This is a genomic window from Polaromonas sp. (assembly GCF_016185115.1).
Classification (GTDB): domain Bacteria; phylum Pseudomonadota; class Gammaproteobacteria; order Burkholderiales; family Burkholderiaceae_C; genus Polaromonas.
In genome coordinates this window covers 165,508-220,758 of the sequence record NZ_JACPOF010000017.1, presented here as the reverse complement: position 1 = coordinate 220,758, position 55,251 = coordinate 165,508, and the positions used below count along the sequence as shown (strand labels likewise).

The following is a 55,251-nucleotide window of genomic DNA, read 5'->3' as shown; positions in this document are numbered from 1 at the left end:
AATCGGCAGGCAGGCAGCCTGTGCGTTTTCACGCTCGCAGTTGAAGCTGGCCGCAAACGGCTCACGCACCTGGAAGTTGTAGCGCTTTTCAATCGAGTTGGGCACGCCGCTGGGCGTGCTCACGCCCTTGCCGTAGACCAGCTGTATCTTTGCCGCCGGTGTCAGCCGGCGGTTGCAGGCCAGCGTGACGAACTTCAGGGGGTCTTTGGCGGCGGCCTTGTCCAGGCCCTGCGATTTCAGCAGGCCTTCGCGCTCGGCGCCCGCGATGAGCTTGACGGGAACGCGTTCACCCAGGCCTTCCACCGAACACCAGACGTTCTCCTGCACGCTCTGCAACGTGGCAGGGCCATTGAGGCGCAGCAAAAAGTACTGTTCTTCGTCGATGCGTTCGTAGGAGCCGGGCCTGAGGCTGGTGATGAAGGGGCCGCCGGTGTTGAATTTGTAGGCGCCCGGGCCTGTGAGGGTCACTCCGGACGCGGACTTCATCCCGTTGCGCACCTGCAGGTTGCAGCTCACGCCGGGCGGCAGGTCGTTCTCGAATTCAAACGCCCATTCGCGGTCACTGGTCCAGCGCCCGCTGCCCTTGCTGGCCTGCGCATCGCTGCAACTTAAGGAAAGTGGTGCCGGAGCCTTGGGATCGCCGAAATTCACGGCGCTGTCGTCAAATTTGGCAACCACCTGGCGAACGCGCGAGACCTCTCCCTGCGGCGAAAGGCTGGTGACCTGGAATGCGTGCGCCTGCATGGCTGCAGTTGCCATCATGGCGACGGCTATTTTTGTAGTGAACTTGACCACGAATCCTCCTCATTGGAGGGTCAAGCGTAGCTGATTTGTATGTAACAAAAAAGCGGGCACAGGGCCCGCTTTTCAAGATGGAGATGAAAAATTTCAACCCAGGTTCACCGGCACAAAAATCCGGTCACTGCCGCGCTGGATCAGCAGGGCGACTGATTTGTCTGACTTGGCCACTGCAGCGCGAACCTGGTCCACGTTCTTTACGGCCGTGCCGTTGATGGAGATCAGCACGTCGCCTGACTGCACGCCTGCCAGCGCGGCAGGGCCGGTGGCCTGCTGCACGACCAGGCCGCTGTCCACGCCTGCTTCCTGGCGTTCATCGGGCTGCAGAGGGCGCAGCGCCAGGCCAAGCTTGCCCTGGCTGGGTGCCTCGTTCTTGCCGACCACTTCCTTGCTCTTGTCGTTGGCATTGGCCAGGCGTGCCGAGAGTTCTTTCGACGAACCCTGACGCCAGATCTCCAGCTTCACCGTGTCGCCGGGCGCGGCCATGCTGATGACTGCAGGCAAATCGCCGGAAGAAATCACGGCCTGTCCGTTGACCTTGCGGATCACGTCGCCGGGCTGCAGGCCTGCCTTGTCGGCGGGGCCGCCTTTTTCAACATTCGAGACCAGCGCGCCTTCGGGCTTGTCGAGCTTGAAGGAGTTGGCAAAGGTCTGGTTGACTTCCTGCACGGCCACGCCCAGGCGCGCGTGCTCGGCCTTGCCGGTGGCGACGATCTGGTCCTTGATCTTGGTGGCGATGTCCATGGGGATGGCAAACGACACACCCTGGTAACCGCCGCTGCGGCTGTAGATCTGCGAGTTGATGCCGACCACCTCGCCACGCGAGTTGAACAGCGGGCCGCCCGAGTTGCCGGGGTTCACAGCCACGTCGGTCTGTATGAAGGGTACAGCGCTGTCGTCGGGCAGTGAGCGGCCCTTGGCGCTGACCACGCCTGCGGTGACGGTGTTCTCGAAACCGAAGGGCGAGCCGATCGCCAGCACCCATTCGCCGACGCGCAGGTCGGAGGTTTTGCCTATGGAGACCACTGGCAGGTTCTTCGCATCAATGCGCAGCACGGCCACATCGGTCTTGGGGTCAGAGCCCAGCACCTTGGCACGGTATTCGCGGCGGTCGGTCAGCTTGACGGTGACTTCTTTTGCGCCCTTCACCACGTGGGCGTTGGTCAGGATGATGCCGTCAGGGCTGACGATAAAACCCGAGCCCTGGCCGCGCGTTGGCATCTCCTGCGGTGCGCCACGACGCTGGCCGGGCGACATGCCCTGGCCTTGCTGGAAGCGCTTGAAGAATTCAAGGAAGGGGTCCATGCCCGCGCCGTCTTCACCCTGGGCCAATGCATCGTCATCAGACACCCTGGTGGTGCCGGTCACGCTGATGTTGACCACGGCCGGGCCGTAGCGCTCGGTGATTTGCGGAAAGTCTGGCAGGGTTGCGCCGCCGGTGATGCCGGTTGCACTGGAGACGATGGGGGCTGGTGCGGCGACGGATGGCGAGTGCAGGGCGTTCAATGCACTCACACCGGCACCGCCAATGGCGCCGGCAGTCAGAAGGGCGGCAACCAGTGATGTGTTTTTAAGGGCTGCAGATTTCATGGTTTCATCCTTGATAGGTTGATGGGCACACGGCTTGTTGCCGGTACCCATAACTATGAGGATGGAGTCTTAGACAAGTCTTAAGGCCCCCACGCTTGTCGCTTCGCGTACTGCGCTGCCCCCCGAGGGGGCGCTGCTCCTGCGGCCCGGCGAAGCCGGTTCCGCGGACCCTGCTTGCGAAGACCTCGCTTCGCTGTGGGCCGTTCATCTCCGTTTGAAGCCGCAGCGTGTGGCTAGTTGCGCAGCCTCACAGGCTGGGCGCGTGGTCCTGGAAGACCTTGTCTATGCGTGTGCCGAACAGGCGCGCAATCGCAAAGGCGAGCGCCAGGCTGGGGTCGGAGCGGCCGGCTTCTATGGCGTTGATGGTCTGGCGTGACACCTGGAGCTCGGCTGCCAGCGCAGCTTGCGACAGGCCACGGGCCAGGCGGAGTTCGTGGATGCGGTTGTTCATGCGGGGCGATCTCCAGTGCAGTTTTTGGATGATGTAAAGTTTACTTTACATTTTGGAGCCTGGGGCCGTCAAACGGGTCTCAGCAGGCTCAAAAATAGCGATTTGGGGCTACTTTTAGGGGCAAAAAAGGCTGCAGGCCAATAAATACGCACGTGAGAAGCTATTAAATCAGTAGCAAATATGATTTCCGTATCAGCGTGGGGATGCGCTGGGCGGGAAGCGCACATCCACCTGCAACCCGCCCAGGCGTTCGGAGCGGCCCAACTGCAGCGTTGCGCCGTGCTGCGCGGCAATCGCCTGCACTATGGCCAGGCCCAGGCCGCTGCCTGTTGCGGGCGCGGCTTCGGCAGATGCTTCTTCGCCGTGGTTCGCAGCAGCCACCGTCTGGGCGCCCCTGTAGAAGCGGTCGAACACGCGCTCGCGTTCTTCCTCGGCGATGCCGGGGCCGCTGTCTTCCACGCGCAGCAGGGGCTGGCCGCCGTCAAGTTGCAGCGACACATCGACCCGCCCGCCCGTGGGCGTGTACTTGACGGCGTTGTCCAGCAGGTTGCGCAGCAGCACGCGCAGCGCTTCAAGCTGACCGCTGACCTTCACGGGCGCGTCAGGCAGGTCGCCCGCCACACCAAGGTCTATCTGCCGGTGCTGGGCATGCGGCAGTACATCGGCCACAGCCAGCTTCACCACATCCTGCAGCGCGGCGTGTGCGCTGCCGCTGGCCGGCGTGCCTGCAGCTTCCGCACGCGCCAGCGCCAGCAGTTGCTCTACCAGCCGGATGGCGCGGTCTATGCCCTGGTTCAGCCGTGCAACGCCTGCTTCGCGCGCGGCGGGGTCGTCGTCGGGTTTGCGCAGGGCCTGTGCCTGCAGCTTGAGCGCCGTGAGCGGCGAGCGCAGCTCATGCGCGGCATCGGCAACAAAATTTTTCTGCGCATCGAAGGCGCCGCGTACCCGGCCGAAGAGCAGGTTGAGTTCGTCCACCAGCGGCCTGACCTCGTCCGGCAAATCGGTATTCGGCAGTGGCGAGAAGTCGTCGGCCGCGCGCTGCGCAACCTGTTTGCGGGCGCGCTCTATGGGCGCGAGTGAGCGGCTGATGACCCACCACACGGCCAGCATGAGCAGCGGCGTGAGCAGCGCAAACGGCAGCACAGCCCTGATGGCCAGCGCACGCGCGCGCGCGGTCCGGGCGCTCAGGTCCTGGGCAATCTGTACCGTCTGCAAAGGCGTTTGCAGCGAGTAAACGCGGTAGCGGTTGCCATTGGCTTCTACATCCGAGAAACCCAGCACCGCGCGCGGCGGCAGGGCAGAGCGTGACGAGCGAAAGAGCTGCGTGCCGTCCGGCCCCCAGATCTGCACATACAGATCAAACCCGTCGCCATCGGTGCCTTCTTCAAATGCGCCTCCCAGCGGCGCGCCGCTGCGCATGGAGCGCGCCACCTGCTGCAGGTGATCGTCAAACATGGCGTCTGCCTGCTGCAGTGCGCCGCGGTAGGCGGTGATGGCCTGCAGCACGGCGCCTAGCAGGATTGCTACCAGAATGAACCAGAGCAGGCGCGCTCTTAAAGAGTGTGTCGCGCTCATTCCCTGGGCACCAGGTAGCCCAGTCCGCGCACGGTCTGGATGAAATCATTGCCCAGCTTCTTGCGCACGCCGTGGATGTAGACCTCGACCGCGTTACTGCTGACATCGTCTTTCCAGCTGAAGAGTTTTTCTTCAAGCTGGGTGCGAGACAGCACCGCGCCTGGCCGTGCAATCAGCGGCTCCAGCACGGCCCATTCGCGGGCCGAGAGCGACACCGGCTGGCCGTTGACGGATGCCTCGCGGGTGGCGGGGTTCAGGCTGACGCCCTTGTGTTCAAACGCCGGCTCCGCGCGGCCTGCGCTGCGGCGCAGCAGGGCGCGTATGCGGGCGAGCAGTTCGTCGGTGTCATAGGGTTTGACGACATAGTCATCGGCGCCGGCGTCCAGTCCGGCGATGCGGTCGCTGACGCCATCACGCGCGGTGGCGATCAGCACCGGCACGGTGCTGCGGCGGCTGCGCAATGCGCGCAGCACATCCAGCCCATCGCGTTTGGGCAGGCCGAGGTCCAGCAGCACGAGGTCGTACCCGGCCGTACGCAGGGCCTGGTCGGCCATGCTGCCGTCACGCACCCAGTCGACGGCATAGTGCTCGCGGCGCAGCACATTGAGAACCGTCTCCCCGATCATGGCGTCGTCTTCAACCAGCAGTAAACGCATTCAAAGTCCTTTGATACCCGGAGTATGCCGCCCAAATCTTAGGTGGGCCTGATGGCCCTGCAGGGCGATCGAAGTTTCTCTAAGATTGGGGAATGACCATTTCCGAAGCGGCAGCGACTGCACCGAAATCCAGCAGTTCCCGCGCTGCTGTCCTCACCGTGGCAGGTGTGTTCTTCCTGCTGCTGCTCGACGGTTCCATTCTCAACACATCTTTGCCGCAGGTCGCGCTCAGCATGGGCGTACAGCCGCTCGCGCTCAGCCCCACGATCACCGGCTATCTGCTGGCGTCGGTCGTCGCCATGCCGCTGTCCGGCTGGCTGTGCGGCAAGTTCGGCGCACGCCGTGTCTACCTGGCGGCGATTGCGCTGTTCATGCTGTCGTCTGCCGCCTGCGGCGCATCGATGGCGCTGTGGCAACTGATTGCCGCGCGTGTGGTGCAGGGCGCAGCCGGCGGGCTGATGTTCACCGTGGGCCGCACGCTGGCCATACGCGATGCGCCCAAGTCTGACCTGCTGAACATCACCTCCATGCTGGTCTGGCCCGCCTTGCTGGCGCCCGTGCTCGGGCCGCCCATTGGAGGGCTGATCACCACCTATGCATCCTGGCGCTGGAACTTTTTGATCAATGTCCCGCTGGGGCTGGTCGCGCTGGGGCTGACGATGAAATTTGTTCCCAAAGACGGCAAGGCGCATCGCCTGCCCATGGACTGGCCGGGCGCCGCGATGACAGCCACAGGCCTGGCCGCGCTGTTCGGCGGGCTTGAGATGACGGTGATTGCCGCGTCTGAAAAAGGGCGCTGGCCGCTGGCCATGGGGCTGGTTGCGGTGGGCGCCATTCTTCTGTCGCTCGCCTTCAGGCACCTCAAACGCACCGCGCACCCGGTCATCAGCCTGGCGCCGCTGAAGGCCGACACCTTCAGGCTGGCAACGGCATCGGCCGGCATTTATTCAGCGGCCTGCCTGCATGCGACGCCCTACCTGCTGCCGCTGGGCCTGCAATTGGGTTTTGGCCTGAGTGCTGCGGCTGCCGGCGCCATGATGCTGCCCTACTTTCTGGGCAACCTGGTGATGAAGTCCATCACCAGCCCCATGCTGAGACGCTTTGGTTTCAAACAGGTGCTGCTGGTCGACGGCATGATGGCCATGCTGCTGATTGCCGTGATCGGCTTTCTCACGCCGCAGACACCTTTTGTGTTCACGGTCGCGGTGCTGGTGTTGGCCGGTGGGGTGCGCTCCATGCTGTTCACCGCCATCAACACGCTGGCTTTTGTGGATGTGAGCAATGCAGAGCGCGCGCATGCAGCAACGCTCACATCAATTTCACAATCGCTGGGCCAGACGCTGGGCATCACCATGGCGGCGCTGCTGCTTGCTGGCGCGCAAGCCTTTCATGGCGGCGCGGCGCTGGGTGTGACGGATTTCCGCATCGCCTTTGTGGGCGTTTGCATCATCGGCATCTTGAGCCTGCTGCCCTACCTGAAGCTGTCTGCGCAGGCCGGGCATGAGGTGATAGGGCGCAAGAACTAGCTTCGTTTAACCAAGCCGCGCGCGGTGCCGTGCTATCTGCGCACGCACCTGCGCCGGCGCGGTACCGCCCAGCGTGTTGCGGGCGTTCAGTGAGCCGCGCAGGCTGAGCACGTCGTACACGTCTTTCTCAATCTTCGGGTTGAACTCCTGCAGCACGGTCAGCGGCAACTCTGACAGGTCCACCGCATGTGCGGTGGCGGCCTTCACGGCGTGCGCGACGATCTCGTGTGCATCGCGGAAGGGAAGGCCCTTCTTGACAAGGTAATCGGCAAGGTCGGTGGCGGTGGCATAGCCGCGCAGGGCGGCTTTTTCCATCGCTTCGGGCTTGACGGTGATGCCGCCCACCATTTCGGCAAAGATGCGCAGCGTGTCCTTGAGCGTGTCGACGGTGTCGAACAGCGGCTCCTTGTCTTCCTGGTTGTCCTTGTTGTAGGCCAGCGGCTGACCCTTCATCAGGGTGATCAGGCCCATCAGGTGGCCGACCACACGGCCTGTCTTGCCGCGCGCCAGTTCTGGCACATCGGGGTTTTTCTTCTGCGGCATGATGGAAGAGCCGGTCGTGAAGCGGTCTGCAATTTGTATGAAGCCGAAGTTCTGGCTCATCCACAAGATCAGCTCCTCGCTCATGCGGCTGATGTGCACCATGGCCAGCGTGGCGGCGGCGGTAAATTCAATCGCAAAGTCGCGGTCGCTCACCGCGTCCAGGCTGTTCTGGCAGACGCCGTCCATACCCAGAGTGGCGGCGACACGTTCGCGGTCCAGCGGATAGCTGGTGCCTGCCAGCGCTGCCGCGCCCAAGGGCAGGCGGTTCACGCGTTTGCGGATTTCCAGCATGCGCTCGGCATCGCGGCTGAACATTTCGACATAGGCCAGCATGTGGTGGCCAAAGCTCACCGGCTGTGCCACCTGCAGATGCGTGAAGCCGGGCAGTATGACTTCGATGTTCTTGTCGGCAATATCCACCAGCGCCTTTTGCAGGTCGGTGAGCAGGTCGGTAATCAGGTCGATCTCGCCGCGCAGCCACAGGCGCACATCGGTCGCCACCTGGTCGTTCCTGGAGCGGCCGGTGTGCAGGCGCTTGCCCGCATCGCCGACGATCTGCGTCAGGCGCGCCTCGATGTTCAGGTGCACGTCTTCGAGGTCCAGCTTCCATTCAAAGGCGCCGGATTCGATTTCTGCCGTGATCTGCGCCATGCCTTTTTTGATGGACTCATGGTCTGCAGCGCCAATGATTTTTTGCGCCGCCAGCATATCTGCGTGGGCGAGCGAACCTGCAATGTCGGCCTGCCACAGGCGCTTGTCGAAAAACACGCTGGACGTGTAGCGCTTGACCAGGTCGCTCATGGGTTCGGAGAACAGGGCCGACCAGGCTTGGGACTTTTTATCGAGTTGGTTCACGGGAGGCTTTCTTTGGCGCTGGGCAGGGCGGGAGCGATTTCATTGCAGATCAGGAACGAATCAGCAGCGAAATACCCGTGAGCGGGGGGCAAACCCTGTCCACGGGGCCGCGACCAGTGCAATACTTGAGGCCTGATTTTATCTGGGGCTGCGCGCCCCCCCACCGTCCACATGCCGCTGCTGCCCGATTCAGGCCATTCCGGTCACTTTGCAGAGTCCACGCTCATGGGCAGCTTCACGTCCGGCTTGCAGGACGCTGCCGCTGCGGCGCCTGTGCGGCCCGGCATGTTTGACGCCTGCCAGGTCGGTGTGGTGCTGCGTGCTGTGCTGTTTGTCGAGGCTGTGGTGGCGGTAGGTGCGATGTTTGGCGCGGCACGCCCTTCGGACTGGGTGTTGCGCTTCGCCATACTGACAGGCGGTTTCCTGCCGGCCACGCTGGCGTGGCTGATTGTGGCCTGCGGCCTCAAAAAGTACCTCAACCGCCTGCGCACGCGAGGTCAGTGGCTGGCCGGCATCGCTCTTGGCGGCGTGGCGGGGCTTTACGGGTGCGGCCTGCTGTACTGGATGGGCCTGCTCCAGCCGGCATTGTGGTGGGCCAGCGCTGCCTCGGGCGCATTGATGTCGGCGGTATTGATGGCGGGCCTGTTCTGGCGTGCCCGGGCGCGCATGCCCGCAGAGACAACAGCCCGCCTGGCCGAACTGCAGTCACGCATTCGCCCGCACTTTCTGTTCAACACCCTCAACAGCGCCATTGCACTGGTACGTGCCGAGCCGCTCAAGGCCGAGGCCGTGCTTGAAGACCTCAGCGAGCTGTTTCGCAGCGCGCTGGCCGACCCTGCCGAATCGGTCACCCTGGGCCAGGAGATCACGTTGGCACGGCGCTATCTGGCGATTGAGGAAATACGGTTTGGCGAGCGCCTGCGTGTCGAATGGAGTCTGGACCCCCTGGCCAGCGAAGCGCGGCTGCCGCCCCTGCTGCTGCAGCCGCTGGTAGAGAACGCCATACGCCACGGCGTCGAGCCCAGCGCCAGCGGGGCGCAGGTCAAGATATCGACGGTGCGCCGCGCCGGTACGGTGGTCATCAAGGTCACCAACTCTTCGCCCTCGGGTGTGGGCGAGCGCGGCCACGGCCTGGCGCTGGCCAATGTGCGCGACCGGCTGCTGCTGCTGCATGATGTGCAGGCGCGTTTCCAGACCGTCTTCAGGGATGGCGTCTTCCAGGTCCGCATGGAGATACCGGCATGAAGCTCAGGGTGCTGGTCGTTGACGATGAGAGCCTGGCACGTGCCCGCTTGCGCACCCTGCTGGGCGATTGCACGCAGCCGGGCGCGGACGTGCATGCCGAAGCAGCCAATGCGGTTCAGGCCATGACCGCACTGCAGCGCGAAACATTTGACGTCGTGCTGCTGGACATTCACATGCCGGGCGCGGACGGACTCATGCTGGCCCGCAATATTGCAGCGCTGCCCCGTCCGCCCGCCGTGGTGTTTGTCACCGCGCATGCCGAGCACGCGGTGCAGGCTTTCGAGCTTGAAGCCGTCGATTACCTGACCAAGCCGGTGCGGCTGGAGCGCCTGCAGCAGGCGCTGCTGAAGGTGGAACGTGCAAGGCAGCCTTCACGTGAACCACAGCATGACCAGCCTGAAGAAACCCTGCTCATCCAGGACAGGGGCCGCACCGAGCGTGTACCGTTGGCCGAGGTGTTGTACCTGAAGGCCGAACTCAAATACATCACCGTGCGCACGGCCACGCGCAGCTACATCCTTGACGGTTCGCTGAGCGAGCTTGAAGAAAAATACGCAAAGCAGTTCATGCGCATACACCGCAACGCCCTTATTGCGCGCCGTGCGGTGCGTGCGCTTGAAAAGCATTTCGATCCTGAGGAGGGGGAGGGATGGGCTGTGCGGCTCAATGGCATTGATGAACTGCTGGCTGTTTCGCGGCGGCAGCTCAGTGCTGTGCGGGAAGCGATTGCCAGCTGAAGAGTTGGATAGGGTCCCGGCTGTCATACGGGGCGAGCGTTGTGCCCTTCACGCAGAAGCCGGGGGTTGCCCGGCGGCAAGTCACTTTTCTTTTGCTTCGCCAAAAGCAAAGTAACCAAAAGAAAAGGCGACCCTGTTCGTCGTCCCCTACGCTTCGCTTCGGGGCACCCTGCGATGCTCGTTCCAGCCGGGGTCTGAAACAACTCGCCTGCGGCTCAAACAAGTTTCAGCCCTGATCCGTCTGGCCCTGCGCTTCTCGGCTCCTCTCCAAGGGTTTTGGGGACGCAGTCCGAAGACTCGCCCAAAGCGCTTCGCGCTTTGGGCTCCCCGCATCCGATCCCGCAATCATCCCCAACCCCGTGGAGGCTGGGCCGAGCAGCGCAGACGGAGGCGGAAGGTCAGGCCAAACTTGTCTGAGCCGCAGGCGAGTTGTTTGGACTGCCGCCGGAGTCGAGCAGCGCAGGTTGCCCGAAGGGACCCAGACGTCGGGTCGCCTTTCTTTTGGGTACTTGTTCTTTGGCGAAGCAAAGAAAAGTGCCTCGCCCGCCGGGGCGAGACCCGGCCTGGTCGTGAAGGGCACACCTCAACGCGAAACAGGGATCGATCCCGGATCACGTAGGGGTGACGAAAGCGACTCATGTTGCTACGCTGATAATCAGCATTTCCCCCGAACACTGCAAAACAAGCCCCATGAACAGCCGAGCCGATTTCACCGCGCGCCACATCCAGCAATTCAGCAACGAGCCTGCAGTTGAAAAGGCGCTGGTGCAGGCCTTCTTCGGCGGGCGCAAGGGCTTTTATGTTGATGTGGGTGCGAACGACCCGGTGCTCGATTCGCAGTCGCAGCATCTTGAGGCGATCGGCTGGACAGGTCTGCTGGTTGAGCCTGATCCCGACTGCTGCGAACTGCTGCGCAAGACGCGCACCGGCACGGTGGTCGAGATGGCCTGCTCCAGCCCGGAAAACGCGGGCAAACAGTTGCAGCTCAACCGTGCAGGCCCGCATTCCACACTGGAGGACAAACCCATTGCGCTGGGCGCGGTGGTGCGGTCCACTGTTGCTGTGCAATGCGAAACACTTGACCATATTCTTGAAACCCACGGTGCGCAGCCCGGCTTTGACTTGCTGTCGATTGACATCGAGGGCCACGAGCTGGTGGCGCTGTCGGGTTTCAGCTTTGCAAGATGGAAACCGAAGCTGGTGCTGATTGAAGACCACGTCACGCACCTGCAAAAACACAGCCTCATGCGGCGCAGCAATTACCGCCTGCTCATGCGCACAGGGCTTAACAGCTGGTATGTGCCGGCGGAGCCGTCCTACAGTTTTTCTGCTGCGGCCAGGTTCGAATATGTCAGGAAGTATTACCTCGGCTTGCCGCTACGCAAGCTGCGCTATTCAATCGAAGCCTGACACGTGCATCGCTACTCGCGTCCACAGGCGTCCAGAAAGAGAATCTGATGACAACAGACACCGCCCCACAGACGCCAACCGCAACGCACACTTCCGGCCATCAGGATGGCCTCGCGCCCATCAATGCCGGTCATCCGGCGCAGCCTCTCATTGGTGATTCCCGTCCGCCCGACAATGCCGCCGGGCGCGAAGCGCGCACGTCGCGGACGCGCGAACCCATACAGATACACATGCCGGTCAGCGTGCGCAATCTGTCCATGGTCTTGCTGGCGAGCTTCGCGGGTCTGTATGTGCTGTACTGGGCCAAGGCCGTGTTCATTCCCTTCATGCTCGGGCTGCTGGCCAGCTATGCGCTGTCGCCCCTCGTCAACTGGGCCGAAACCAAAGGGGTGCCGCGTTCCGTCGGTGCCGGCGTGTTGTTGCTGGCCATTCTTGGCGCCATGGGCACCACGGCCTACTCACTGAGCGACGAGGCAGGAAAGCTGGTGGACTCGATGCCCGCGGCGGCACAGAAATTTACCGATGCCCTGAAGAACCGGCGCACCGCCCAGGGCAGCACGCTGGACACGGTGCAGAAAGCGGCTACACAGATAGAGCAGGCGACGCAGGGCGCGCCGGCCACCAACACGCGTGGTGCCATGCGCGTGGTGATAGAACCGACACGCTTCAATATCAAGGACTACCTCTGGTCCGGCACCATAGGCCTTATCGCGCTGCTCGGCCAGTTCACGGCGGTGGTGTTCCTGGCTTATTTCCTCATGGTCTCCGGCGATACTTTCCGGCGCAAGCTGGTCCGGCTGGCGGGCCCCAGCCTGAGCACGAAAAAAATCACCCTGGAGGCGCTCGACGAGATCACCGGGCAGATCCAGCGCTACCTGCAGGTGCAGTTGCTGACTAGCGCCATCGTCGGTGTGCTCACGGGCGTGGCGCTCGCCTTCATCGGGCTGGAAAACGCGGCCGTGTGGGGGATTGTGGCGGCCGTGCTGAACCTGGTGCCCTATGTCGGTTCGCTGGTCACTGCGGGCGCATCAGCGCTGGTCGGTTTCCTGCAGTTCGGCTCGCTCAACATGGCCTTGCTGGTGGGTGGCGCCTCGCTGGTTATCCACACCGTGGTCGGTAACCTCATCACGCCGTGGCTGACCAGCCGCGCCAGCCGCATGAATCCGGTGGCCGTGTTCGCCGGCCTGCTGGCCTGGGGCTGGCTCTGGGGTGTGTGGGGACTGCTGCTGGGCATTCCCATCCTGATGATCTTCAAGGCTGTCTGCGACCGTGTTGAAGACCTCAAGCCCGTAGGTGAGTTTCTGGGCTCATGACTCCGGCCATCGCGATCATCTATATTGGCCATTCAATTTGAGCTGGTAACGATGAGGGGTTGAATGGCATGGGCGATGCGTTGAAAAATATCAGGCTGGCGGCGGTACAGGCCTCGTCGGTGCATCTGGACCGCGATGCGACCGTTGAAAAAGCCTGTGGCCTGATCCGTGAAGCCGGCAGGGCCGGAGCCGCGCTGGTCGGCTTTCCCGAAGGATTCATTCCGGCCCACCCCTCGTGGTTCACCGTGCAGCCCGGTACCGGCAGGATCAGCCTGGGACTTTCGCAAAAGCTGTTCCAGAACTCGGTGATCATCCCCGGCGAGCAAACCGACAAACTCGGTGAGGCCTGCCGGGATGCGGGCGTCACCGCCGTCATCGGCCTCTGTGAAAAGCGTGCGGGCACCACCGGCACCATGTTCAATACCCAGCTGTTCATCGGGCCTGATGGCAGCATTCTCGGCAAGCACCAGAAGCTGATGCCCACGCTGGCCGAGCGCATTGTGCACACCGGCGGCTGGGGCGACACGCTTAAGGCTTATGAGGCGCCATTCGGCATGGTCAGCGGCCTGATCTGCGGTGAAAACGCCAACCCGCTGGCCGCCAGTGCCCTCATGGCCATGTACCCGGTGGCGCATGTCGCTTCATGGCCGGCGTTTGTGTCGCCAGCCGTGAAGCTCTCGGACGTCATCATGGCCATCAGCCGTGGTCTCGCCTACAGCATGGGCTGTTTTGTCATCAATGCCACCGGCGTTGTGGACGATGCGGCGCTGGACGATTTTCAGCTGGAAGGCGATGCCCGCGCCACCCTGGAAAAACTCAGGGGCGTGGGCTACGCCTCCATCATCGGCCCCAGCGGCCAGGTCTTGAGCCAGCCGCTGGACGGCGAGGGCATTGTGTATGCCGACGTTGATCTGAACGACACCATGGTGTCGAAAATCCTCAACGACTTCGCCGGCCACTACAACCGGCCCGATGTGTTCACCCTGTATGTCAACGATGCGGTGCCGGCCATGGTGAGTCGTAGCGGCGTGAATCCACCGCAATTGCCTGATGGCGAGTCTTGACGCCCTGATTGCCCATGCGGCTGAACTCATAGACCAGGCCGATGGTCTGGTCGTTGCGGCTGGTGCGGGAATGGGCGTGGATTCCGGCCTGCCTGATTTTCGCGGCAAGGAGGGCTTCTGGCAGGCTTACCCGGCACTGGCGCAGGCGAAGATCGACTTCCACGAGATCGCCTCGCCGCAGAGTTTTGAAGCCAGCCCGGCGCTGGCCTGGGGCTTTTACGGTCATCGGCTGAAGCTTTACCGCGCGACAGAGCCACATGAGGGTTTCGGTTTGCTCAGGCAGTGGGGCCAGAGCGCCGCCATGGGTTACAGCGTCTTCACCAGCAATGTGGATGGCCAGTTTCAGAAAGCGGGTTTTGATGCACAGACCATCCATGAATGCCACGGTTCGCTGCATCACCTGCAGTGCATGGACTGCAGCGTAGCTTCAGGCGGCATCTGGCCGGCCGATGCGTTTGTGCCTGAAGTTGATGAGGTCAATTGCCTGTTGCTCAACGAGTTGCCGCGCTGCCCGGCCTGCGGTGGCCTCGCGCGCCCCAACGTGCTCATGTTCAACGATTGGGGCTGGCTGGAGCAGCGCGCGGCACAGCAGCAGTCGCGGCAGGAGGCATGGCTGGCCACGGTCAGCCGGCCGGTGGTGATAGAGCTGGGTGCGGGCACTGCGATTCCGTCGGTGCGGCATTTCAGCCAGCGTGTTGTCCACCAGCACGGCGGGCGGCTGGTGCGCATCAACCTGCGTGAAGCGGCTGTGCCGTCCAGCCTGGACGTGGGTTTGCCCATGGGCGCGCTGGTGGGGCTGCGGGCGATTGACCGGGCGCTGGAAGCCGGTTGAGGCCAATTTTTAACGTTGACGTTAAAAATTTAATGTGTACGTTAAAAAATCAGAAAAAGACGGTTTCAGGAAGGTGATGGGATTGGCAAAACCGCTCAAAACGCCTGAAAAAGCCCAATTTCAGGTGCCAAATTGGCCTCCAGCCCTTTAAATGCGCACGTGAGCAGCTATCGAATTGATAGTGAACGGCGTGGGCCCTCACGGCAGGGGGTAGCTGCCCGGCGACAATACCGGCATGGCCATGATCCTAGAAACCGCAGTTGACCGCTCGTTTACCTTTGGAGCGCCGAATGTTCATTGAGTTTTTCTGCGCCGATGGAGTTCAACTCGTGCGCAAGAGCGCTATGCACCCGAAGGCACAGTGCTCGCTGCGCCATGCTGTGTTACTCGTCCTTGCGCACAAGGGTGCGCTGCGTCCTCGCGCCTTGCCTGGCACCCCAAGCGCGGTGCCCTCCGATGCATTCAACTGCGGTTTCTAGGATGATGCAACTTCAGGACATTCTCTTTTCACAGGGCTTTGGCACACGTCGTGTCTGCGCAGGTCTGGTTCAGCAGGGCCATGTGGCCGTTGATGGCAAAACGATAGACGACCCAACCGAAGAGCTTGAAGCCACCGGCCTCCAGTTCGTTGTGCAGGGCACCCCGTGGGAATACCACGAGAAGGCCTACCTCATGCTGCACAAACCTGCGGGCTATGAATGCTCGCAAAAGCCCAGCACCTATCCCAGCATCTACACACTGCTGCCCGCGCCGATTCGCCAGCGCGGCGGCGGTGCGGCTGCCGGTGTGCAGGCGGTCGGGCGGCTGGACCAGGACACCACAGGCCTGCTGCTGCTGTCGGACGACGGCAAATTCATCCACCGCATGAGCTCGCCCAAACACCATGTGCCCAAGGTGTACGAAGTGCGCGCCAAACACCCGGTAGACGACAAGCAGGTGCAAAAGCTGTTGTCGGGCGTGGTGCTGGATGATGACCCCAAACCCGTCAAGGCGGCCGCCTGCGAAAAAACCGGTGACAACACCCTTAGCCTGACGCTGACCGAAGGCAAGTACCACCAGGTCAAACGCATGATTGCCGCTGTGGGCAACCGGGTTGAAGAAGTGGCCGGCCTGCACCGCTCGCGTATTGGCGATCTGCAGCTGCCCGGGGACCTCAAGCCTGGCGGCTGGCGCTGGCTGACGGCGCAGGACCTGCTGGATATTGCGGGTAAAAAAGCCTAGGGCAAATCGATAAGGAAGTTGGCAACCGCAGCTATCACCTGTTGCGGCTGGTCGCGCTGTGGTGAATGGCCGCAATCGGCCAGCCTGAGCTGCTGTGCATGAGGCGCGGCCTTTGCGATTTCATCAAGCTGCAGCAAGGTGCCGTATTCGTCATCCAGGCCCTGAACCAGCAGCAGCGGTGCGGTGATGCCCGCACATGCGGCGCGGACGTCGAAGCTGCGAAAACCCCCAGACAGCCAGATGTCATTCCATTGCCAGAAGGCGCCGTCGACATCGGCATGGTGCTTTGCCAGCGGTTCGCGCAGCCCGCCCGACTCGAACATGGTTTTGGCGCCGGCGATGGCGGTGACCGAGATGTCCTCCACGATCACATGCGGCGCCATGGCGATGCAGGCCGTCACGGGAAAGCGGCTGGCGTGCAGGAGGGCGATGGTCGCGCCGTCAGAGTGGCCCAGCAGCACGGGCTTTGCGATGCCCAGGTCGCCGAGCAGCGCAGGCAGTACCCTCCACGCCTCGACATGCATGTAGTCTGGTTTGAGGTAATTGCGCACCGGGGGCACAGGCGATGACTGCCCATAGCCGCGCCGTGAATACACGATGCCAGCCCGGCCCGTGGCCGCGCATACGGCGGCTGGCCAGTCCAGGCCGCGCTGCGTCCACAGGCTGACAGAGCCCAAGCCTTCATGCAGAAAAACCAGCGGCGCCAGGGTGGCCGGGCCGGCAATCTGTTTGACCTCCAGTTGCGTATCGTCAACAAGCCGTAAATTCATCCCGCTATCGTAAGTGATGCCCTTACTTCCACAGGCGTTTCAGCCTGTCCAGCGTGCCCGGCCCGGTACACTAGCCAATTGACACGATAGACCTCAGAAAGCCCGTTTTGTGACTGTTTCCCTTCGTTTTCCGGCCTTTGGGCTGATGGCCTCAACGTTCGCCCTGACTGGCATCCTGTGTGTTCCGGCGCTGGCCCAGACGCCCGCCAAACCAGCGGCCTCTGCCGCCGCACCAAGTGCATCGGCTGCTGCAGCGCCCAAACCGGCGCAGCCCGCAGCGGCCATGACCAACCCCGTGTTTGTGCTCAATTCGCTCGACGACAGCGTCAGCGTCATCAGCCCCGTGACCTGGGCCGAGACCAAACGCATCCCCACCGGCAAGCAGCCTCACCACATCTACCTGACGCCGGATGAAAAATCGGTCATCGTCGCCAACGCACTGTCGGATTCGCTGACCTTTATCGACCCCAAAACCGCCGAAGTGCAGCGCACCATACGCGGCATCATTGACCCCTACCAGCTGCGGTTTTCGCCGGACATGAAATGGTTTGTCACGGCAGCCAACCGCCTGAACCACATCGACATCTACAAGTGGGACGGCAAGGACATCACGCTGGTCAAGCGCGTGCCCACCGGCAAGACCCCCAGCCATTTGTGGATAGACAGCAAGAGCACCACGATTTATTCGACCATGCAGGACAGTGACGAACTGATCGCGCTCGACCTGGCCACGCAAACCGTGAAGTGGCGTACCAAAACCGGCTCGATCCCCGCAGACGTTTATGGCACGGCCGATGACAAATTCCTGCTGGTCGGCCTGACCGGCAGTGATGCAGTTGAGGTCTATGACGTCAGCGGCAAGACGCCTGTGCGCCACAAGAGCATCAAGACCGGCGCCGGCGCCCATGCCTTCCGCGCCTTTGGTGACCAGCGCCATGTGCTGGTGAGCAACCGCGTGGCCAACAGCATCAGCAGGATAGACCTGCAGACGCTGGAAGTGGTTGACAACTACCCTGCACCTGGCGGCCCGGACTGTATCGACGTGAGCCGCGACGGCAAGCAGATCATGGTCACCTCGCGCTGGGCCCGCAAGCTCACCGTCATCGATGTCGCCACGCGCAAGATCGTCCGCCAGGTCAATGTCGGAAAGAGCCCCCACGGTGTCTGGACGCTGGACCACTCCCCACGCTAGAAGCGCCATGCGGCTCGCCACCTTCGCGCTGGCGGCAGGCTGCGCATTTTTGGCCGGTATAGCCAAGGCTCAACCGGCTTGCAAACCGGTTTACCTGACGCTTGACACAGGCCATATGGAGGTCGCGCCCCTGATGGCTGACCTCCTGAACAAGTACCAGGTCAAGGTTACTTTTTTTGCGGCCAATGAGCGCACGAAGACCGGCGACGGCAGCCTGGGCAAGGACTGGGCGCCGTGGTGGAAGGCGCGTGCGGCCGAGGGGCATGAATTTGCTTCGCACACCTTCGACCACACCTACTGGCGTGGCGATGTGGCTGGCAATCCAGTCAGCTTCAAAATGCGGCCCTCCGCAGGCCCACAAGAGGGCAAGGATTTCACCTGGACGGCAAAGCAGTATTGCGAAGAGATCGCCAAATCCAGTACCCGCCTGCAGGACATCACCGGCAAAAAACCGCTGCCACTGTTCCGTGCGCCGGGTGGCAAGACCTCACCTGCGCTGCTGGCTGCCGCAAAGTCATGCGGCTATGAACATGTGGGCTGGTCGCCTGCAGGCTTTCTGGGCGACGAGTTGCCCAGCGATAAATTTCCCAACGATGCCTTGCTGAAAAAAGCGTTGCAGGGCATCAAACCCGGCGACATCCTGCTGGCGCACCTCGGTATCTGGTCGCGCAAGGACGCCTGGGCGCCCGCTGTTTTTGAGCCGCTCATCACCGGCCTGCAGTCACGCGGCTTCTGCTTCAAGACCTTGCGCGAACACCCCCAGTACAAGGCCTGGATTGACAGCCGCATGGGCGCGCCAAATACAGCGCCTGCAAAATAGAAGCCATGGGCTGGTTCACGGATCTTTTCGGCAATGTGCAGGAGTGGCTGTTCAATGCGGTGGCGCAGCCGCTGCTGTTTTCGATGGGCATGGCCAACTTTCTGGAAGATGGCTACCAGGCCACCGCGTGGCTGCTGGCGGGTGTCATTCAAATCATCGTTTTGCTGGCCATCATCGGGCCGCTTCAGCGCTGGCGGCCAGTTGAGCCGGTGACTGACCGCGCCACCATACGCACCGACATCCTCTACACGCTGATCCACCGTCTCGGCGTGTTTCGCGTCGTCCTGTTCTTCACGCTAGAGCCATGGTTTGACGAGTTGTTTGGCATCTTGCGCGCCGCAGGTTACGGCACCTTTCACCTCGACCAGATATGGCCCGGCGTGACCGACAACGCCATCGTGAGTTTTCTGATTTACCTGGTGGTGTTTGACTTTGTCGCCTACTGGACGCACCGTGGCCAGCACCATGTTGAATGGTGGTGGCGCCTGCATTCGCTGCACCATGCGCAGCGGCAGATGACCATGTGGAGCGACAACCGCAACCACCTGGCAGACGATGTGATCAATGACGTGATCGTCGTGCTGGTCGCGCAGCTCATAGGCGTGGCGCCAGGGCAGTTTGTGGCGCTTGTCGCATTCACGCAATTGAGTGAAAGTTTCCAGCACGCCAACCTGCGTCTGTCGTTTGGCCGCATTGGCGAATACCTGTGGGTGAGCCCGCGCTTTCACCGCGTGCATCACAGCATTGGCATAGGGCATGAAAGCCTGAAGAACGAACAGACTGTTCTGGGTGGCCATAACTTCGGTGTACTGCTGCCGTGGTGGGATGTACTGTTCGGCACAGCCAACTTCCAGCAGCGTTACGACCCGACGGGCATACGTGACCAGGTTGAAGCCAATCGCGATTACGGCCGTGGATTCTGGTCGCAGCAATGGGTAGGTTTAAAGCGCCTGTTCGGCAAAGCCTGACCGCGTTATCCTCTGCCTATGGGCAAACTCCTCGACTCTTTCTGGCGCGCGGCCATGTATTGCCTGCATCCGCGGGTGATCGCGCTGTCTGTGCTGCCGCTGGTCATCATGGCAGCGCTGTCGCTGGGTCTGGGTTACTTCTTCTGGGAAAGCACCATTGCCGCGATACGCAACAACCTGGACAGTTATGAACTCGTGAGTTCCATGGTGCGCTGGATCGAGGGCCTGGGCCTGTCCAACCTGCGTGTGGTGCTTGCGCCTGTGCTGCTGCTGTTCATGGCGATTCCGGTGATCGTCATCGTTTCGCTACTGTTCGTCGCGCTGTTCATGACGCCGTCCATGGTGGCGCTGGTGGCCGAGCGGCGCTTCCCGCAACTGGAGCGCAAAAAGGGCGGCTCCATGGTCGCCAGCGTGTTCTGGTCGCTGGGCTCCACGCTGCTGGCGTTGATTGCGCTGGTGTTGTCCATCCCGCTCTGGCTGGTACCGCCGCTGATTCTCATACTGCCGCCATTGATCTGGGGCTGGCTGACTTACCGCGTGATGTCTTACGACGCCATGGTGGACCACGCCAGCAGCGAGGAGCGTCGCCAGATATTCAGGGAACACCGCGTGCAGCTGCTCGGCATTGGCATCATCAGCGGCTACCTGGGCGCAGCTCCCAGCATCCTGTGGGCGTCTGGCGCCATGTTTGTGGCGATGGCGCCTATCCTGGTGCCGGCCGCGATCTGGATCTACACGCTGGTATTCGCCTTTTCATCGCTCTGGTTCGCGCATTACACGCTGGCCGCGCTGGAGCAGCTCAGGCAGAAAAACAATGCTTTCGCGCCCGACCCGCTGGCGCAACAGGCCGTCTCATCCATTGCCACCGACCTCGCACCCCAAGCCTTGCCGGGACCTGCGCCGGGCTTTGGCATGCCGGGCGGCAAGACTGACCTTCCTCCCTGAATCCCTTCCGCAATTTCCCAAACCGCATGACCACATCTTTTGGCATTGTCATCATTGGCGATGAAATCCTTTCCGGCAAACGCGCTGACAAGCACCTGCCCAAATTCATAGAACTGCTGGGCGCACGCGGCCTGCAGCTGTCGTTTGCCGACTATGTGGGCGACGACCCGGATCGGATCACGGCCACCCTGGCCCGCGCCTTTGAGGGCGCGCGCAAGTCGGGCGATGTGGTGTTCTCCTGCGGCGGCATAGGTGCCACGCCCGATGACCACACGCGCCAGTGCGCCGCGAAGGCGCTGGGCGTCGGGCTTGCGCTGCACCCCGAGGCGAAGCTGCTCATCACGGAACGCATGAAGGACACCGCAAAAGAGCAGGGCGTGCCGTTTGACCCGGACCGGCATGACAACATCCACCGCCTCAACATGGGTGTGTTCCCGGTCGGTGCGGAGATCATCACCAACCCCTACAACAAGATTCCCGGGTTTTCAATTTATCCGGGGCAAAGTCCGCAAGTGCGCCGCGCCGGGCCGCCCCAAGCAAGCACAGCCCCCTCGGGGGGCAGCGACCCACACGCAGTGGGGAAGCGTGGGGGCGTACATTTTCTTCCCGGCTTTCCTGTCATGGCCTGGCCCATGATGGAGGCAGTGCTGGACCAGAAATACAAACACCTTCACAGGACCGAGGCCTATGTCGAAAAATCCGTGATCGTGTTTGGCTCCATGGAGGCCACACTGACGCCGCTGATGCAGGACATCGAAGCGGCGCATCCGGGCGTCAAGGTGTTCAGCCTGCCCAGCGTTGACCATCCCACCTATGGCCGTCACATCGAACTGGGGGTCAAAGGCATGCCTGCATCTGTCGATGCAGCCTATCCGGAGCTGCTTTCCGGCGTCCGGAAATTTGACTTCAAGATTGGCCCCGAATTGGTGCGATAACAAAACGCACCATATTTGTGTCATTTGTATTTGCACCAAATAAGTGCATTCCATTTGATCCGGATTTTGCAGCCTGATCCCTGTTTCATGCGGCCTGCGGGTCGATGGCGGTAAATTTGGCGGCACAATCGGGGGCGCACAAGATGGCCGGGAATGCACCGGCTGTGGCACAAAAAGTGCATTCAGCAGTTCCGACAAGATTTTTTACAACCATCCCGCACAGGAGAATTTGATGGCAAAGACCGTCGCAGACGTCATAAAAATGGTCAAGGAAAACGAAGTCAAGTTTGTTGACTTCCGTTTTACCGACACACGGGGCAAGGAGCAGCACGTCAGCGTGCCTGTTTCCCATTTCGATGAAGACAAATTTGTTTCCGGCCACGCATTTGATGGCTCGTCCATCGCTGGCTGGAAGGGCATTGAAGCCTCGGACATGCAACTCATGCCCGACCCCAATACCGCCAATATCGATCCGTTTTTTGAAGAAACAACGCTGATCCTGACCTGCGACGTCATTGATCCGGCCGACGGCAAAGCCTACGAGCGCGATCCGCGTTCGCTGGCCAAGCGCGCCGAAGCCTACATGAAGGCCTCCGGCCTGGGCGACACCGCTTACTTCGGTCCCGAGCCGGAGTTTTTCGTGTTCGACAGCGTTCGCTGGCAAACCGACATGTCCGGCTGCTTCGTGAAGATCGGCTCTGAAGAAGCCTCCTGGAACACCGGCAAGGAATACGAGCATGGCAACAGCGGACACCGTCCTGCTGTCAAGGGTGGCTATTTCCCTGTGCCACCAGTTGACAGCTTCCAGGACATGCGCTCCGAAATGTGCCTGGTGCTCGAAGCCCTCGGCATTCCTGTCGAAGTGCATCACCATGAAGTCGCCAACGCCGGCCAGATGGAACTGGGCACCAAATTCAGCACGCTGATCCAGCGCGCCGACTGGGTTCAGCTGCAGAAGTACGTGATCCACAACGTGGCCCACGCCTACGGCAAGACCGCCACCTTCATGCCCAAGCCCATCGTTGGCGACAACGGTTCCGGCATGCACGTTCACCAGTCGGTCTGGAAAGACGGCAAGAACCTGTTCGCCGGCGACGGCTATGCAGGCCTGTCTGATTTCGCCCTGTACTACATCGGCGGCATCATCAAGCACGCACGCGCCCTGAACGCCATCACCAACCCCGGCACCAACAGCTACAAGCGCCTGGTTCCTGGTTTTGAGGCTCCGGTCAAGCTGGCTTACTCTGCCAAGAACCGCTCCGCTTCGATCCGTATCCCGTTTGTGGCAAACCCCAAGGGCCGCCGTGTTGAGGCACGCTTCCCTGATCCACTGATGAACCCCTACCTCGGCTTCTCGGCCCTGCTGATGGCGGGTCTGGACGGCGTTGAAAACAAGATCCATCCTGGCGAAGCCGCCAGCAAGGACCTCTACCATCTGCCGCCGGAAGAAGACGCGTTGATCCCAACCGTCTGCCACAGCCTGGACCAGGCGCTGGACTGCCTCGACGCCGACCGCGCCTTCCTGACCAAGGGTGGCGTGTTCACCGACTCGTACATCGACGCTTACATCGACCTCAAGATGCAGGAAGTCACGCGCATGCGCATGGCCACCCATCCAGCCGAGTTCGACATGTATTACTCGCTGTAAACCCGGCAAGGGCACGCCATGTAGCTTTGCTTACATGGTGTTGTTAAAAAAGGACGGCCCTGGCCGTCCTTTTTTCATGGTGCGGCGCGTGGTTATCCCCTGCATTTTGAGTTTTTGGGGCTTTGCAGCATACTGACAGACCGTCCCTGATGTTCGGTCTAAGGGGTGAATATATGAACCAAGCCTTGTCGTTTCCCGGATGTTTGCTGGCTCTGGCCTTGCTGGCCGGCGTTTCAGCCCCTGCCATGGCGCAGGTTTACCGTTGCGGCGGTGCTGGCGGCGTGCCTGTTGAATACATCAACAATGCCAAAGAAGCCCAGACGCGCGGATGCAAGACCATGCAGGGTGGCCACGTCACCGTCATGCAGAACGCTCCCGTGGCCAAGGCTCCAGTGCGCGTCGCAGGCGCCAATCCAGGCTTCACCCGGCCGGAGGGCAGTGCCGAGCAAAAGGCGCGCGAGAGCGATTCGCGCAGCATTCTTGAGTCAGAACTCAAAAAAGCCGAGGCCAAGCTGGCCGAGCAGCAAAAAGAATTCAACAACGGCGAGCCCGAAAAGCAGGGCATAGAAGGCAGAAACTACCAGCGTTACCTCGACCGTGTGGCCGAGCTCAAGGAGAGCATTGCCCGCAACCAGAGCGACATCGCCGGCCTCAAGCGTGAACTTTCGCGCATTCCTTCAAGCAACTGACTCTGGCCCAAAAGCCCCAACATTCCCCAAAAGTACCTGTTTGGGCCGGCCCGGGTTTCGGTCAAAATGGGGGCTTGAAAACCCCCAAATTTTTTGCCCTGTCGCCTGCTGCGAACCCGCCACGCTTTCAATCGTTTGACCTGCTGGCCACGCTGATAGCCGTGGTGCGCACGGACGGCGGTGTGGTATTTGCCAACGCTGCGCTTGAAGACGCGCTTGGCACCTCGCGCCGCACCATTGAAGGTTCGCAGTTGCCCGACTGCTTTACCGAGCCGCATATCCTGCAGAACGCGCTGGAAGGTGCGGGCAGCAATGAATTTGCCGCCCTGCGCTATGACGCCTGGCTCAGGCCCATGAACCGTGAGCCCATGCCGGTTCACGTGGTGGTGGCGCAAACCGATACGCCGGGTGAGGCGATTGTTGAATTGCTGCCGCTGGAGCAGCAGGCCAAGCAGGACCGGGAAGAGCGCCTGATAGACCAGGCCCAGGCCAACAAGGAACTGATCCGCAACCTGGCCCATGAAATCAAGAACCCGCTGGGCGGCATTCGCGGCGCTGCGCAGCTCTTGCAGATGGAAATCGGCAAGGACCTGACCGAATACACCCAGGTCATCATCCATGAGGCCGACCGCCTGCAAACACTGGTGGACCGCCTGCTGGCGCCGCATCGCCGGCCCCACCTGGTGGGCGATGTCAATATCCATGAAGTTTGCGAGCGCGTGCGATCGCTCATCCTGGCCGAGTTCCCCAAGGGCCTGCGCGTGTTGCGCGACTATGACACCTCGATTCCCGACTTTCGCGGTGACCGGGAGCAACTCATCCAGGCAGTGTTGAATATTGCCCACAACGCCGCGCACGCGCTTGCAGAACGCATCTCACAGGGCGATGCGCAGATCAGTTTCAAGACCAGAATTGCCCGTCAGGTAACTTTTGGCAAGCAACGCTATCGCTTGGCACTGGAATTGCATGTCATTGACAATGGACCGGGCGTGCCGGACTCCATCAAGGACCGGATTTTCTATCCCCTGATCTCGGGGCGGGAAGGCGGTTCCGGGCTGGGGCTGACATTGGCGCAAACTTTTGTCCAGCAACATCACGGTTTGATCGAGTGTGACAGCGTCCCGGGGCGAACAGATTTCAAGCTGCTGATACCTCTGCCTTGAGCGCTGCCGTCCCGATTGTTTGACATATAAAACGGGTTAAACCCGAAGGGACTGCAAAAGCATGAAACCGATCTGGATCGTTGATGATGACCAGTCAATCCGGTTTGTTCTGGAAAAAGCCTTGCTGCGTGAAGACCTGCCGACGCGGAGCTTCACCAATCCGCGCGAGGTGCTTGCCGCACTGGAGGTCGCAACCGACGAAGACGGCCCCCAAATCCTGGTGAGCGATATCCGCATGCCGGGCGGCTCTGGCCTGGACCTGCTTGAAAAGGTCAAGGAAAAGCTCCCCGGCCTGCCCGTCATCATCATGACGGCGTTCTCTGATCTCGACAGTGCCGTGTCTGCCTTCCAGGGTGGGGCGTTTGAATACCTGCCCAAACCTTTCGATTTGCCCAAGGCGGTTGAACTCATCCGCCGCGCAGTTGAAGAGAGTCAGCGTGAGGAAGTCGCCGAAGAGCGCATGGCCAATGCGCCGGAAATGCTGGGTCAGGCGCCTGCCATGCAGGATGTCTTTCGCGCCATTGGCCGCTTGAGCCAGAGCAACGTGACCGTCATGATCACTGGTGAATCCGGCTCCGGCAAGGAACTGGTCGCACGCGCCCTGCACAAACATTCAACGCGCGCCAACGGCCCGTTTGTCGCCATCAATACGGCGGCCATCCCCAAGGATTTGCTTGAGAGCGAACTCTTTGGCCATGAGCGCGGCGCTTTCACAGGCGCGCAAACCATGCGCCGTGGCCGCTTCGAGCAGGCCGAAGGCGGCACGCTGTTCCTTGATGAAATCGGCGACATGCCGTTTGACCTGCAGACGCGTTTGCTGCGCGTGCTGAGCGACGGGCATTTCTACCGCGTTGGCGGCCACAACGCCATCAAGGCCAACCCGCGTGTGATTGCCGCGACGCACCAGGACCTGGAGCAGCGCGTGAAGGAAGGCGTGTTCCGCGAAGATCTGTTTCACCGCCTCAACGTCATCCGCCTGCGTTTGCCCGCGCTGCGTGAGCGGCGCGAGGATGTGTTCATGCTGACCCGCCACTTCCTGCAGCAAAGCGCCAAGCAGTTGGGGGTAGAGCCCAAACGCATTTCAGATGCGGCATTGCAGCAACTGAGCCAGTTCTCTTTTCCCGGCAACGTTCGCCAGCTTGAAAACATCTGCCACTGGCTGACAGTGATGGCGCCGGCGCAGGTGATAGAGCCCAAGGATTTGCCCCCTGAAGTTCTGGGCGCTGCTCCTGACTACAGCAAGAGTTCGTTGGCGCCGGATAGCGCGACGGCCACAAAACCCGTGGTCAGGGCAGAAGCTGCTTCCGATCCGGATGCATCGATGGGTGTCGCTGCGGAGGGCGTCGCTACTTCTGCAAACCTGGAGCACGGCGGTGGTGCCCAAGCCTGGGAAGCCGGACTGGAGATTGAAGCGCAGGCTTTGCTGGCAACGGGACGCAGCGATGTCTGGGATGTGCTGACGCGGCGTTTTGAATCAAAACTTATCCAGACCGCGCTGCTCAATACGCGTGGCCGCCGGATTGAAGCGGCCCAGAAGCTGGGAATAGGGCGAAACACCATCACCAGAAAAATCCAGGAGTTAAATCTCGAATAAAAAAGCGGACCCAGGTCCGCTTTTTTTAGGGCTTCGTCCCGGCGATTCAGGCGAGTTCCACCGTCACAGGTGCATGGTCGCTGGGCTTTTCCCATTTGCGGGGTACGCGGTCAATGGTGCAGGCTTTGACCAGCGGCTTGAGCGCATCACTGACCAGGATATGGTCAATGCGCAGTCCGCGGTTCTTCTGGTAGCCCAGCATGCGGTAGTCCCACCATGAAAAACTTTTTGGTGGCTGATCGAACATGCGAAAGCTGTCGGCGAGGCCCAGCGCCAGCAACTGGCGAAACTGGTCACGTTCTGCTGTGCTGTGGTGTATGGTTTCGCGCAGGCCTTCGGGGTCGAAGGAGTCTTCGTCGGCTGGCGTGATGTTGAAGTCGCCCAGCAATACAAATTGCGGATGGGCTGCCATCTCGGCGCGCACATAGGCCTGCAGGCCGGTCAGCCAGCGCATCTTGTAGGCAAATTTTTCGCTGCCCAGCTCCTGTCCGTTGACGAAATAACCGTTCATCACACGGATGGGGCCTGAAGGGCTGTCGACAGTTGCCGCAATCACGCGCGAGTGTTCGTCTTCAAAGCCCACAATGTTTTTGACCACATCGCGCGCAGGCGTTCGCGACAGGACGGCGACGCCGTTATAGGTCTTCTGGCCGAACGCCACTGCCTCGTAACCTGCCGCCTTGAGCGCATCAAGCGGAAACTTGTCGTCGGTCATTTTCAGCTCCTGCAGGCAGAGCACGTCCACCGGGTTGGCGGCCAGCCAGTCCAGTACATGCTGCAGGCGTGCAGTGAGCGAATTGACGTTCCAGGTCGTGATCTTCATGAACGGAGATCCCATTACATTTCAAAAAGGAAATTCAGGTGTTACACCATATCCGGGAGGGATATCCGATGAAACCCGGCCAGCTTTGCCGTCTGATACTTTTAACAAGGTACGGCGTGATGTGTCCGGATTCTACGTTGCATGTCTCATTCGAGCTTCCGTGCCGGGAGATGAAGCGATGAGTTGCCCCGCATCAGCCACACATCCTGCCTTGAGGGGTTTTCGATTGGTCCGGGAGTTGCAGGATTCCTGCAGTAACTGCACTCAATGCATCAAAAGACGCAGTAATTCTCCTCTCTGATTGCCTAGCATTCCCCTGAGTGCGGTGCCGTGTCGGCGACCCCCTGATGATTGGAAAGGCAAGTATGGAAAGACTGCAAAGCCCTGTTGATGCCGGGCATCTGGCAAGCGTGCCGGCCTGGAGGTTTGACGAGGCACGAGGAGGCCTGATAAAGCGTGAATTCGTTTTCGACGGTTTCGGTGAGGCCTTCGGGTTCATGACGCAATTGGCACTGGCTGCCGAGAAGAGGGATCATCATCCCGAGTGGTCAAACATATACAACCGGGTAGAGATCACGCTCACCACTCACGATGTCAATGGACTGTCGATGCGGGACATTGAGCTTGCCCGGCTGGCCGACAGCATTTTTGCAAAACTGCAGCCGTCTGCAGTGGAGCGGGGAGAGTGATCATGGAGACAGTGATGAATGAAGCTGTTGATTCTGCAGGCCTATCCGAAAAGCATGGCAGCGCAGCCGGAGTCGTTTCGAAACCGGAGCGGCCCGACTGGACCATAGACCAGGGCTGGAAGAACTACACGCCCGAGCAGCACCAAGTTTGGAAAACACTGTTCGAGCGTCAGACGAAGCTGCTGCCTGGCCGCGCCTGCGACGAATTTGTGCAGGGAATGCAAAACCTGCCCATGGGCCCGGATGAGATTCCGGATTTCAATCGCCTCAATGAGGTGCTTGTACGGCGTACCGGCTGGCAGGTGGTGGCAGTGCCCGGGCTTGTTCCTGATGAGGTCTTCTTTGAGCATCTTGCCAATCGCCGCTTTCCCGCAGGAAATTTCATACGCGAACCTCATCAACTGGACTACCTTGAAGAGCCTGATGTATTTCACGATGTCTTCGGCCATGTACCAATGCTGATGAATCCCTCCATCGCGGATTACATCCAGGCATACGGGATGGGTGGCCTGCGTGCCCGGGACCTGGGTGTGCTCGACAAACTGGCGCGTGTGTACTGGTATACGGTGGAGTTTGGACTGGTCAGGCAGAACGGTGGCCTGCGTATCTATGGTGCCGGTATCGCGTCGTCTTATACCGAGAGCGTATTCGCCTTGTCCGCGGCTTCCCCCAATCGTATTGCTTTTGATCTTGAACGGGTGATGCGCACCCACTACCGCATTGATGATTTTCAGGAAAGCTATTTTGTGATTGAAGATATTGACCGGCTGCTGGACCTTGCCCATGTCGACTTCGGTCCGTTCTATCGTCGTGCAGAAGAAGGGCCTGAGCATTTGCCGGGCACCGTGCTTTCCACCGATCATGTCATCTCACGCGGTACCGGTGACTACCATCGGGGTCGCATCGGGGGAGTCGTCACATGAGTTTTGCGAACAAGACGGTCGTCATCACAGGCGCAACCGGCAATCTGGGCCGCGCTGTTGCCAGGCTGTTCATGGATCAGGATGCCCGGGTTGTGCTGGTTGACCTTCACAAGGATGCCCTGCTTGAAACCTTTGGCATGGAAACTGCGCAACTCATGCTTGCGCCCGCCAACCTGCTTGAACCTGAAAACGCATCAGGAGTTATCGAAGCTGCTGTTGAGCGGTATCAACGGGTAGATGTACTCTGCAATCTTGCTGGCGGCTTTCACATGGGTGAGGCCGTGCACGAGACATCAGCAGCGAACTGGAATGGCATGTTTGACATGAATGTCCGTACCCTGTTGAACATCACTCATGCTGTCGTGCCGCACATGGTCGGCATGGGGGGAGGCAAGATCGTTAACGTCAGCGCGTACTCTGCACAAAAAGGGGCTGCGCGGATGGGTGCTTACATCGCTTCCAAAAGCGCGGTGATGCGTCTTACCGAGTCGATGGCGGCGGAACTGCGGGATAAAAATATCAATGTCAATTGCGTGCTGCCAACGATTCTGGACACGCCACAGAATCGCGCCGCAATGCCCGATGCTGATCCGGCATGCTGGGTAGCACCTCATGATCTGGCATCCGTCATCCGGTTTCTCGCCTCTGACGACGCGAGGGCCGTGCATGGTGCTTCCCTCCCGGTCACGGGATTGAGTTAAAGCGTGGAGTCGTGGCGGGTTTTTCAACAATCTCCCGCTCCGATGTCAAACTGGCCTGCGCTGGTCGAATTCGACGATACGTTCGATGACCTTGCGTACGATGGTCTGATGCTGGTCCCTGTGATACATCAAGGTCACGTCCAGCCTGATCGCAGGAAGATCGGCGCCGACCGGTTCAACCAGACCGGCTGCGAGATGCGCTTGTGCTACCGAGGTTGCGGTCAAGCCTATGCCTGTCGTGTGATCGATCATGCTGAGGATGCCGGCCATGTTGACGCAGGCATTGAGGTTGTGCATCTGCACATTGTGTTGCCGCAATGCTGCCATTGCATCGGCAAAGAGTATCGAGCTGCGTGGCACCAGCCATATTGGTGAACCTGCCAGCAGGTCTGCCGTTGGCCGCTTCCGGCCGGCAAGCTTGCGCGGTATGCGTGAAGACATCAGCCATTGCAGTTCCTCGGGCTGAAGGCTTACTGAGGCCATGCGGGGGCTTTGGGCCTTGCCTGCGACCACCGCAATGTCCATGCGGCCGGCTTCCAGCTTCTGGACCATGCTGGCCCCGGCATCCAGGTCTATTTCGTACCGGACACCGGGCATGTCGCGCTTGAGCTGGGCGATCACTTCCGGAAACCAGCTCAACATGACATGGGAAACGCCGATTCTCACAACGCCATTCAACGAATCTGGTGCGGCATGCGCGAGTACCTCCTGCTCGATCTGCTGAACCAGCGGTTCGACACGTTGCAGAAATTCGCGTCCGGCTATCGTCAACTCCATGCGCCGCCCGCTCTTCTGGAAAAACGCGATGCCCACCGAAGACTCAAGTTCACGCACCCGGGCCGTCACCGCAGGTTGGGATGCATTCAGGCGCAGCGCCGCAGCGCTGAAGCTGCCCAGGCGCGCAATACAGCATACGGTTTCAAAATTGACGAGGTTGAGGCGTGACACTTTGAATTACTTCAGGAAAATTTATGGATTGCGATTGAAATTTCGGTCTTGTTTTGATGATTCTACGTACTTAGACTTGCGGCATTCGCGGGATTGAGCAATTTTCCTGGTGCTTCTTTTGCATCAATTTCGGCTGAAAAAACAAGAATCCGGAGACCCTGACCATGACCCATTCCGCATCCAAAGCCTTCAGTCTGTTGAAAAAATTCCTGATCGGCGCTTGCGTTTTGCAGGCCGCTGTTCATGCAGTGCCCGGCATGGCCCAGGCCCCTGAATCGTTCCCCTCACGTCCCGTGCGGCTGGTGGTCGGATTCCCCGCAGGTGGTGCTGCCGATGTGCAGGCGCGCGTGCTGGCCAGCAAACTCGCGGAGACGCTGGGGCAGCAGGTGATCGTGGACAACAAGCCCGGCGCCGGCAGCAATATCGGCGCCGAGCTTGTTGCAAAATCCAAGCCCGACGGCTACACGCTTTTGCTGGCGCCTTCGGCCGCCCTGGCCATCAATCCATGGCTTTACTCACGGATGTCGTTTGACCCCCAGCGGGATTTCGCTTTTATCGGGCAGTTCACCAGCTTTCAGGGACTGGTGGCCGTCAGCGCGGGCGCCCCGTTCAAAACCCTGAAAGACCTGGTGTCGTTCGCAAAGGCACAACCCGGCAAACTGGTATTCGGTTCGCCGGGAAACGGGACCACGCCCCATCTGGCGGCAGAGCTTTTCAAGAGCGTTGCGCATATCGACATGGTTCATGCGTCTTACCGTGGTGATGCGGCCGCGCTCACGGATGCCATGGCCGGGCAGACACCTGTAGTGTTCGTGAACATGGCTTCGGCCTTGCCACTGATCAAGGCCGGCAGGTTGCGCGCCCTTGCGGTTACCGGCAAGCAACGTGCACTGTCCCTCCCTGACGTGCCAACGATAGAAGAGGCCGGTTTCCCCGGATCAGCCGTGACGGGATGGTCTGGCCTGGCTGCTCCGGCGGGCACCCCTGAGGCCATCGTCACCAGATTGTCGAACGCCCTGAAGCTTGCAGTCGCCAGTGCGGATCTGAGGGAGAAACTCGCGCAACAGGCGGCTGAACCATATTTCAGTACACCAGTCGCGTTTGCCGCGTTCGTATCGGAGGAAAGGAAACGCTTTGGAAAGGTGATCAGGGATGCACAGATTACTGTTGACTAGTGTTCACCCGCATGCCTGCCGGGCTGCACCCAAACAACGTCCGCATCTGAAAGTACTTCATGACATTTCCACACCTGTCGCTTGTCGTCCTGTCGTTTTGCCTGGCTGCATGCCCCCATGCCGATGCGCAAGGCACGGGTCAGGTCCAGCGTCCACGACCCTTCACCCAGGAACACATCCAGATGAATAAGGCAGTCGTCAGCAGGTTTAACAAAGAGGTCATTGAGCAGGGGCGTCTTGACAGTTTTCAGGAGCTCATGGACCCGGCTTTTGTAAATCACTCCGCCCCGCCCGGTATGGACAACGGCCCTGCCGGCATGATCAACACCTTTAACAATGTGCTGAGGCCCGCCTTTCCAGACCTCAAGGTAGTGATACACGAGCAGGTTGCAGAGGGCGACCTTGTCACCAGCCGCAAAACCATTTCGGGCACACATCTCGGGGTTCTGATGGGCATTGCACCGACAAACAGAAAGGTGTCTATCGACGTGATAGACATTGTGCGCGTCAAAAATGGCCGCTATTTTGAACACTGGGGCCTCAATACGCTGGGGCCCGTTCTTCAGGAACTGCGCAAGCCATGAGCCGCCGTCGTCACAAGAAACCGGGCGTCTGGCAAGGTTTGCGAAGTTCATCCAGATGAAGCTTGCAAGCTACGAGTTGCAGGGCAAGCAGTGTTGGGGTGCTGTTGTCGAACGTCAACGGCGCCTGCAGATTGTTGATGGAACAGCCGCTACCGACGGTCGCTACGGCAGCGTGCGACAGGTGTTGCAGGATTCGGCACTACAGCAGGTCGCCCTCGCCGTCAGCAGGTCTGGGCATGCGATTGATCTTGACACCGTCCAGTTGCTGCCGCCCGTCATTGATCCGTCAAAGGTACTGGCTGTGGGTCTCAACTATGCGGCGCATGCTGCCGAATCGGGGAGCGCTGCGCCGGCTGCACCCATCTTTTTTACGCGCTTTGCGGACACCTTGCTGGGGCACGGGCAAGCCATTGTTCGCCCCAGGCAGTCGCTGCAACTGGACTTCGAGGGAGAGCTGGCGCTGGTGATTGGCCATGAGGGCAGGCACATCCCCGTCGGCAATGCGCTTTCCTTTGTCGCTGGCTACACCTGTTTCAACGATGTGAGCGTGCGCGACTATCAGAAAGAGTCGATTACGGCCGGGAAAAATTTTCCGGCCACCGGGCCTTTTGGTCCCTGGCTCGTCACGGCGGATGAACTCCCCGATCCGGCCGACTTGCGTCTGACAACAAGGCTGAATGGCGCAGTAGTCCAGCAGGCCAGCACATCCATGTTCATTCATTCAGTGGCGGAGCTTGTTGCCTATGTGTCAGGCTTTACGCATCTTCTCCCGGGAGATGTGATTGCAACCGGTACGCCCGCGGGCATAGGCGCCCGACGCAATCCTGTGCTCTGGATGAAGCCGGGTGATACGGTCGAAGTCGAGATCAGCCAGATCGGCATATTGCGCAATACCGTGGTCGACGAAGCTCAGGCGCATTCAGGTCTCTGATGGATACGCCTCAGGATATTCCGCCTGTTCTGTCGACCTGGCCTTACAAATTTACCAACCCAAAGCAGGCAGTGCCGCAAGCGGCAGCAAGACCTGAATCCGAAGCTGAAATGGAGACAACATCATGAACAAGCTGTCAGGCCTTCAGGCGCTGCAATCGCGTTTTGTTTTTCTGGGAAAGTATTTCCCCGGGGCTGGCACCAGACTGCGTGCCCTTGCGCGCATCCTTGTCATCCTCATATCAGGCGGCATTTCCGGGCTGTCCCATGGCAAACCCATTGAGCTGGTTGTTCCGTATGCCGCGGGCGGCTTCACGGATGCCATCGCGCGTCATGTTGCCGATGCACTGTCAAAGAAGTGGGGCGAGCCGGTGGTTGTTGTCAACAAGACTGGAGCGGCCTCTGTTGTGGGGATTCGCTACGCCATAGACCAGGGCGGCGTTGACGGCCGAACCATTCTTCTGGGTAGCCTGGGTTACATCACCACGCAGTTCCAGAGCCGCGGCGCGCCGTTTGACGTCAAGGCTCTGGTACCGGTTGTCTACCTGGGCAGTACGCCCAGCGTCCTCTACATCCGCAGCAATATTCCAGCCACCAATTACCGCGAGTTTGCGGAGTGGGCCAGAAAAAAAGCTGACGGCGTTGCTTTCGGTACTTCCGGCGTTGCGTCCAGTCCGCATCTGAATGCAGAAGAACTCGCAGCGATGTCGGGCTTCAAACTCTTGAGCATTCCCTATCCCGGCAGCAGTGCGTCAATACCAGCCATGGCGGGCGGTCACATTGACGCGGTCTTTGAGTCTTCGGGCTCGCGCAGCATGGCCGAGACCGGAAAAATCCGTGCACTCATGGTCGGCAGTGAAAAACCACTGGCTTCCTGGCCGGAGTTGCCAACGGCTGAGGCCGCAGGCCTGAAAGGCTTTCGCTCCGGCAGCTGGTTTGGTCTTTTTCTTCCGGCCAAAACACCGCCTGAGCTTCAGGCCCGGCTTGGCGCTGACGTCAATGCCGTGCTGGCGTCCCCCCAGCTTCAGGAGACCTTCCGCCAGATGGACTTCATCTCCGGCGGTGGGCGCCCGGAGGCATTCGTGCAATTTCTCGAAGCAGAAAAGGCAAAGCTGGGGGCACTCATCAAGTCCAGGAATATCCGTGTTGATTGACCGGGGCATGCCGGGCAGATCTGCACGCCCGTTTTCAATGCTGACTTTTCCCCTCTAAAAAATTCATATGGTTTCTTATGACTACGTGATCGTGGGTTCCGGTGCAGCGGGCGCGGTACTGGCCAGCCGTCTTTCGGAAAATCCTGGGGTTCATGTTCTGCTGCTGGAGGCTGGCGCTGATCTTGTGCCCGGAAAGGAGCCGCAAGACATACGGAGCGTTTTCCCGCTTTCAACCTTCAACGCCGCCTACACCTGGCCGGATACCCGTGTGCACTGGCGCAATGCCGGTGTTTCGCCAGCCGTACCCATGCCCCAGGGCCGGATTCTTGGTGGCAGCAGCAACATCATGGGTATGTGGGCCATGCGCGGGAAACCTGAAATCTACGACGCATGGGCTGCGGGCGGAGCCAGTGGATGGGCCTGGCGCGACGTGCTGCCATTTTTCCGCAAGCTGGAGACGGATCATGATTTCAGCGGACCCATGCATGGCCATGACGGTCCCTTGCCCATACGCCGCCAGGCTGAATCCGCGTGGTCGCCGCTGGCGCGCGCTTTCCACTCTGCGGCCACAAAACACGGGTTTGCGGATGTCGCCGACATGAATGGTGATTTCAGAGACGGCCATTGCGTGTTGCCGGCAAGCCGCTTTGAGAAATCAAGGGGCTCCGCAGGGCTGTGTTATCTGACGGCAGCCGTGAGGGCCAGACCAAACCTGCGTGTGCTCACAAACACCACAGTCACGTCGCTGATTTTCGCTCCAGGGCAACTCAGGCCGCGAGTCGTGGGTGTACTCGCGAAGGAACAATCCGGGGCCGACATCAGCCTGCATGGCAAGGAGGTCATTCTTGCAGCCGGGGCCTTGCGTTCGCCCGTGCTGCTGATGCGATCAGGCATTGGCGATGGCGAACAGCTGCAGCGGGCGGGCATTGCCGTCAAACATCATTTGCCCGGGGTTGGACAAAACCTGCAGAACCATCCCATGCTGTTCATGGTGTCTTTTCTCAGTCGCGCAGGCATAGAGGGCCCCGGTGACCGGCCTGCGGGTTCAAGCTATTTGCGCTGGTCTTCCGGGTTGCAGGGCATGCCGGGCGGGGATATGGGCATGTCCGTGCGCAGCTGGCTGTCCTGGCATGCGCTCGGGCGACGAATGGGGGCAGTTGCGCCCACGGTTTCCATGCCGTATTCGCGCGGGCAGATCACTCTGAACGGACGGGACCCTTCTGCAAAGTCCCTGACGGAATTCAACCTGCTAGGGGACCGTCGTGACCTGGAGCGGATGATGAAAGGTTTCCGGCTGAGCGCCGCCCTGTACGCGCAGTTGGGGGATGTTTCCGGCCCTCCCTATGTTCTGCTGAACGTGAGCAACATCAGCCGCCTGATGCGCTACAACGAACCCACCCGCCTCAATGCCGTCCGCGCACGTCTTGCGGCAGGCCTGATGGACATTGCGCCGGGCGCCGGGCAACGCTGGGTCAGCCGCCTGGCCAGCATGACACCAGCCCGGCAGGTGATTGGAGACGAGGATGCGCTGGCCGAGTTTGCCCTGGGCAGTGTCAGTGGCACCGGGCATATCTGCGGCACCTGTCGCATGGGGCATGAAAATGATCCCATGGCTGTTGTGGACGTGGAAGGCAAGGTTCTGGGGGTCGATCGCCTGAGGGTGATTGATGCCTCCGTCATGCCTACAGTCACCAGCGGGGGGACCCACATTCCTACGATCATGATCGCGGAAAAAATGGCCGCTGCGATCAGGTCAGCATCGTGCTGTCCGTAAAGCCGATCAAATATGCAGTGCAGCGAGTGCACCAATGACAAGCCCGATACCCGCCAGCACAAACATGCCGTACTCCAGCCATTTCTTGCGCGTCAGCAGTGCGATGGCGGCCAGTGCAATTGACACCTGAAGGACGGTGGTGGCCTGCGCCCAGCGGTGATGCTGGTGCATCTGTTCGTCGGATGATTTGTCCCAGGTGGCCGCTTCGCTTTCGAGCTTCTCGGCGGCCAGCTTGATGTCGTTTTTTTCTTTTTCGTAACGGTCTATCTTGGCCTGGTACTTGGCCTTCTCCCCTTCAACGGTCGTCAGGTCACGCGAGACTTCTGCCAGCGACTGCTTGGTGCTTTTGGCCTGGAAGAAATTCCACTGGTTGGAGGCTTCGGTCTTTTTGATGGCTGCGTTGTTTTTGTAAAGCCCGGCATTGGCCTGGGTTGCGCCGCCCATGTATGAAAAGATGGCGCCTACTGTCGCGATGATGGCCGTGATGACGGCAATCTGCGCAATCATGCCGCCGCCTTCATGTTTGCCATCGCCATGCCCGCCCTGCGCTGCATGTTCCAGCTCATGATCGTGTGGCCCGTGTACGTGAAATCCGCCTCCAGACATAAAGTCTCCTTCCGTGTTATTTCTGTTTGTTGTAGGTGATAAAACTGAACTGCAGCCCGTTTTTTGAAACGTGTTTCTCGCGGGCTGTCTCAACCCATTGTGTTCCGAGAGCAGGCGCGTATGCATCTCCTTCAAAATCCTGCGCGATTTCGGTGACCTCAATGCAGTCGGCCAGGGGCTCGGCCAGTGCGTAGATCTGCGCGCCTCCAATCACCCAGACCTCTTCAATCTTGCCTGCCAGGCTGATCGCGTTTTCAACGCTTGTCGCCACCTTGGCGCCCTCGGCCCGCCAGCCATCCTGGCGCGTGATGACGATATTGGTACGGCCGGGCAGTGGGCGGAATTTAGCCGGCAGTGAATCCCAGGTCTTGCGGCCCATGATGACGGGCCAGCCCATGGTGACTTTTTTGAAATGCGCCATGTCTTCCGGCAGGTGCCAGGGCAGGGTGTCGTTCTTGCCGATCACGCCGTTGGCGGCGCGGGCATAAATCATGTTGACAAGCATGGCGGTTAGACGGCTACAGGAGCTTTGATGGCAGCGTGGTGCTGATAGTCGGGGAACTCAAAGTCTTCGAATTCGTAGTCAAAGACCGACGCCGGTTTGCGCTTGATGTTCAGCGTCGGGTAGGGGTGTGGCGTGCGGCTCAGTTGCAACGCGACCTGCTCGGCGTGGTTGCTGTAGATGTGGCAGTCACCGCCCGTCCAGATGAAGTCGCCCACATCAAGGTCACATTGCTGCGCCACCATGTGCGTGAGCAGCGCGTAGCTGGCGATGTTGAAGGGCACGCCCAGAAAAATGTCTGCGCTGCGCTGGTAGAGCTGGCAGCTGAGTTTGCCCTTGCCGCCTGGCGTTGTTGCCGGCGCCACGTAGAACTGGAAGAAGGCATGGCAAGGCATGAGCGCCATCTTGCTCAAGTCAGCCACGTTCCATGCGCTGACGATGATGCGTCGCGAATCAGGGTTGCTCTTGAGTGTTTTGATGATGTCGGAGATCTGGTCAATGTGGCCGCCGTCGGGTGTGGGCCAGCTGCGCCATTGCACGCCATACACCGGCCCAAGGTCGCCGTCTTCGCGCGCCCATTCGTCCCAGATGCTGACGCCGCGTTCCTTGAGCCAGTTGTTGTCGCTGGAGCCTTTCAGGAACCACAGCAGTTCAACAATGATGGACTTGAGGTGAACCTTTTTGGTCGTGACCAGCGGGAAACCTTCATTCAGGTCGAAGCGCATCTGGTAGCCAAAAACGCTCTTGGTGCCGGTGCCTGTGCGGTCTGCCTTGAAGACGCCGTGGGTGTCGACATGGCGCATGAAATCTTCGTACTGGGAGCGTATGGGGTGCGTCATGGGTGGCAGGATATTGAAGGGCGACAGGGCTGAACCGGCTTTGGCAGGGTAATTTTATGCGCGCAGCACACGGTTAGGGTTCATGGCGTTGGTGGGGTCCAGCGCGTGCTTGATGGCCCGCATCATGCCCATGGCGACGGGTGATTTGTGGTGTTCCAGCTTGTCGAGTTTGAGGCTGCCCACGCCGTGCTCGGCCGAGATGGAGCCTTCAAAGCTCGCGACCGAGTCATAGACGATGGTGTTGACCTCTTCTTCGCGGTCGCGCAAGAAGGCCTTGCTGTCGCCATCGGCCGGTGCCTGCACGTTGTAGTGCAGGTTGCCGTCGCCCAGGTGCCCGAAGTTCACCATCCGCACGCCGGGGATGGCATCGGCGAGCAGCCTGTCGGTCTTTTCCACAAACTCTGGAATGCGCGACACGGCAATCGAGATGTCGTGCTTGATGTTGAGGCCTTCTTCAGCCTGTGCCAGCGGGATGCTTTCGCGTATGTGCCAGAGCTGGTTGGCTTGGGTGAGATTTTCGGCCACGACGGCGTCAAGCACGCATTCATTTTCAAGCGCGGTTTCAAGCAGGCGTTCGAACTGTTCGCGCGCATGGCTTTCTGATTCGTGATCGGAGTTTTCGAGAAGTACGCAAAACGGCGTGTCTTTGTACAGCGGCACACGCAGCTGCGGAAAATGTTTATCGACCAGGCTGAGCGCAAACTGCCCCATCACCTCAAATCCTGTCAGTCCAGCGCCCAGATGCTGGTGCGCGAGGCCGAGCAGGGTGACGGCGTGCGCCATCGATGGCACGGCAGCCCATGCCGTGAGGCGCGCTGCAGGTATGGGGTAGAGCTTGAGGGTGGCGGCGGTGATGATGCCCAGCGTGCCTTCGCTGCCTATGAACAGATCGCGCAGGTCATAACCCGTGTTGTCCTTGCGCAAGCCGGTCAGGCCGTCCCAGATCTCGCCCTGCGCGGTAACCACTTCAACACCCAGGCAGAGCTCGCGCGCATTGCCGTAACGCACAACCTGTGTGCCGCCGGCGTTGGTGGCCAGGTTGCCGCCTATGGTGCAGCTGCCTTCGGCGGCCAGGCTGAGCGGGAACAGAAAGCCTGCTTTCTCGGCAGCTTCCTGAAGCGACTGCAAAATGCAGCCGGCTTCGACCGTCATGGTCAGGTTGGCGGCGTCCATGCTGCGAACGTTGTTCATGCGCTGCAGGCTGAGCACCACCTGCGTGCCTGATTCATCGGGAATCGCGCCGACGACGAGGCCTGTGTTGCCGCCTTGCGGAACAAGGCTGACACCCGCCGCGACGCAGGCCTTCACAACAGCGGCGACCTCGGCGGTGTTGCCGGGCCGCACCACGGCTAGCGCCTTGCCGCGTGCGCGTTTGCGCCAGTCCTGCTCCCAGGCGCTCAGGTCGCCTTCGGTCAGGACGTTGGCTGCGCCTGTGATGCCGCGCAGGGTGTTGATGAGTGCGTCGTTCATGTGGTTTCGGCCGTTGCAACGTTGGCCGCGTTGGCGGCATTGGCGATGGCCGCATGTTTCAGCCGCAGCCGCACATGCAGCGCACAGGCCACAAACAGCAGCAGGCACAGCGCCACTTCAATCATGGCCAGGTAGTTGCCGGGCGGGCGGTCGCTCCAGGCGCGGGTGGCGCCTTCGGTGAAGTAAACCCACACCAGCAAACTGAGCCAGCGGTAGGTGTACATGCGGTTTTTAAGCACGCCGGCCAGCGGCAGGCACAGGGGCAGCACCTTGAGCGCCAGCAGCGAGCCGCCGGGGCGAATCGGCGAGAGCCACATCTCCCAGGCAAAGCCCAGAACGATGAGGCCCATCATGCTGCCGGCAGCCAGCCAGCGGGTGGCGTCGATTTGTTTTTTTGTGTCCGTGTTCATGTCGATGGCATGATCCTAGGTTCGACGGTTGGATGCGTCGGAGGGTGTCACGATCAGGGTGACAGACAAGGCGCGACAACGCAGCAGGCTACTGCCTGCAAGGCGGAGTAACGCTGTATGGCGCCTTGAGCGTGGCATCCTCTGGCGTCTAGCGGTCTCATAAAAAAAAAACACGACATCGTGATGGAAAAATTCAGAAATCATCGGGTTTCCCAGCGAAAAACGAGCGGTCAACCGCCGAATCTAGGATGATACCGGGGATGTCATTTCAGCAATCCCTGCAGGACTTCATGGTCAACCTGTCGCGCTTCCCGTGGCGTCACACGGCCATGACCCTGCGCGACCGTTTTCGTGAAGACCACATGGGCCTGACGGCCAGCAGCCTGACCTTCACCACCTCCATCGCCCTGGTGCCGTTTTTCACCGTCGCGCTGGCCATCTTCACGGCCTTCCCGATGTTCGCCAAGCTGCAGGGCGCGCTGCAGGCCTGGCTGGTGCAAAGCCTGATCCCGGACAACATCGCCCGCCAGGTGCTGGGTTACCTCACCATGTTCAGCCGGCAGGCCAACAAGCTCGGTGTTGCCGGCCTGGCGGTCTTGCTGGTCACGGCGATTGCGATGATCCTCACCATAGACCGCACGCTCAACGGCATCTGGCGTGTCAAGAAGCCGCGCTCGCTGACGCAGCGCATTCTCATTTACTGGGCCGCCATCACGCTGGGGCCGCTGCTGCTGGCGGCCAGCCTGGCCGTGACGACGTATCTGGTGTCTTTTTCGACCGGCAGTGTTGGGATTCTTTCCGCCAGCCTCGGGTTTTTCCTCAACACGCTGCAGTTCTTCCTGGTGGCCTTTGGCATGGCGGCCATGTACCGCTACGTGCCCAACACCTTCGTGAAGTGGTCGCACGCCTGGGTCGGGGGCTTTTTTGTGGCGGCGGGCATTGGCGTGGCCAAGAACGTCCTGGCTTTCTACCTCAGCAAGGTGCCGACCTATTCGCTTATTTACGGGGCGTTTGCGACGCTGCCCATCCTGCTGGTCTGGATTTACGTGGCCTGGATTGTCGTGCTCATGGGTGCGGTGATCGCCGCCTACCTGCCCAGCCTGCTGGCGGGCATTGCGCGGCGCGGCAGCGCGCATGGCTGGCAGTTCCAGCTGGCCATCGAGGTGCTGCAGCAACTCCACCATCAGCGTGAAAAGGGCAGCCACGGCTGCGGCGCGTCGGCGCTGGCCGAAGAGCTGCAGGTAGATGTGCTGCAGCTGGAGCCGGTGCTGGAGACGCTGGCCGGCCTGCAATGGATAGGCCAGCTGGTCGAGGAAGGCGAGGGCGAGTCGCGCTACATCCTGCTGGCCGACCCCGACCGCACGCCGCTGGAACCGCTGATGAAACTGCTGCTGCTGGACAAGACCGAATCGACAGCGCCGCTGTGGAAAGAGGCGAACTGGTCGGCACTGACATTGCGCCAGGTGCTGAAACGATAATTTAACGTATACCTTAAAAATTTAGTGTGTACGTTAAAAATTCAAGAAAAGTTAACTCCTGTATTAACTTTTCATGAATTCGACTCGTTTTTGACGTCCAGGCCAACTCAAAATAGCCCAAAAAAGGCTGTTTTAGGGCATTAAATAGGCTGCAGGCCAATGAATACGTGCGTGAGCAGCTATGAAAAAAATAGCAAAACAGTTGGCCGTCATGGCCAGGCTGGCTGCAACCCAGGCGCTAAATCTTCACCTTGCCGGCCCAGATGTCCCGGTACATCGCCCAGTCGCCCATGAAGCTGTAGAGCGGGCGCTTGAACGAGGCGGGGCGGTTTTTTTCAAAACCGAAATGGCCCACCCATGCGAACCCGTAGCCGCACAGCAGCGCCGCCAGAATCCATATCGGGTTGCGCGTGACCACCAGCGCCACCAGGCAGGCCAGCGTCAGGGTTGAGCCCGCAAAATGCAGCCGCCTGCAGGTGAGGTTGCTGTGTTCGGTCAGGTAGAAGGGGTAAAACTCGGAAAAGCTCTGGAAGCTGCGCGGGTCTACTGCGGGGGTAGTTGTGGTGCTGGTCATTTTTGTCTCCTGTGCCAGGCTGGCAGGCAGCCCGGTTGATGAGCTTGATCCTAGCGCCAGCGCCGCCGAACGCCAAGAGTGGCAACCCCGGCTCCGTAAGACTCGCCCCACATTTCGCAGCGGCAAAACCCGACTGCTGCGCTGCAACACGCGGCCTATATTGAAGTCATCAACAACTTTCCAACCCTCTTTCAAGGACACCGCCATGCTGAAAAAACTCATCGTCTTCGCCATCACTTCCGGCCTCGCTGCCAAAGCCTACAAGGCCTATGCCGCCAAAAAAGCTGCTGCGCCTGTCGCTTCCCGCGCACCGGTCGCGAAGCGTCCTCCACGCGCAGTCTGAAGCCGCGATGCATTCCAGTTGAACCACGGAGAACCCCATGTCCCAGCCTTCAGTGACCGCGCCAGCCTCCCAGTTGCTGGCCAGCCAGCCCATCAACATCAACGAAGAATCCTCCGTCAACTATTGGGTCAACACCCTGCATTGCAGCGAGCTGGAACTGCGCGTGGCCGTTGCAGAAGTGGGGCCCATGGTCGGTGATGTGGGCGACAGGCTGGGCAGGGTTTTATGAACACACTGGTTCAGTCGTACGGCCCGCCCCCTGGCCCGCTGGCCGTCAGGATAAAAGAACCTTCCATGGGTCTTTTTTACTGGGTGGTCACCCGGCTGGGCACGCAGGAGTACGCGGGTGAGGCAAAGGTCGAAGCATCCGACCACCCCTACCCTACCCACGAAGCCGCCATGCAGGCCGGCGTGGCATGCATGAAGGCATTGAAGACACAGGCACCGGCGTCGCTGTAGCCGGCCCCTGCCTGCTACGGTGGATGCCTGACAACTGAGACAATTGGCGGCTGATGAGCCGCCAATTTTTTGTCTGCCCGACAGCGTGACTTCCAATGCACCATTGCCCAAAGCGTTTCCCGGCGACACGGTCTGGGTGATCTGCCTGTGCGCCGACTGGTGTCATCTGTGCCGCGATTACCGGGAAGTTATTGATACCGTTGCACGCGGCCTTACGGGTTTTCGGGGTTTCCAGTTTGCGTGGCTGGACATCGAAGATCACGCCGGTATGGTGGGTGAGATGGATATCGAAACCTTCCCGACCCTGCTGGTGGCAGACGCGGCGGGCATGCTGTTTTTTGGTGCGCTCACGCCGCAGGCCTCAATCCTCAGGCGGCTGCTTGAGTCGCTGGCAGGTGCTGCGCCGAAGCGGCAACCACACACAGCAGCGACACAGTCACTTGTGCAGGCATTGCCGGCCCAGCCGCAGCTTCATCTCAGGTCGCCAGAAAATCCCTGATCGCAGCCAGCGTTTCTTCAGGCGCTTCTGTCATCTGGTGGTGGCCCACCGCCATGCTGACTACCGCTACCTTCTTGCCGCTGCTCTTGGCGGTCTTAATCAGCAGTTGTGCGGCCTTGGGGTGCGTCATCTGGTCCTGCGACCCCAGCAGGAAAAGCACCGGGCAGGTGATCGCCGCGATGGCCTGCTCGCCATTGGCGTAGCTGTCACAGGCCTTGAAGCCGCGGTGAAACACATTGACCTTGCGGTTGCTTGCCAGCACACGCCGGCCCAGCGCCATGCTCGCGCCATAAACCCAGGTGCCGGGGCCCAGTGCAGATGGCGGCGCGCTCAGCGTGCTGCGTGAGAACACATTGATCATCTTCAGCGCGGCGGCCGGGTCGTTCAGCGATGCCTCTATCAGCGCCGGCGACACCTTCATCGGGTAGGCCGTTCCCACCATCACGAGGTGGGTGATGCGGTCCTTCAACATTGAAGCAGCTTCCACCCCGATCAGCGAACCCCAGCTGTGGCCGACCAGTGCGGCGCGCTGTATGCCTGCGGCGTCGAGCAGGGCGGCGATAAAGGCTGCGGCTTCTTCAACGCTGGCGGGTGCCTCGCCCTCGCTACGGCAATGGCCCGGCAGATCGACCGCCAGCACGTTCCAGCCGTGGTTGGCCATGTAGCGGCTTTGCAGGATCCACACGCTGTGGTCGTTGAGCACGCCGTGGATGAACACGACTGTGGGTTTGGCAGCATCAATGGGCTTGCCGGCGGTGTAGCAATAGGTGTTGTGGCCGTTGACTTGTAAATACATGCTGGTTCCAGTCTCTAGGTCTTTTGGCGTTGTCATCCCGGACCTGATCCGGGATCCATGCTGCTTTGGCATTGCCATGCTGCTGGCATGGATTGCGGATCGAGTCCGCAATGACAACTCTTATGCTTTCTCTGCGGCCTTCAGCGCGCGCTTCAGGTCGTCGATCAAATCGTCCGCATCCTCGAGGCCGATGGACAAACGTATCGTGCCCTGCGAAATGCCCGCGCCTGACAGCGCTTCATCCGTCATGCGGAAGTGCGTCGTGCTGGCGGGGTGAATCACCAGGCTGCGGCAGTCACCGACGTTGGCGAGATGGCTGAACACCTTTAATGCTTCGACAAAGGCCTTGCCCTGTTCGCGGCTGCCCTTGATGTCAAAACTGAAGACCGAACCCGCACCGCGCGGCAGCAGCTTTTTCGCAAGCGCATAACTTGAATGCGATTCAAGCAGCGGGTGGCCGACGCGCGAGACAAAGGCGTGGCCGGCCAGGAACGCCACCACTTTCTCGGTATTGCCCATGTGCCGCGCCATGCGCAGCGGCAGGGTCTCTATGCCCTGCAGAATCAGCCACGCGGTGTGCGGGCTCATGCAGGCGCCGAAGTCACGCAGGCCTTCGCGGCGGGCACGCAGCAAGAAGGCTCCGACCGTGCTTTCTTCGCTGAACACCATGTTGTGAAAGCCGTCATAGGCCTCGCTGAGTTCGGCAAACCTGCCTGCGGCCTTGGGCCCATCCCAGTCGAAGGAGCCGCCATCGACCACGATGCCGCCTATCACGGTGCCATGGCCGCTCAAAAATTTGGTGGCCGAGTGATAGACAAGATCCGCGCCGTGGTCAAAGGGCTTGATGAGCCAGGGCGAGGTCAGGGTGGAGTCCACCAGCAGGGGCACACCGGCCTCGTGTGCAATCTCTGACACCACCGGGATGTCGAGCACGTCAAGGCCGGGGTTGCCGACGGTCTCGCCAAAAAAGAGTTTGGTGTTGGGCCGCACGGCCGCGCGCCAGCCGTCGATGTCACCGGGTTTGACAAAGGTCGTTTCAATGCCGAAACGCCGCATCGTGTAGTGCAGCAGGTTTTGCGAGCCGCCATACAGCGCCGTGCTGGCAACGATATGCGAACCGGCCCCCATCAGCGTGGCGACGCTGAGGTGCAACGCGGCCTGTCCGCTGGCGGTGGCAATGGCGCCAATGCCGCCTTCAAGCGCAGCCACCCGCTGTTCAAGCACGGCATTGGTCGGGTTGCTGATGCGTGAATAGACGTGGCCTGCACGCTCAAGATTGAACAGGCTGGCGGCGTGGTCGCTGGACTCAAAAACAAAAGATGTTGTCAGATGTATCGGTACTGCACGTGCGCCCGTGGTGGGGTCTGGCGATGCGCCTGCGTGCAGGGCCAGCGTGTCAAAGCCGGGGTCTGAGTAACCGGGCATGGGCTTGTCTCCATTTGAAAAATATGAAATCTGCGCGCGCTTTGTTCGCACGGCCACACATTGTGGGCTATATTGGCAAAAAAACTTCCCCACCACTCGTGCCGGTGGGAAAATCCAGAGACTGCCACCTTGAGGAGAAAGCCATGAAAGTTCAAGACATCCTGCGCGTCAAGGGCAACACGCTCTACAGCGTCCAGCCAGACGAACCGCTGGCCAAGGCCGCGGAGATCATGGCCGAGAAAGACATCGGATCGCTGGTGGTGATGGAGCATGGCGACGTCGTCGGCATGCTGACCTTCCGTGAGGTGATTGTCTGCATCGTCAAGAACGGCGGCGAGATCGGCCAGACGCTGGTTCGCACCGCGATGGATGACGCACCGCTGACCTGCACGCCGGAGACAGAGATTGATGAAGTCCGCCGCATGATGCTGGGCCGCCACGCACGCTACATGCCGGTGCTCAACAAAAAGATGCTGGAAGGCGTGATTTCGTTTTACGACGTCGCCAAGGCCGTCGTCGACGGCCAGAACTTCGAGAACAAGATGCTCAAGGCCTATATCCGCGACTGGCCGACCGATGAATCGGGCAAGACGGATGCTCTCGACGATTGAGGCCTCCTCGGTGTCCGCTGAAATCCGTTCGTCCTGAGCTTGTCGAAGGATACGCCTCACCCCTAGACAGGCTCAGGCATCGGTATAGCTATCTGCACAGTGATGGGGCATGTTCAGATGGAATTGACACAGAATGAAGTCTCAGTCCCAGCTTTCGCGTCGGCATCACTTTGTCCCGCAGTTCTATCTCCGGGCTTGGCACGGTACTGACGGCGGGGGCTTATGGTTATACGGCCGCAAGAGTGACGGGTCTATCTGGCTTAGGCGCAGGCCAGCAAAGGCGGTCGCCTATTTGGATGACCTGTATTCATTTCAACCCGAGGGGCCGGGCCTTGATCGCCAATCTCAAGCCGATGTACTGGAAACGGATTTCTTTTCCTGCATTGATGAGGCTGCTGCTCCCATACATCAAAAGCTGATTCACTCGCACATTGATTTGCTTTCGCTGGAAGAGCGATGCGTCTGGTCCTTGTTCTTGAACTCGCTGCTTGAAAGAAGTGCGAAACGTATCCTCGAAATTGAAAAAGCCGTACGGGTTGAGGACACGGTAGCAAAACTGGCTCGATACCGATCAGCTCCCCAAATGCACAGGCTGCTCAGCCAAATGGATGTCGGGGCCATCTTGCGAAACAGCGTCCTCAGCGCGCTCCCAGGTCGCATAGTCGACAAGCCATTTGTCGAATATCTTGCCAATATGCGATGGAATACGGTGGATATGCCTCAAGGGGACGATCATTTGCTGACTGGGGACATGCCGCTTGTGGTTAACGCAGGCCAATTCCCCGAACCGGTATATGTCCTGTCCATTGCGCTCTCACCCAGAAGAATGCTTGTCCTTCAAAAACAAGAAGCGGACTTCGACGAAAATTTTATTAGAACGCTTGTCGTGATGCATAGCATTCAGGTTGCCACCCAGACGGAGCGGCATCTTGTCTCATCCAGGCGGCTGGTTGATTGCACCCACATCAAATACAGCAAGGTGCTCGATCCAAATTTCGGGATTTTTAATGCGAAGCCGATGTAATCAAACTCGTTGATAACACTAGCGTATTCCTGCGACTTAACCTCATAGAGACGTGTGGATCACCTCCCTGACCCTTGGATAAATCTGCTGGTTCCACTTCCGTCCGCTGAACACGCCGTAATGCCCCACACCCGCCTGCAGGTGGTGGGACTTCATATAGGGCCTGATGTTGCTGCACAGGTCTTGCGCCGCCACCGTCTGGCCAACGGCGCAGATGTCGTCCCGCTCACCCTCCACCGTCAGCAGGGCCGTTCGCCTGATGGCCTTCAGGTTGACCTTGCGCTCATGCCAGGTGAGCTCGCCGCGTGGCAAATCGTAGGTCTGAAAAACCTTTGACACCGTCTGCAGGTAAAAAGCTGCAGGCAGGTCATTGACAGCCAGGTATTCGTCGTAAAAGGTGCGAATGATCTGCGCCTTTTCAAAGTCGCCATCGCGCACGTGCTGGTACAGATCCTGGAATGATTTTTTGTGGCGCTCCAGGTTCATGCTCAAAAAGGCCGTGAGCTGCAGAAAGCCCGGGTAAACGAGGCGCATCATGCCCTTGTGCGGCCAGGGCACGGGGTGTACCAGGTTTTTTTCAAACCACTCTATCGGTTTGCTGTTGGCCAGCTCGTTCACGCCGGTGGGGTTGATGCGGCAATCCACCGGCCCGGCCATCAGGGTCAGGCTGGCCGGCTGGGCCGGGTTGTCGTCTTCAGCCATGATGGCCGTTGCCGCAAGCGCTGCCACGCAGGGCTGGCACACCGCCACCATGTGGCTGCCGGGGCCAAGCACTTCGAGAAATTTGATCAGGTAATCGGTGTAGTTGTCGAGCTCGAACTCGCCTTCGGACAGCGGCACGTCACGCGCGTTGTGCCAGTCGGTGATGTAAACATCATGGTCGGCCAGCAGCGTGCGGGCTGTTTCACGCAACAGGGTCGCAAAGTGGCCTGACAGCGGCGCCACCAGCAGCACTTTGGGGCCGGGGCTGACCATGGCTTTTTTGAAGTGCAGCAGCGTGCCGAAGGGCAGCTCGCAGATCTTGTGTTCGGTAATCGCCACACTCTGGCCGGCCACTTCGACGAAAGGCAGGTTGTAGGCGGGCCGTGCATGTGTCAGCCGCAAGCGCGCCAGCACTTCAAGGGCCGCAGACAGCTTGCTGCTGGACTGTGAGACGCCAGACATCAGTGACGGGGCAGAGGGCAACACCGACTTGCCTGCGCCTATGAGCAGGCTGGCCTGCTCGGCAAACATCCGCATGGGGGAGGTCAGGTCAGTCTGCAACTGGTAGGCTTGATAAAGCATGCTGCTTTCTTGATGGTTGCAACGGTAGGTGTACACAGCAATTTATGGGCCATCGCGGGGCCTGGATGGCCTGAGCCGGACATTCTTGGCACAGGGCTTGCACTGCAAAAGGGCACAGAAGCATTTTTGGTGAGTTGCGGCTTTTTCGCAGCTCCTGATATTTTTGCGAAAGACACCCCATGGCAGACGCAGTCCTTACCGTGAGCAGCAAAAACTATGGCGCCTGGTCGCTGCGTGGCTGGTTGCTGGTGAAGTTTTCAGGCCTGGAGTTCACCGAGAAGGTGCTGCCGCCAGACGACGCCGACATGCGCGCCGAGATCCTGCTGCTGTCGTCTTCCATATTGGTGCCCAGCCTTTTGCATAACGGCATCAAGGTGTGGGACACCCTGGCCATTGGCGAATACCTCAATGAAATCAAGCCCAAAGCCGGCTTGTTGCCGACAGATGTCGCCGCGCGGGCGCATTGCCGGGCCATTTGCGGCGAGATGCATTCGGGCTTCAGTTCCATGCGGTCCTCGATGCCGCTGAATATCAAGGCGATGTTCCCCAAGTTCAAAACCTGGTCGCGTGCGGATGCCGACGTCAAACGCATCGTCGAGATCTGGACGGACTGCCTCAAGCGCTACGGCGGCCCTTTCCTCTTCGGCAAAAAGCCCTGCATGGCCGATGCGATGTACGCGCCCGTCGTCAGCCGCTTCCGCACCTACGACATCCCGCTCGACAAGGTCTGCGTCGCCTACGCCACAGCCATCTGGAAGCTGCCGGCCATGCAGGAGTGGATTGCTGCGGCTCAGGCCGAAGCAGACGACTTCGACGAGTTAGATGCGGAGTTCTAGCCCCCACGGTTGCTCACTTCGTGTAGCGCCCTGCCCCCCGAGGGGGCCGCTGCTCCTGCGGCCCGGCAGAGCCGGTTCCGCGGACCCCGCTTGCGAAGTCATCGCTTCGATGAGTGCCGGAAGCGCCGGGCAGATTTAGAAATTCCCTGAGTGTCATCCCGGACTTGATCCGGGATCCATCCCCGCGTTCGAGTCAGCGAGGGCTATTTCCAGGGGGCTGGTGTGGGCACGTCGCAAACCGGCTCCACATCCACACTCTTGAAATCCGCAGGTGAAACAATTTCCAGGTATTCCATGTCCGGCGAATAGTCGAACAGGTAGTGTCTGATGCCCGGACGCTGGTGCACGCAGTCGCCGGCCGATACCAGGGTTTCCTTGTCCTCGTACATGAACTTCGCCCAGCCCTTGATCATGATCACGATCTGGAAATCTGCCTCATGACGGTGCCATCCCGTGCCTTTTTCTGGTGCCATATTGGCCTTGACCAGATGAGCGATGACTTTTCCGTGCGTGGCTTCGGCAATGCCGAGGTCACGATAAAGAAAAAAATCACGCAGGCCATCGGTCCTGTATTGCGTGTCGCCCGGTTTGACGTGTGAGAACAGGGTGGAGGTTTTATCGAGCATGGGAACTCCTTAAAGGCAGTGCACCAGAAAATGGTGCGCTGCAACAAGCAGGAATTGTTCCAGTCTAAAGATGTAACCTGGCAATAAAAATATTGAACTGTCGTTTCTGTACAGTTGCGCCGTTGGTTTAATACTTATGGCGGTTTGCAAGAGGATTGAATGACAAAGATAACAGGGTGGCGTGCCGGCACAGACACGGGTAACACCGGCGTTGATGCCTTCATTGAGCGGATACGTGAAAAGTCGATTGATGCATATGGGCGACCAGACGTCCCGCAGTTGGTTCAACTTGCAGCAGAAATCTTGTCCGTTCAGGAAAAAACATCAAAACGTGATGCCTTAGACAAGTTGATTTTTCGGGCTGGTTCTTTTGAGACGTTGTGTACTCAGCTATCGGAAGAAAACCGGAAAAAATCGAAAAAAAAAGCCAAGGCCGCGAAAGAAAAAGCAGAGCTAAACAAAAAGCCTAAAACTGCCACTGGTCAGTTCCAGCGTGCGGTTGACGTATCGAAGAAGTTCAAGCGTATTTCTGTCGTCTTGGGTGGTGCTCCAGGCTTGGGGAAAAAAGCGTAATTCTTTCATTTAGAAGTCAGGTTCTGAGCCGAGGCTTGGAGTACTCAGCTTTATTCGTGATGAGTTGGATTTGATATTCACCCAGATGCCATCGTGCTGTGCATCTCATAGCTCTGGGATAATCACCCCATGAGCGGAAACACCTTCGGAACCCTATTCGCAGTCACCAACTTCGGTGAATCCCACGGCCCGGCCATTGGCTGTGTGATTGACGGCTGCCCGCCGGGCATGGATCTCAGCGAGGCCGACATCCAGGGCGACCTGGACCGCCGCCGCCCTGGCACCAGCCGGCATGTCACCCAGCGCAACGAGGCCGATGCGGTCGAGATTCTCTCCGGCGTGTACCAGGGCAAGACCACCGGCACGCCCATCTGCCTCCTGATCCGCAACACCGACCAGCGCAGCAAGGACTACGGCAACATTCTCGAGACCTTCCGCCCAGGCCATGCCGACTACACCTACCTGCACAAGTTCGGCCTGCGTGACCCGCGCGGCGGCGGCCGCTCGTCGGCGCGCCTGACTGCGCCCACAGTGGCAGCAGGCGCTGTCGCCAAAAAGTGGCTGGCTGAAAAATACGGCACCAGCTTTCGCGGCTGCATGACGCAGGTCGGTGATGTGGTGATTCCCTTTGAGTCATGGGACCATGTGCCCAACAACCCGTTTTTTGCACCCGTTGCCGACGTCTCAAAGCTCGAAACCTATATGGACGAGCTGCGCAAGGCCGGGGACTCCTGCGGCGCACGCATTCGCGTCACGGCTTCAGGCGTGCCTGTAGGGCTGGGCGAGCCGCTGTACGACAAGCTCGATGCCGACATCGCCTTTGCCATGATGGGCCTCAACGCGGTCAAGGGTGTCGAAATCGGCGCCGGTTTTGCCAGCGTCACGCAGCGCGGCACCACGCATGGTGATGGCCTGACGCCTCACGGTTTCGAGTCAAACAATGCCGGTGGGGTTTTGGGCGGCATCAGCACCGGGCAGGACCTTGAGGTGTCGATTGCCATCAAGCCGACCAGCTCCATCATCACGCCGCGCCAGTCCATAGACACCAGCGGCAACCCTGCCGAGGTGGTGACCAAAGGCCGTCATGACCCCTGCGTGGGCATACGCGCAACCCCGATTGCCGAGGCCCTGCTGGCGCTGGTCGTGATGGAGCATGCCCTTCGCCAGCGCGCACAGAATGCCGACGTGCGGGTCTCCACGCCCGACATCACGCGCGCCTGAGTTTTCCGGCAGGCGCCCATCCCTTCAGGGTTCGGGTGGTGCACCGCGAAACGGGTTGAACCCCGTGATCAGCGTCATTGCGGCCAGCACCAGAATGCAGCCTGGCAACATGCTGAGTGTGATTTTTTCACCCAGGAAGATGGCGCCCCATGTCACGCCAAACAGCGGGATCATGAAGGCCGCAGATGTGGCGGCACTGGCTGAAATCTCGCGCATCAGCCGCATCGACATCCAGTACATGAAGCCGGAGGTGACGGTGCCTATCATCAGCACCGCCAGCATGGCCGGCACCGTGAAGTGGGCCGATGGCGCAGCCGCACCCGCACCTGCAGGCACGAGCAGGATGAGCGCCGCAGCCACGTGCACGGTGGCCGATGCGGGCAGGGGCTCATGGGTCCGGGTGGCGCGTTTCATCAGGATGGCGCCAAACCCATAGCTGGCGGCCGCAGCCACGCATGCCAGGGCCGCCATGACGACCAGCGGTGTCACGGTGACCGGCCCCAGTTGCACCAGCAGGGCCACGCCGACAAAGCCGAGAAGGCAGCCGAACAGGCGGAGACCCGTGAGTTTTTCTTCCTTCACTGCAGCTGCGGCCAGTACGCCGAACAGCGGGGAGGTGGCATTGAGCACGGCCGAGTAGCCTGACGGGATGGCCAGCGCCGCCCAGTTGAACAGCACAAACGGAATCACCACCGTGAGCAGGCTGACCACCGCCAGGCGCGGCCAGGTCGGGCGCGCCGGCCAGCGTTCACGCAGGGCAAACATCAGCAGGGCCAGCACGATGGCGGCCAGTATGCAGCGCCCGCCGGCCACCACCCACGGGCCCAGCGCCGGGCTGGCAATACGAAGCAGGGGGAAGGAGGCGCCCCAAAGGGCGGAAAGGGCGATGAGCTGTGCGAAGTGACGGGTTTTCATGGGCAATGCGGGGTGAGTGGGCATTGTCTTTGAAGTGGGGATTCGCTGCAGTGTCGCTACCTGCAAGACCATGCAGTGACATGAAGCAGCATCAATGCTATTAATTTAGTAGCTGCTCACGTGCGTATTAATTGGGCTGGAGGCATATTTGACCCTCCAAAAAGCCACTTTTTGGCATTCTGGCAGGCCCTGAAGGCCTTTCCCGGCAGTCATCGGACCCAAAATGTAAAGTCGACTTTACATCTTGATGCCTGGCGGCTGGCCGGGCTCAGATCAGGTTGCGCATCGCCTGCGCGGTCTCACTCAGCACTGGCAGCACGCGGGCCGCGGCGTCTTCACTGGATTCATGACCCATGGGCATGGTCACGCTGAGGGCACCCACCACATCACCGTGCCTGTCGCGCAGCGGTACCGCAATGCCGCGGTGCTTGAGTTCAAGCTGCTGCTCCGACACCGCCCAACCCTGGGCACGCACGCGCGCCAGTTCGACCCGCATGCGGTCCTTGCTGGCAATGGTGTATGAGGTGTATGACTTCAGTTCGCGTGTGGCCAGCCAGTTCTCCTGCCATTCGAGCGGGCGCATCGACAGCAGCAACATGCCGGCGGCCGTTACCTGGGCCTGCACGCGGGCGCCCAGCACGTAGCCGATGTTGAGTGCGCGGCTGGTGCCGTTGCGCGCCACGTAAACGATGTCGTCCCCGTCCATCACGCAGACATAGGCGCTTTCCTGCGTGCCTGCCGTCACGCGCTGCAAAAACGGCTGAACGATGCGCGGCAGGCGTGCTGACTCCAGGTAGGACTGGCCCAGCCGCAAGACGCGCGGCGTGAGCCAGAAAAGCTTGCCGTCTCCGCCCACATAACCCAGGTGCTGCAGGGTCAGCAGGTAGCGCCGTGCGGCGGTGCGGCTCAGCCCGCAGCGCGCGCCGGCCTGGCTGGCCGTCATGCGCGAGTTCGCATCGTCAAAACACTCCATCATGGCCAGGCCTTTTTCAAGGCCGGCAATCCAGTCGCGCTTTTCAAGCGGCGGTGCGGCGTTGGAGAGGGCTGCAGCAGGGGCGTGGGCAGTTGAATTCATGGTCGGCTCTGGCTGGGGCAGGAAATCACGGCGCTTGGGTCTAACCCTTGTTTCGTGCGTTTGTCGCACATTATTGTCCGTTAATCGCGCAAACGGGGAATTCCCCGGCGTCTTTGGCGTCTCTTTTAACTACAGTGCAAACAGTCCAAACCGAACAGCAAAGCCCGTCGAGGTGCAAGCGGTGCCGGTTCTTGTGGATTGATTTTTAAACCAGAGGAGACAAACATGAACAAGCGTTTTGCACTGAAACTCATCGCCACCTGCGCAATCGCTGCCAGCGCCACCAGCGGTTTTGCACAGGACGTCATCAAGATTGCCAACATCGTTGAACTGTCGGGCGCTGGTGCCACGGCAGGCACCAACTTCAAGAACGGTGTCGAACTGGCCGTGCAGGAAATCAACGCCGCAGGCGGCATCCTGGGCAAGAAGATACAGACCACCACTGCAGATACACAAAGCAACCCCGGCGTGGCCAAGGGCCTGACCCAGAAGGCGATTGACGACAACGTGTTCGCCATCTTCGGCCCGGTGTTCTCCGGCTCCATCATGGTCAGCATGGCCGAGTCGCGCCGCGCCGAGGTGCCCAACTTCACCGGCGGTGAAGCGGCCAGCATCACAGAGCAGGGCAACCCCTACGTCTTCCGCACCAGCTTCACGCAGTCCACCGCCATGCCTAAAGTCGCGCGCTACATCACCGATGTCGCCAGGCTCAAGAGCATTGCCGTCATTTATGTGAACAACGACTTCGGCAAGGGCGGCCTGGACGCGATCAAGAAGGCATTGGCCAATTCCCAGACCAAAGTGATCTCTGAAATCTCCACGGAGTCCGGCCAGATCGACTTCTCTGCCGCCGTGCTGCGCGCCAAGCAGGCCAACCCTGACGGCATCTTTGCCTATTCGAACGAAGACGAGTCCGCACGCCTGCTGCGTGAACTGAAAAAGCAGGGCTGGACCAAACCCGTGATCGGTGAAACCACGCTCACCGGCCAGAAGGTGATCGACCTGGCGGGTGACTCTGCCAATGGCGCCATCGCTCACGTCGGCCTGACGGTGGACGCACCGATTCCTGTCGTGCGTGCCTTCAAGGCCAAGTTTGAGCAGGCCTACAAGTACACCTCTGACCACAACGGCATGAAGGGCTACTCCGGCATTTATGTGCTGAAGGCCGCCATCGAAAAGGCCGGCAAGCTGGACCGCAAGGCGGTGGCTGTGGCGATGAAGGGCCTGAAGGTCAACACCGACAAATACCCGGGCGCGCTGATGTACACCGAGTTCGACAACAAGGGCGACCTGGACCGCATGAGCTTCATCGTGCAGGTGAAAAACGGCAAGCAGGAAGTCATAGACATGGTGCCGCCGCTCAATGCCGCTACCCGCGACGTGAAACCGGCAGCCGCTTCTGCAGCAGCTGTCAAACCGGCAGCCGCACCAGCCGCAGCGAAGA

General features: G+C 60.3%; 57 protein-coding genes (2 of these 57 cut by a window edge). 36 read left to right on the top strand and 21 right to left on the bottom strand.

Features of this window, described 5'->3' with window-relative positions; all coding sequences use genetic code 11:
* The 5 genes from HYX42_RS11210 to HYX42_RS11190 all read right to left on the bottom strand — a co-directional run.
* On the bottom strand, window positions 1-762 hold the 5' end (the start) of the coding sequence (locus HYX42_RS11210; RefSeq protein ID WP_293403493.1) for an MG2 domain-containing protein. Its footprint begins 5,178 nt before the window's first position; only the first 762 of its 5,940 coding nucleotides appear in the window; the start codon lies at window positions 760-762; the stop codon falls past the left edge of the window.
* A 126-nt stretch (window positions 763-888) separates the two neighbouring features.
* Complete coding sequence (locus HYX42_RS11205; protein WP_293402913.1) at window positions 889-2,388, bottom strand: DegQ family serine endoprotease; 1,500 nt, start codon at window positions 2,386-2,388, stop codon at window positions 889-891.
* A 247-nt stretch (window positions 2,389-2,635) separates the two neighbouring features.
* Window positions 2,636-2,839, bottom strand: coding sequence for a helix-turn-helix transcriptional regulator (locus HYX42_RS11200; protein WP_293402911.1), 204 nt, complete (start codon window positions 2,837-2,839; stop codon window positions 2,636-2,638).
* Between the two features lie 192 nt (window positions 2,840-3,031).
* Window positions 3,032-4,414, bottom strand: a complete 1,383-nt coding sequence (locus tag HYX42_RS11195; protein WP_293402909.1) for an ATP-binding protein — start codon at window positions 4,412-4,414, stop codon at window positions 3,032-3,034.
* The gene (locus HYX42_RS11190) at window positions 4,411-5,070 is read right to left on the bottom strand and encodes a response regulator transcription factor (RefSeq protein ID WP_293402907.1); all 660 of its coding nucleotides are present in this window, start codon (window positions 5,068-5,070) and stop codon (window positions 4,411-4,413) included. Before HYX42_RS11190 ends, HYX42_RS11195 begins: the two co-directional genes overlap by 4 nt.
* Before the next feature lie 92 nt (window positions 5,071-5,162).
* Here HYX42_RS11190 and HYX42_RS11185 point away from each other — a divergent pair, with 92 nt between their 5' ends.
* Window positions 5,163-6,596 (top strand): MFS transporter, encoded by a 1,434-nt coding sequence (locus tag HYX42_RS11185; protein WP_293402905.1) that lies wholly within the window; start codon window positions 5,163-5,165, stop codon window positions 6,594-6,596.
* Window positions 6,597-6,602: 6 nt separating this feature from the next.
* On the opposite strand, the gene argH is transcribed toward HYX42_RS11185, so the two are convergent.
* The gene (argH, locus tag HYX42_RS11180) at window positions 6,603-7,994 is read right to left on the bottom strand and encodes an argininosuccinate lyase (RefSeq protein ID WP_293402903.1); all 1,392 of its coding nucleotides are present in this window, start codon (window positions 7,992-7,994) and stop codon (window positions 6,603-6,605) included.
* Between the two features lie 225 nt (window positions 7,995-8,219).
* Here argH and HYX42_RS11175 point away from each other — a divergent pair, with 225 nt between their 5' ends.
* From HYX42_RS11175 to HYX42_RS11145, 7 genes are all read left to right on the top strand, one after another.
* Entirely contained in the window at window positions 8,220-9,239 is a 1,020-nt protein-coding gene (locus HYX42_RS11175; RefSeq protein ID WP_293403491.1) for a histidine kinase, read from the top strand.
* Window positions 9,236-9,976, top strand: a complete 741-nt coding sequence (locus HYX42_RS11170) for a LytTR family DNA-binding domain-containing protein (RefSeq protein WP_293402901.1) — start codon at window positions 9,236-9,238, stop codon at window positions 9,974-9,976. Before HYX42_RS11175 ends, HYX42_RS11170 begins: the two co-directional genes overlap by 4 nt.
* A 690-nt stretch (window positions 9,977-10,666) precedes the next feature.
* A complete protein-coding gene (locus tag HYX42_RS11165) occupies window positions 10,667-11,386 on the top strand; it encodes an FkbM family methyltransferase (protein WP_293402899.1) in 720 nt (239 codons plus the stop codon).
* 230 nt (window positions 11,387-11,616) lie between these two features.
* A complete protein-coding gene (locus HYX42_RS11160) occupies window positions 11,617-12,699 on the top strand; it encodes an AI-2E family transporter (RefSeq protein ID WP_293403489.1) in 1,083 nt (360 codons plus the stop codon).
* Between the two features lie 68 nt (window positions 12,700-12,767).
* Window positions 12,768-13,763, top strand: coding sequence for a carbon-nitrogen hydrolase family protein (locus HYX42_RS11155; protein WP_293402897.1), 996 nt, complete (start codon window positions 12,768-12,770; stop codon window positions 13,761-13,763).
* Complete coding sequence (locus HYX42_RS11150; RefSeq protein WP_293402895.1) at window positions 13,750-14,595, top strand: Sir2 family NAD-dependent protein deacetylase; 846 nt, start codon at window positions 13,750-13,752, stop codon at window positions 14,593-14,595. The genes HYX42_RS11155 and HYX42_RS11150 overlap by 14 nt, the downstream gene beginning before the upstream one ends.
* Window positions 14,596-15,078: 483 nt before the next feature.
* Window positions 15,079-15,816 (top strand): 16S rRNA pseudouridine(516) synthase, encoded by a 738-nt coding sequence (locus HYX42_RS11145; RefSeq protein WP_293402893.1) that lies wholly within the window; start codon window positions 15,079-15,081, stop codon window positions 15,814-15,816.
* Here the strand turns inward: HYX42_RS11145 and HYX42_RS11140 are convergent.
* A complete protein-coding gene (locus HYX42_RS11140; RefSeq protein ID WP_293402891.1) occupies window positions 15,813-16,586 on the bottom strand; it encodes an alpha/beta hydrolase in 774 nt (257 codons plus the stop codon). The genes HYX42_RS11145 and HYX42_RS11140 overlap by 4 nt on opposite strands.
* A 145-nt stretch (window positions 16,587-16,731) precedes the next feature.
* Here HYX42_RS11140 and HYX42_RS11135 point away from each other — a divergent pair, with 145 nt between their 5' ends.
* From HYX42_RS11135 to ntrC, 9 genes are all read left to right on the top strand, one after another.
* On the top strand, window positions 16,732-17,778 hold the full coding sequence (locus HYX42_RS11135; RefSeq protein ID WP_366931150.1) for a YncE family protein: 1,047 nt from the start codon (window positions 16,732-16,734) through the stop codon (window positions 17,776-17,778).
* Between the two features lie 7 nt (window positions 17,779-17,785).
* A complete protein-coding gene (locus HYX42_RS11130) occupies window positions 17,786-18,598 on the top strand; it encodes a polysaccharide deacetylase family protein (RefSeq protein ID WP_293402889.1) in 813 nt (270 codons plus the stop codon).
* A gap of 5 nt (window positions 18,599-18,603) precedes the next feature.
* Window positions 18,604-19,566 (top strand): sterol desaturase family protein, encoded by a 963-nt coding sequence (locus tag HYX42_RS11125; protein ID WP_293402887.1) that lies wholly within the window; start codon window positions 18,604-18,606, stop codon window positions 19,564-19,566.
* A gap of 18 nt (window positions 19,567-19,584) precedes the next feature.
* Complete coding sequence (locus HYX42_RS11120; protein WP_293402885.1) at window positions 19,585-20,511, top strand: EI24 domain-containing protein; 927 nt, start codon at window positions 19,585-19,587, stop codon at window positions 20,509-20,511.
* A 26-nt stretch (window positions 20,512-20,537) separates the two neighbouring features.
* The gene (locus tag HYX42_RS11115; protein ID WP_293402883.1) at window positions 20,538-21,446 is read left to right on the top strand and encodes a molybdopterin-binding protein; all 909 of its coding nucleotides are present in this window, start codon (window positions 20,538-20,540) and stop codon (window positions 21,444-21,446) included.
* A 232-nt stretch (window positions 21,447-21,678) separates the two neighbouring features.
* Window positions 21,679-23,094, top strand: coding sequence for a type I glutamate--ammonia ligase (gene glnA / locus HYX42_RS11110; RefSeq protein WP_293402881.1), 1,416 nt, complete (start codon window positions 21,679-21,681; stop codon window positions 23,092-23,094).
* A 173-nt stretch (window positions 23,095-23,267) separates the two neighbouring features.
* The gene (locus tag HYX42_RS11105) at window positions 23,268-23,783 is read left to right on the top strand and encodes a hypothetical protein (protein ID WP_293402879.1); all 516 of its coding nucleotides are present in this window, start codon (window positions 23,268-23,270) and stop codon (window positions 23,781-23,783) included.
* A 140-nt stretch (window positions 23,784-23,923) separates the two neighbouring features.
* Window positions 23,924-24,946 (top strand): nitrogen regulation protein NR(II), encoded by a 1,023-nt coding sequence (glnL, locus tag HYX42_RS11100; protein WP_293403485.1) that lies wholly within the window; start codon window positions 23,924-23,926, stop codon window positions 24,944-24,946.
* 61 nt (window positions 24,947-25,007) lie between these two features.
* Window positions 25,008-26,540 (top strand): nitrogen regulation protein NR(I), encoded by a 1,533-nt coding sequence (gene ntrC / locus HYX42_RS11095; RefSeq protein ID WP_293402877.1) that lies wholly within the window; start codon window positions 25,008-25,010, stop codon window positions 26,538-26,540.
* A 46-nt stretch (window positions 26,541-26,586) separates the two neighbouring features.
* Here ntrC and xth read toward each other — a convergent pair whose 3' ends face one another.
* Window positions 26,587-27,363 carry an exodeoxyribonuclease III gene (gene xth / locus HYX42_RS11090; protein ID WP_293402875.1) on the bottom strand — a complete coding sequence of 259 codons (777 nt, stop codon included), beginning with the start codon at window positions 27,361-27,363 and terminating at the stop codon, window positions 26,587-26,589.
* A 347-nt stretch (window positions 27,364-27,710) separates the two neighbouring features.
* On the opposite strand from xth, the gene HYX42_RS11085 reads away from it, so the two are divergent.
* Genes HYX42_RS11085 through HYX42_RS11075 form a run of 3 tightly spaced genes read left to right on the top strand, consistent with a single transcriptional unit; the run spans window position 27,711 to window position 29,676 of the window.
* The gene (locus tag HYX42_RS11085) at window positions 27,711-28,052 is read left to right on the top strand and encodes a 4a-hydroxytetrahydrobiopterin dehydratase (protein WP_293402873.1); all 342 of its coding nucleotides are present in this window, start codon (window positions 27,711-27,713) and stop codon (window positions 28,050-28,052) included.
* Between the two features lie 14 nt (window positions 28,053-28,066).
* Window positions 28,067-28,975, top strand: a complete 909-nt coding sequence (phhA, locus tag HYX42_RS11080; protein WP_293402871.1) for a phenylalanine 4-monooxygenase — start codon at window positions 28,067-28,069, stop codon at window positions 28,973-28,975.
* Window positions 28,972-29,676, top strand: coding sequence for an SDR family NAD(P)-dependent oxidoreductase (locus HYX42_RS11075; RefSeq protein ID WP_293402869.1), 705 nt, complete (start codon window positions 28,972-28,974; stop codon window positions 29,674-29,676). The genes phhA and HYX42_RS11075 overlap by 4 nt, the downstream gene beginning before the upstream one ends.
* Window positions 29,677-29,721: 45 nt before the next feature.
* Here the strand turns inward: HYX42_RS11075 and HYX42_RS11070 are convergent, their stop codons facing one another.
* A complete protein-coding gene (locus HYX42_RS11070; RefSeq protein ID WP_293402867.1) occupies window positions 29,722-30,624 on the bottom strand; it encodes a LysR family transcriptional regulator in 903 nt (300 codons plus the stop codon).
* 164 nt (window positions 30,625-30,788) lie between these two features.
* On the opposite strand from HYX42_RS11070, the gene HYX42_RS11065 reads away from it, so the two are divergent.
* From HYX42_RS11065 to HYX42_RS11045, 5 genes are all read left to right on the top strand, one after another.
* Window positions 30,789-31,799, top strand: a complete 1,011-nt coding sequence (locus tag HYX42_RS11065; RefSeq protein WP_293402865.1) for a tripartite tricarboxylate transporter substrate binding protein — start codon at window positions 30,789-30,791, stop codon at window positions 31,797-31,799.
* Between the two features lie 59 nt (window positions 31,800-31,858).
* Window positions 31,859-32,383 carry an ester cyclase gene (locus HYX42_RS11060; RefSeq protein WP_293402863.1) on the top strand — a complete coding sequence of 175 codons (525 nt, stop codon included), beginning with the start codon at window positions 31,859-31,861 and terminating at the stop codon, window positions 32,381-32,383.
* Between the two features lie 55 nt (window positions 32,384-32,438).
* Window positions 32,439-33,314, top strand: coding sequence for a fumarylacetoacetate hydrolase family protein (locus tag HYX42_RS11055; RefSeq protein WP_293402861.1), 876 nt, complete (start codon window positions 32,439-32,441; stop codon window positions 33,312-33,314).
* 124 nt (window positions 33,315-33,438) lie between these two features.
* Window positions 33,439-34,467 carry a tripartite tricarboxylate transporter substrate binding protein gene (locus HYX42_RS11050; protein ID WP_293402859.1) on the top strand — a complete coding sequence of 343 codons (1,029 nt, stop codon included), beginning with the start codon at window positions 33,439-33,441 and terminating at the stop codon, window positions 34,465-34,467.
* Between the two features lie 67 nt (window positions 34,468-34,534).
* Window positions 34,535-36,241: a GMC family oxidoreductase N-terminal domain-containing protein gene (locus tag HYX42_RS11045; protein ID WP_293402857.1), complete on the top strand. Its 1,707-nt coding sequence runs from the start codon at window positions 34,535-34,537 to the stop codon at window positions 36,239-36,241.
* Window positions 36,242-36,247: 6 nt separating this feature from the next.
* Here the strand turns inward: HYX42_RS11045 and HYX42_RS11040 are convergent, their stop codons facing one another.
* From HYX42_RS11040 to HYX42_RS11020, 5 genes are read right to left on the bottom strand one after another with little or no spacing between them, the layout of a single operon-like run.
* Window positions 36,248-36,847 carry a DUF4337 domain-containing protein gene (locus HYX42_RS11040; RefSeq protein ID WP_293402855.1) on the bottom strand — a complete coding sequence of 200 codons (600 nt, stop codon included), beginning with the start codon at window positions 36,845-36,847 and terminating at the stop codon, window positions 36,248-36,250.
* 16 nt (window positions 36,848-36,863) lie between these two features.
* Entirely contained in the window at window positions 36,864-37,352 is a 489-nt protein-coding gene (locus tag HYX42_RS11035) for a dihydrofolate reductase (protein WP_293402853.1), read from the bottom strand.
* A gap of 5 nt (window positions 37,353-37,357) precedes the next feature.
* Window positions 37,358-38,188, bottom strand: a complete 831-nt coding sequence (locus tag HYX42_RS11030) for a thymidylate synthase (protein WP_293402851.1) — start codon at window positions 38,186-38,188, stop codon at window positions 37,358-37,360.
* 54 nt (window positions 38,189-38,242) lie between these two features.
* Window positions 38,243-39,658, bottom strand: a complete 1,416-nt coding sequence (locus tag HYX42_RS11025; protein WP_293402849.1) for an FAD-binding oxidoreductase — start codon at window positions 39,656-39,658, stop codon at window positions 38,243-38,245.
* The gene (locus HYX42_RS11020) at window positions 39,655-40,068 is read right to left on the bottom strand and encodes a DUF2069 domain-containing protein (RefSeq protein WP_293402847.1); all 414 of its coding nucleotides are present in this window, start codon (window positions 40,066-40,068) and stop codon (window positions 39,655-39,657) included. The genes HYX42_RS11025 and HYX42_RS11020 overlap by 4 nt, the downstream gene beginning before the upstream one ends.
* A 260-nt stretch (window positions 40,069-40,328) precedes the next feature.
* Between HYX42_RS11020 and HYX42_RS11015 the strand changes: the two genes are divergently transcribed.
* Window positions 40,329-41,546 (top strand): YihY family inner membrane protein, encoded by a 1,218-nt coding sequence (locus HYX42_RS11015; RefSeq protein ID WP_293402845.1) that lies wholly within the window; start codon window positions 40,329-40,331, stop codon window positions 41,544-41,546.
* 238 nt (window positions 41,547-41,784) lie between these two features.
* Here the strand turns inward: HYX42_RS11015 and HYX42_RS11010 are convergent, their stop codons facing one another.
* A complete protein-coding gene (locus HYX42_RS11010) occupies window positions 41,785-42,120 on the bottom strand; it encodes an Mpo1-like protein (protein WP_293402844.1) in 336 nt (111 codons plus the stop codon).
* Window positions 42,121-42,325: 205 nt separating this feature from the next.
* Here HYX42_RS11010 and HYX42_RS11005 point away from each other — a divergent pair, with 205 nt between their 5' ends.
* From HYX42_RS11005 to HYX42_RS10990, 4 genes are all read left to right on the top strand, one after another.
* Window positions 42,326-42,463 (top strand): hypothetical protein, encoded by a 138-nt coding sequence (locus HYX42_RS11005; RefSeq protein ID WP_293402843.1) that lies wholly within the window; start codon window positions 42,326-42,328, stop codon window positions 42,461-42,463.
* 37 nt (window positions 42,464-42,500) lie between these two features.
* Window positions 42,501-42,692 carry a DUF3606 domain-containing protein gene (locus HYX42_RS11000; protein WP_293402842.1) on the top strand — a complete coding sequence of 64 codons (192 nt, stop codon included), beginning with the start codon at window positions 42,501-42,503 and terminating at the stop codon, window positions 42,690-42,692.
* Window positions 42,689-42,922, top strand: coding sequence for a hypothetical protein (locus HYX42_RS10995; protein ID WP_293402841.1), 234 nt, complete (start codon window positions 42,689-42,691; stop codon window positions 42,920-42,922). The genes HYX42_RS11000 and HYX42_RS10995 overlap by 4 nt, the downstream gene beginning before the upstream one ends.
* Window positions 42,923-43,007: 85 nt before the next feature.
* Window positions 43,008-43,421, top strand: a complete 414-nt coding sequence (locus HYX42_RS10990) for a thioredoxin domain-containing protein (protein WP_293402840.1) — start codon at window positions 43,008-43,010, stop codon at window positions 43,419-43,421.
* Here the strand turns inward: HYX42_RS10990 and HYX42_RS10985 are convergent.
* Both HYX42_RS10985 and HYX42_RS10980 read right to left on the bottom strand, forming a co-directional pair.
* Window positions 43,399-44,217, bottom strand: coding sequence for an alpha/beta hydrolase (locus HYX42_RS10985; RefSeq protein WP_293402839.1), 819 nt, complete (start codon window positions 44,215-44,217; stop codon window positions 43,399-43,401). The two genes, HYX42_RS10990 and HYX42_RS10985, sit on opposite strands and share 23 nt — an antisense overlap.
* Window positions 44,218-44,337: 120 nt before the next feature.
* Entirely contained in the window at window positions 44,338-45,642 is a 1,305-nt protein-coding gene (locus tag HYX42_RS10980; protein WP_293402837.1) for an O-acetylhomoserine aminocarboxypropyltransferase, read from the bottom strand.
* A 143-nt stretch (window positions 45,643-45,785) separates the two neighbouring features.
* Between HYX42_RS10980 and HYX42_RS10975 the strand changes: the two genes are divergently transcribed.
* Together HYX42_RS10975 and HYX42_RS10970 are read left to right on the top strand one after the other, a co-directional pair.
* The gene (locus HYX42_RS10975; protein ID WP_293402835.1) at window positions 45,786-46,253 is read left to right on the top strand and encodes a CBS domain-containing protein; all 468 of its coding nucleotides are present in this window, start codon (window positions 45,786-45,788) and stop codon (window positions 46,251-46,253) included.
* A gap of 133 nt (window positions 46,254-46,386) precedes the next feature.
* A complete protein-coding gene (locus HYX42_RS10970; RefSeq protein ID WP_293402833.1) occupies window positions 46,387-47,277 on the top strand; it encodes a DUF4238 domain-containing protein in 891 nt (296 codons plus the stop codon).
* Window positions 47,278-47,319: 42 nt separating this feature from the next.
* Here the strand turns inward: HYX42_RS10970 and phaZ are convergent, their stop codons facing one another.
* Window positions 47,320-48,561: a polyhydroxyalkanoate depolymerase gene (gene phaZ, locus HYX42_RS10965; RefSeq protein ID WP_293402831.1), complete on the bottom strand. Its 1,242-nt coding sequence runs from the start codon at window positions 48,559-48,561 to the stop codon at window positions 47,320-47,322.
* 179 nt (window positions 48,562-48,740) lie between these two features.
* Here phaZ and HYX42_RS10960 point away from each other — a divergent pair, with 179 nt between their 5' ends.
* Window positions 48,741-49,397 carry a glutathione S-transferase gene (locus tag HYX42_RS10960; protein WP_293402829.1) on the top strand — a complete coding sequence of 219 codons (657 nt, stop codon included), beginning with the start codon at window positions 48,741-48,743 and terminating at the stop codon, window positions 49,395-49,397.
* 203 nt (window positions 49,398-49,600) lie between these two features.
* Here HYX42_RS10960 and HYX42_RS10955 read toward each other — a convergent pair whose 3' ends face one another.
* Complete coding sequence (locus HYX42_RS10955; RefSeq protein WP_293402827.1) at window positions 49,601-50,023, bottom strand: cupin domain-containing protein; 423 nt, start codon at window positions 50,021-50,023, stop codon at window positions 49,601-49,603.
* A gap of 159 nt (window positions 50,024-50,182) precedes the next feature.
* Between HYX42_RS10955 and HYX42_RS10950 the strand changes: the two genes are divergently transcribed.
* Together HYX42_RS10950 and aroC are read left to right on the top strand one after the other, a co-directional pair.
* Window positions 50,183-50,596, top strand: coding sequence for a hypothetical protein (locus HYX42_RS10950; RefSeq protein WP_293402825.1), 414 nt, complete (start codon window positions 50,183-50,185; stop codon window positions 50,594-50,596).
* A 129-nt stretch (window positions 50,597-50,725) separates the two neighbouring features.
* The gene (aroC, locus tag HYX42_RS10945) at window positions 50,726-51,817 is read left to right on the top strand and encodes a chorismate synthase (protein ID WP_293402823.1); all 1,092 of its coding nucleotides are present in this window, start codon (window positions 50,726-50,728) and stop codon (window positions 51,815-51,817) included.
* A gap of 24 nt (window positions 51,818-51,841) precedes the next feature.
* Here the strand turns inward: aroC and HYX42_RS10940 are convergent, their stop codons facing one another.
* On the bottom strand, window positions 51,842-52,732 hold the full coding sequence (locus HYX42_RS10940) for a DMT family transporter (RefSeq protein WP_293402821.1): 891 nt from the start codon (window positions 52,730-52,732) through the stop codon (window positions 51,842-51,844).
* A gap of 268 nt (window positions 52,733-53,000) precedes the next feature.
* Window positions 53,001-53,807 carry an IclR family transcriptional regulator C-terminal domain-containing protein gene (locus HYX42_RS10935; protein ID WP_293402819.1) on the bottom strand — a complete coding sequence of 269 codons (807 nt, stop codon included), beginning with the start codon at window positions 53,805-53,807 and terminating at the stop codon, window positions 53,001-53,003.
* Between the two features lie 225 nt (window positions 53,808-54,032).
* On the opposite strand from HYX42_RS10935, the gene HYX42_RS10930 reads away from it, so the two are divergent.
* On the top strand, window positions 54,033-55,251 hold the 5' portion of the coding sequence (locus HYX42_RS10930; protein WP_293402817.1) for an ABC transporter substrate-binding protein. The gene runs 5 nt beyond the window's last position; 1,219 of the gene's 1,224 nt are visible here — the first part of the coding sequence; the start codon lies at window positions 54,033-54,035; its stop codon lies off the right edge, out of view.

Bases quoted from the DNA above. Each gene is read 5' to 3' on its own strand.
- HYX42_RS11145 (WP_293402893.1), top strand. From the start codon at position 15,079: ATGCAACTTCAGGACATTCTCTTTTCACAGGGCTTTGGCACACGTCGT.
- HYX42_RS11195 (WP_293402909.1), bottom strand. From the start codon at position 4,414: ATGAGCGCGACACACTCTTTAAGAGCGCGCCTGCTCTGGTTCATTCTG.
- aroC (WP_293402823.1), top strand. From the start codon at position 50,726: ATGAGCGGAAACACCTTCGGAACCCTATTCGCAGTCACCAACTTCGGT.
- HYX42_RS11005 (WP_293402843.1), top strand. From the start codon at position 42,326: ATGCTGAAAAAACTCATCGTCTTCGCCATCACTTCCGGCCTCGCTGCC.
- HYX42_RS11140 (WP_293402891.1), bottom strand. From the start codon at position 16,586: ATGAATTTACGGCTTGTTGACGATACGCAACTGGAGGTCAAACAGATT.
- HYX42_RS11170 (WP_293402901.1), top strand. From the start codon at position 9,236: ATGAAGCTCAGGGTGCTGGTCGTTGACGATGAGAGCCTGGCACGTGCC.
- HYX42_RS11120 (WP_293402885.1), top strand. From the start codon at position 19,585: ATGGGCAAACTCCTCGACTCTTTCTGGCGCGCGGCCATGTATTGCCTG.
- HYX42_RS10995 (WP_293402841.1), top strand. From the start codon at position 42,689: ATGAACACACTGGTTCAGTCGTACGGCCCGCCCCCTGGCCCGCTGGCC.
- HYX42_RS11030 (WP_293402851.1), bottom strand. From the start codon at position 38,188: ATGACGCACCCCATACGCTCCCAGTACGAAGATTTCATGCGCCATGTC.
- HYX42_RS11190 (WP_293402907.1), bottom strand. From the start codon at position 5,070: ATGCGTTTACTGCTGGTTGAAGACGACGCCATGATCGGGGAGACGGTT.
- HYX42_RS10960 (WP_293402829.1), top strand. From the start codon at position 48,741: ATGGCAGACGCAGTCCTTACCGTGAGCAGCAAAAACTATGGCGCCTGG.
- HYX42_RS11050 (WP_293402859.1), top strand. From the start codon at position 33,439: ATGAACAAGCTGTCAGGCCTTCAGGCGCTGCAATCGCGTTTTGTTTTT.
- HYX42_RS11010 (WP_293402844.1), bottom strand. From the start codon at position 42,120: ATGACCAGCACCACAACTACCCCCGCAGTAGACCCGCGCAGCTTCCAG.
- HYX42_RS11135 (WP_366931150.1), top strand. From the start codon at position 16,732: ATGGCCTCAACGTTCGCCCTGACTGGCATCCTGTGTGTTCCGGCGCTG.
- HYX42_RS11115 (WP_293402883.1), top strand. From the start codon at position 20,538: ATGACCACATCTTTTGGCATTGTCATCATTGGCGATGAAATCCTTTCC.
- HYX42_RS10980 (WP_293402837.1), bottom strand. From the start codon at position 45,642: ATGCCCGGTTACTCAGACCCCGGCTTTGACACGCTGGCCCTGCACGCA.
- HYX42_RS11045 (WP_293402857.1), top strand. From the start codon at position 34,535: ATGGTTTCTTATGACTACGTGATCGTGGGTTCCGGTGCAGCGGGCGCG.
- HYX42_RS11075 (WP_293402869.1), top strand. From the start codon at position 28,972: ATGAGTTTTGCGAACAAGACGGTCGTCATCACAGGCGCAACCGGCAAT.
- HYX42_RS10985 (WP_293402839.1), bottom strand. From the start codon at position 44,217: ATGTATTTACAAGTCAACGGCCACAACACCTATTGCTACACCGCCGGC.
- HYX42_RS10975 (WP_293402835.1), top strand. From the start codon at position 45,786: ATGAAAGTTCAAGACATCCTGCGCGTCAAGGGCAACACGCTCTACAGC.
- xth (WP_293402875.1), bottom strand. From the start codon at position 27,363: ATGAAGATCACGACCTGGAACGTCAATTCGCTCACTGCACGCCTGCAG.
- phhA (WP_293402871.1), top strand. From the start codon at position 28,067: ATGAATGAAGCTGTTGATTCTGCAGGCCTATCCGAAAAGCATGGCAGC.
- HYX42_RS10935 (WP_293402819.1), bottom strand. From the start codon at position 53,807: ATGAATTCAACTGCCCACGCCCCTGCTGCAGCCCTCTCCAACGCCGCA.
- HYX42_RS11105 (WP_293402879.1), top strand. From the start codon at position 23,268: ATGAACCAAGCCTTGTCGTTTCCCGGATGTTTGCTGGCTCTGGCCTTG.
- HYX42_RS11165 (WP_293402899.1), top strand. From the start codon at position 10,667: ATGAACAGCCGAGCCGATTTCACCGCGCGCCACATCCAGCAATTCAGC.
- HYX42_RS11160 (WP_293403489.1), top strand. From the start codon at position 11,617: ATGCCGGTCAGCGTGCGCAATCTGTCCATGGTCTTGCTGGCGAGCTTC.
- HYX42_RS11085 (WP_293402873.1), top strand. From the start codon at position 27,711: ATGATTGGAAAGGCAAGTATGGAAAGACTGCAAAGCCCTGTTGATGCC.
- HYX42_RS11040 (WP_293402855.1), bottom strand. From the start codon at position 36,847: ATGTCTGGAGGCGGATTTCACGTACACGGGCCACACGATCATGAGCTG.
- HYX42_RS11015 (WP_293402845.1), top strand. From the start codon at position 40,329: ATGTCATTTCAGCAATCCCTGCAGGACTTCATGGTCAACCTGTCGCGC.
- HYX42_RS10970 (WP_293402833.1), top strand. From the start codon at position 46,387: ATGAAGTCTCAGTCCCAGCTTTCGCGTCGGCATCACTTTGTCCCGCAG.
- HYX42_RS11200 (WP_293402911.1), bottom strand. From the start codon at position 2,839: ATGAACAACCGCATCCACGAACTCCGCCTGGCCCGTGGCCTGTCGCAA.
- glnA (WP_293402881.1), top strand. From the start codon at position 21,679: ATGGCAAAGACCGTCGCAGACGTCATAAAAATGGTCAAGGAAAACGAA.
- HYX42_RS11150 (WP_293402895.1), top strand. From the start codon at position 13,750: ATGGCGAGTCTTGACGCCCTGATTGCCCATGCGGCTGAACTCATAGAC.
- HYX42_RS10950 (WP_293402825.1), top strand. From the start codon at position 50,183: ATGACAAAGATAACAGGGTGGCGTGCCGGCACAGACACGGGTAACACC.
- HYX42_RS11060 (WP_293402863.1), top strand. From the start codon at position 31,859: ATGACATTTCCACACCTGTCGCTTGTCGTCCTGTCGTTTTGCCTGGCT.
- HYX42_RS11065 (WP_293402865.1), top strand. From the start codon at position 30,789: ATGACCCATTCCGCATCCAAAGCCTTCAGTCTGTTGAAAAAATTCCTG.
- phaZ (WP_293402831.1), bottom strand. From the start codon at position 48,561: ATGCTTTATCAAGCCTACCAGTTGCAGACTGACCTGACCTCCCCCATG.
- HYX42_RS11175 (WP_293403491.1), top strand. From the start codon at position 8,220: ATGGGCAGCTTCACGTCCGGCTTGCAGGACGCTGCCGCTGCGGCGCCT.
- HYX42_RS11130 (WP_293402889.1), top strand. From the start codon at position 17,786: ATGCGGCTCGCCACCTTCGCGCTGGCGGCAGGCTGCGCATTTTTGGCC.
- HYX42_RS11000 (WP_293402842.1), top strand. From the start codon at position 42,501: ATGTCCCAGCCTTCAGTGACCGCGCCAGCCTCCCAGTTGCTGGCCAGC.
- HYX42_RS11035 (WP_293402853.1), bottom strand. From the start codon at position 37,352: ATGCTTGTCAACATGATTTATGCCCGCGCCGCCAACGGCGTGATCGGC.
- HYX42_RS11155 (WP_293402897.1), top strand. From the start codon at position 12,768: ATGGGCGATGCGTTGAAAAATATCAGGCTGGCGGCGGTACAGGCCTCG.
- HYX42_RS11055 (WP_293402861.1), top strand. From the start codon at position 32,439: ATGAAGCTTGCAAGCTACGAGTTGCAGGGCAAGCAGTGTTGGGGTGCT.
- HYX42_RS11025 (WP_293402849.1), bottom strand. From the start codon at position 39,658: ATGAACGACGCACTCATCAACACCCTGCGCGGCATCACAGGCGCAGCC.
- HYX42_RS10955 (WP_293402827.1), bottom strand. From the start codon at position 50,023: ATGCTCGATAAAACCTCCACCCTGTTCTCACACGTCAAACCGGGCGAC.
- ntrC (WP_293402877.1), top strand. From the start codon at position 25,008: ATGAAACCGATCTGGATCGTTGATGATGACCAGTCAATCCGGTTTGTT.
- HYX42_RS10940 (WP_293402821.1), bottom strand. From the start codon at position 52,732: ATGAAAACCCGTCACTTCGCACAGCTCATCGCCCTTTCCGCCCTTTGG.
- HYX42_RS11125 (WP_293402887.1), top strand. From the start codon at position 18,604: ATGGGCTGGTTCACGGATCTTTTCGGCAATGTGCAGGAGTGGCTGTTC.
- HYX42_RS11020 (WP_293402847.1), bottom strand. From the start codon at position 40,068: ATGAACACGGACACAAAAAAACAAATCGACGCCACCCGCTGGCTGGCT.
- HYX42_RS11185 (WP_293402905.1), top strand. From the start codon at position 5,163: ATGACCATTTCCGAAGCGGCAGCGACTGCACCGAAATCCAGCAGTTCC.
- HYX42_RS11205 (WP_293402913.1), bottom strand. From the start codon at position 2,388: ATGAAATCTGCAGCCCTTAAAAACACATCACTGGTTGCCGCCCTTCTG.